This window comes from Candidatus Electronema sp. JM, from assembly GCF_048287415.1.
Lineage (GTDB): Bacteria > Desulfobacterota > Desulfobulbia > Desulfobulbales > Desulfobulbaceae > Electronema.
The window spans coordinates 1-52,018 of record NZ_JBLWEN010000033.1; the positions used below are offsets into that span (position 1 = coordinate 1).

The following is a 52,018-nucleotide window of genomic DNA, read 5'->3' on the forward strand; positions in this document are numbered from 1 at the left end:
ATTCAGGAATTCCGCGCAGGCGGCGGCTGAACTGACTTTTTGAAAGCATGTCAGGAATATATCCATGCTCTTCAAGAAATTTGCAGCTTTTTTCATGACTGCCGGAGAAAAAAGCGGCGGCTGTCAGAGCTGCGGTCATGACCTCCGCTGTGCTCATCGCGCATTGCCGGCCGTCAAGCCAGCCTTCAGAAATTAAAAAATCATCGCATAAACAATAAAATGCTGTAATTTCGAGTTCCATGTCTTCCTCTGTGTGCGGTTATATTCGTGCTGGACAGCACGAAATATACATACTATAGCAAAATAAAATGAGAATTTTAATTCTGCATCACTATGCAGGCTCTCCACAACATGGCATGTCTTATCGCGTGTATTATTTAGCTCGTGAATGGGTCAAGGCTGGTCATTATGTTCATATATATGCAGCATCATTTTCTCATGTACGAACTGTTCAGCCAAAATTTTTAGGTAAAACTTTAACTGAAATAATTGATGGAATCTTCTATACATGGTACAAAACCCCTACATATACATGTAATGGTTTTAAGAGAGTAATTAATATACTTAGCTTTGCTTGGCAAACTTACGTCAATGCAAAAAAAATTGCTATTGAATCTAATCCTGATGTCGTTATTGCAGCGAGTACTCATTTATTAGACATACTTGCTGCACAGAAAATTAAAAAACAAACAAATGCTAAATTAATATTTGAAGTGCGCGATCTTTGGCCGCTTACTTTAATTGAATTAGGCAATATGCCTAAATGGCATCCTTTTATCATACTTATGAGGAAAGTTGAAAATTATGCTTATGAAAAAGCGGATAGCATAGTTACTGTTCTTCCAAAAGCAAAGTACTACATGGTATATAGAGGGATGCACCCATCTAAGTTTCATTATATACCTAACGGTATAGAAATATCTGAATGGGAAAAAGAGATATCTTTGCCTGATGAATTATTTTACTATTTAGATACAGTTAAAAAAATAAAAAAACCTATCATTGGCTATGCTGGTGCATATGGATTAGCTAATGATTTAGATCTATTGATAGATGTTGCTAAATTATGTCCGCAGGATTTTGAAGTTGTTTTAGTGGGCCATGGGCCAGAGCGTGATAGACTTGCAACTCGTATTCAACAGGAAAAAATTAAAAATGTTAAATTATTCCATGCTATTCCAAAATGTTGTATTCCTAATTTTTTAAAATCAATTGATATTACTTACATAAGCTTCTTACCAAAGCCTATTTACCGTTTTGGTATTTCTCCTAATAAGCTTATGGATTATATGATGTCAGGAAAACCGGTCGTTTGTGCGCTTCAAGCAGGCAATGATCCAGTAGCTGAAGCTGGATGCGGCATTACTGTTGCTCCTGGTGATGTTAATATGATTAGAAACGCCATATTAAAACTAATCTCGATGTCCCCTGATGATCGTGACGCAATGGGCAAACGTGGTAAAAAATTTATTCTAGAAAAACAGGTTTATCCAGTTCTCGCTCGGCGGTTTATAGACGTGATGGTGTCATGAATATTATTCTCACAGGTACAACAGGTTTTATCGGCTCTGCCCTACTCTCCACATTCAGCCAACAGTACCAAGTCCGGCCCATCACTCGTGCCGAAGCGGGAGACATACTTCCTGAAATCGATTGGACGCAGGCTCTCGACAATGTCGATATTGTAATTCATTTGGCAGCCATATCCACATCATGTCTGACTGTGTTTCTAATCCGCTCACAGAATTCCGCTTTGTGAATACCGCTGGCACTCTCAAGCTTGCCCGTCAAGCTGCTGCCGCAGGTGTCCGACGTTTTACTTTTCTCAGCTCAATTAAAGTCAACGGCGAATCTACTCCACCAAATAAGCCATTTACAATTTCTGATAGTTGAAATCCTAAAGATTTCTATGGAATTTCTAAATACGAAGCTAAACAAGGTTTGAAAGATATTTTTACACAAATCGGCATGGAGATTGTTATCATTCGTTCTTCATTAGTTTATAGTGCTGGTGTCAATGGAATTTTTTTAAGCATGATGCGATGCTTGTGCTTGCATAAGGGAGTTCCTCTGCCGCTCGACGCAGTTCACAATCAGCGCAGTCTTGTTGCGCTCGACAACCTCATAGATTTGATCACAATCTATATTGATCGTCCTGCGGCAGCAAATCAAACTTTTTTAGTCAGTGATGGTGAAGACTTATCCACCACTGAGCTGCTGCAACGTTTGGGAGCAGCACTTGGCAGGCCTGCCCGTCTGCTGCCAGTGCCCGTATCGTGGCTGCGAAAGGCGGCCTCTTTGCTGAGAAAAGAGGATATTGCTGTGCGGCTGCTTGGTTCTTTGCAGATAGATATGCGTAAAACGTGCGAACTGCTGAACTGGTCGCCGCCAGTGAGTGTGGACGAAGCCTTGCGAAAGACTGCTAAATCGTACCTGCAAGCGCAGTGAAATGATTCGACTGCTGGACATATTTTTTGCTGTTTTTGGTCTGCTGTTCGGTCTTCCATTGCTGCTTATTCTGACCGCCATCGGCTGGTTTGACACTGGTTCTCCCCTTTTATGCCAGAGACGGGTGGGACGTGGCCAACAACCGTTCACCTTAATCAAATTTCGCACCATGCGGATCGGCACAGCAGACGTGGCTACACATCTTGCCAGTGTCTCAGCCATCACCTCATTTGGTCATTTTTTGCGCCGCACTAAATTAGATGAGCTGCCGCAGCTTTGGAACGTCCTGAAAGGCGAGATGAGCCTTGTTGGCCCGCGTCCTTGCCTGCCTAATCAGCACGAATTGATTGCCGCCCGTGCCGCAGCCGGAGCTTTTACTGTGCGTCCAGGCATCACTGGCCTTGCCCAAGTGCAAGGAATTGACATGTCCGTTCCAGAGCGGCTTGCGCAAGTTGACGCGGAGATGATCAGCAGCATGAACTTGCGTTCATATTTCAAATACATTCTCCAAACGGTGCTGGGCAGCGGCAGCGGCGACCGGATCAGAATGGAACAGCCTTGACATCATGAATGAAGCCGCCTATGACCAAGACCTGTACACATGGTCATTGCAACAAGCGCAGATATTACGTGAACGAAAATTTGACCAAGCTGACTGGGAGCATATTATCGAGGAAATTGAAGACGTGAGCAAGTCTGAAAAGCGTGCCTTGCAATCCTTTATAGAAATTTTGCTTATGCACTTGCTGAAGTGGCAATATCAACCCGCTTACCAAGGGCGGAGCTGGAAATTCACCATCATTGAGCAACGCAAACGTATCATCGAACATCTGCAAGAAAATCCGGGGTTGAAGAATAAGTTGCCTGAGTTGATCAATAGGGCCTACGGCTATGCTGTGGCAGGTGCGATACGCGAGACAGGTTTAGCCACGGCTCATTTTCCATCAGATTGCCCGTGGACATTTGAAGTGTTCATGGATGAAGCCTTCTGGCCAGGATCGGATATCAATCCGTAAATATCAACAATGAACTGGCAAGAACTCTGCGCAGACCCGGCCCTGCAAAATCTTCCCTATAAAATGGAGCTGAATCAGCAGGGACAAATTATTTGTGAGTCCGGCAAGTGTCAGGCATGTGCTTTTTCAAGCGAAAATTATTGCCGTATTGAATCAGCTTTATCCTGATTTGATTATCGTTCCTAAATTTCCTGTCGAAACTGACGAAGATGTCAAAGTGGTTGATGTCGGGATGCTGACAGCAAACCAAGCGGAATTGCTAAAAAACAATGTGATGTCTTCCTTTTCTCCATTGCTTTGTGTGGAAGTGTTTTCCCCAAGCAACACCTTGGCGGAAATGCGTCAGAAAAGACGGTGTTATTTTGCCGCTGGCGCGGAGGAGTTCTGGCTGTGCAGTCAAGAGGGCGCAATCAAGTTTTATAATCAGCATGGCGAAATGAGTAGCTCCCGCTTGGTTGCAAACTTCCCCGCAGCAGTTGATCTGTAATTATGCCCAGCTTCCGCATCCTGATAATTTTTCTGCATGATCTCCTTGCTGCCGCTTTCGCATGGCTGCTTGCTTACTGGCTGCGGCTGAATCTTTCCCTGCCCCCGCAATATCTGGACAATGCCCTTGCCACCCTGTTCTGGGTGCTGCCGCTGCAAGTCGTCATATTCTGGCGGTTCAACCTCTATCGCGGTCTCTGGCGTTTTGCCAGCCTGCCTGATCTCCAGCGCATAGTTCTGGCCGCAGGCACCAGTGCCGTGCTAATCCCGCTGGCATTGTATCTCACCCGCTCTGGTGCCGTGGTGCCGCGCGCAGTGCTGGTTCTCTATCCCCTGCTGCTGATTCTGATCATGGGCGGCAGCCGGATAGCATATCGGATATGGAAAGAACAGCAGCTAACCGTCATGCTCCGCCCGGACAGCAAACCGGTGCTGGTGGCTGGCTCAGGCGAGACAGCAGATTCGCTGCTGCGCGAGCTGGCCCACAGCCCGGTGCCGCTGCATGCTGTTGGCCTGCTGGATGACAGCCCGGACAAGCAGGGGCGGTTAGTGCAGGGCATTCCGGTCTTAGGCAAATTGGAGGAAGCCGCAGTCTGGGCGAAAAAGATGGGAGCGCAGGACATCGTTTTGGCCTTGCCGTCCGCCGCGCATGGGGTGCGCCGCCGCATCACGCAGAGCTGCGCCGAGGCTGGATTGAACGTCCTCACTGTGCCGCCCTTGGAAGACATGGTTTCCGGCAAAGTGGCGGTGTCCAATCTGCGCCGGATTGAGCTGGACGACTTGCTGGGTCGTGATCCGGTGCAATTGGACAACAGCGGCCTGCATGAGCTGCTCGCCGGCCAGACCGTGCTGGTCACTGGCGCGGGCGGATCTATCGGCTCGGAGCTGTGCCGCCAGATCGCCCGTTTCAAGCCCGGCAGCTTGGTGCTGGTGGAACAGTCTGAGCTGGCCTTGTACGCAATGGAGCAGGAGCTGCCGCAGCGTTTTCCTGAACTGCGGCTTGCGCCGGTGATCGGCGATGTGAAGAATGCCGCCCGGATGAACCAGATCATGGCCGCGCACCGCCCAGCAGTGGTCTTTCATGCCGCCGCCTACAAGCACGTGCCGCTGATGGAGAACAGCAATGCGTGGGAGGCAGTGCGGAACAACGTGCTGGGCACTCAGACCGTGGCCGCAGCGGCCCAGGCGCACGGCGTGAGCAAATTCGTAATGATTTCAACCGACAAGGCGGTTAATCCCACCAACGTGATGGGCGCAACCAAACGGCTGGCCGAGATGGTCTGCCAAGCCTTGCAGCAGACAGGTGGCACTCGGTTTATTTCGGTGCGTTTCGGCAATGTGCTGGGTTCCTCCGGCAGCGTGATTCCCAAATTTCAGAAGCAGATTGCCGCAGGCGGCCCGGTGACGGTGACACACCCTGAAATCACCCGCTATTTCATGTCCATCCCTGAGGCCGCCCAGCTCGTGCTGCAAGCCGCCTTGATGGGGCAGGGCGGCGAAATTTTCGTCCTCGACATGGGCGAACCGGTCAAAATCGCCGAATTAGCCAAGCTGATGATCACGCTCTCCGGCGCGGAAGAGGACAGCATCAGCATTCAATACACCGGGCTGCGTCCGGGCGAGAAGCTCTATGAGGAGCTGCTGGCTGATGACGAGTCCACCCTGCCCACCCCGCACCCCAAACTGCGCGTGGCCAGAGCACGCCCGGCGGACATGAGCTGGCACACCGAATGCCTGACATGGATGGCCCAGCCCGGCCTGCGTGATGAACTGGAGGTCAAACGCCAGCTCAATATCTGGGTGCCGGAATACAAGCCGGATTTGCACGCATCGCATTCTTAACCACAGCCATTTGTTGAAGATCATTTTTTTTGCCGCTTCTGACAGTTTTTTGTATAATTTCTGTTTGGGGTTGGCCCGCTTTCTCCGCAGCCAAGGAGTTGAAGTGGTGATGATGTCATCTTGCGGAGAACACGGAGCCTTGTTGGAAGCAGAAGGATTCCGCTGGATACCTCTGCCGATGAAGCGGCGCAGCATTAATCCTTCAAAAGAATTCCGTCTTTTCAGATTTCTCCTAAATAGTTATAAGGAAGAAAGACCTGATGCTGTTCACAACTTTACGCTAAAAAGCGTGATTTATGGCGGACTGGCAGCTCAGTTGGCAGGGATTAGAGGTAGAATCAATACGTTACCTGGATTGGGATATGTATTTTCCAGCCAGTCCGTTTTAGCCCACGCACTCAGGCCGCTGCTGAAGGTGCTGTTGCGGCTGGCTTTGCGCGGTGACAGCAGCCGATTGATTGTGCAGAACCCTGACGACAGACAGTTATTTTTTGCCAATCGTTTGATATCGCCTGACAATATTTTCCTGATCAAAGGAGGGGCTGGATCAGGTGTGGACACCGCATATTTTTCTGCCGCAACACGACAGCGCGGAAAAAAATTCAAGGTGCTGCTGGCATCCCGCCTTCTTTGGGAAAAAGGTGTCGGCATTTATGCAGAAGCGGCTGAATTGCTGGCGCATCGGGCGGATGAAATTGAATTTCTGCTCGCTGGCGCACCTGATGCGGGAAATCCCGGATCAATCTCTGAAGATGATGTCAAACGATGGCAGAGTGCAGGACGATTGCGGCTGCTTGGTCATGTCAAGGACATGCGCAAGCTCTTCAATGAAGTTGATTTAGTTGTTTTGCCCAGTCATTATCGCGAAGGAGTGCCGCAAGTGCTGATTGAAGCAGCCTCCATGTCTCTTCCTCTTATCACCACGGATGCGCCGGGATGTCGGGAAATAGTGGCAGATGGAGTCAACGGTTTCTTAATTCCAATCAAGAATGCGCCTGCATTGGCAGACAAAATAGTGCATTTGCTTGATCACCCAGCACTGTGTGAGAAATTCGGCCAAGCTGGCCGGGAAAAGGTGCTGAAGGAATTTGCTCAACATCTCGTGCTGCGGCAGACTGAATCAGTTTACCGTTCTTTAGGGCTTGCTTTCTGAGCGACAAATTCAATGATAATCACGCAGCATCATTCCATCAGCACTCTGGTGCAGGAAGGCCGCGCCCTTGCCGCAGCAGCCGACACCGTCAGCTTTGATCTCTTCGACACCCTGCTGATCCGCCGCATCCATGACCCGGACATGGTCAAGCCTGCGGTGGCGCGGTATCTCAGCAGTCGGGCCGCACGCATGGGCATCAGCAAGACCTGGCCATATATTCTCAAGCTGCGCAACGCCTTTGAAAAAGAACAGCGGCAGGAGACCGGTCTGCGTTTCGCCGATCAGGAGGCGCGTTATCCCGACTACATGGGCCGGGTGATCGAGGCTGTGTTCGGCCCGCAGAACGATGACAGGCTGCTTCAGGAGTTGACGGACTACGAGCTGTCCTTGGAGAATGCTGTCCTGGTGCCCCGCGTTGAGCTGGCGGCCTGGCTGAAGGAATTGAAAACGCAGGGCAAGCGGCTGCTGATTGTCTCGGATATTTATCTGCCCGCCAGTCATCTGGAACGGTTAGTCGCGCACGCCGGGCTGCTGGAGCACGTTGACGCAGTTGTTTCCTCCGCAGACACCTTCTTGGCCAAGGCTTCCGGCATCGCCTTCCCGCTGCTCAAGGAACGCTTCGGCCTACGTTATGACCGCTGGCTGCATGTTGGCGACAATCCGATTTCCGATGGCCTGCGCCCGCAGGAGCACGGCATTACGGCCCTCGTCCTCCGCGACGGGCGGGAAAAGCTGCGCAAATCCTTGGCCAAACGCTACTGCGAATACTCCCTCAGCCAGCATTTTTACCGAGGCCGCGCTCTCCAGCAGCTCATGCTGCCGCTGGAGGCGGAAAATATTTCCCGTCATCCGCTCTATGTGCAGGGTTTCAACGTCTTTGCCCCGCTTTTCGCTGGCTTCATTCAGGGCGTGGCCGAGCACTGCCTGCGCTCGGATATCCGGCGCATTTATTTTTTCTCCCGCGAAGGCTGGCTCTTTGAGCAGATATGGAACGAGGTCGCGCCGCGTGTTTTCGCCGGAGCTGAACTGCCCAAGGTTTCGTATCTCTACGTCAGCCGTATGGCCTTGGCCCCGGCGAGCTGCGCCCATGCGGGCCTTGACCGCGAGCACGCGGATATTGTTTTTCTGCCTGCGGGCAACCGCGACTTCCGCGATGTCTGCCGGGTTTTCGGCTTGCAGGCGGAGCCGTTCACGCCGTATTTGGCCAAGCATGAGCTGACGCAGGAAACTGTGCTTTCTCCGGCGCATGAGGGCTTTCTCATGAAAAACCGCATCCGTTTCAATGAGATGCTGGAGGAAGAGGAAGGCTTTCAGGCCGAGGTGCGGCGGCAGACACTGCCCGCCAATCAGGCTCTACTGCGCTATTTGGAGGAGCAGGACTTTTTTCAGCAGACCGACGTTGCGCTCGTGGACATCGGCTGGCTCGGCACCATCCAGCGTTTCCTGCATCGGGCCATCGCCCACCGTAAGGACGCGCCCCGCTGTCACGGCCTGCTCTTCGGAGCCAGCCGGGGCATTCCTTACCCGGAAACTCCACGCAATCAGCTGCGCGGCATGGTTTATGACCGCGACCGCTTTGATGCCGCCGCCTCGGCCATGCTCGCCAACTTGGATTTGTTTGAGGAAATCTGCCGCGCTCCGCATCCGACCCTCAATGCCTACCGGCTGGCCGACAATGAAGCGGGCTATGAATTGGTCTTCCGCCGCAGCGATGACGCGGCGGCAAAGGCGGAGCAGGCGCACAGCGAGCAGTTCCGGCCCTTGCAGGAAGGCATTCTTGCTGGCGCGAAGCAGTACGGCACCGCAGCGGCCCTGCTCGGCTTCACCTTCGCCGAACTGAAGCCGTGGCTGAATTATCTGCTCCTCACCCGCCTCGCCTTCCCGAAGACCAGCGAAATCGAGGCGATCCGCCAGCAGCAGCATTTGGACGATTTTCACGGCCAGCATCAAACTCAAGTGCCGCTGACCGGCAATGGCCTTTGGGAGCGTTCCGCATTTGCCTTGCGCTGGCAGCCTTTCCTGCGCACCGAATTATTTTTTCGGCAAATCAGAATGCGGCTGAAAGGCTTTTAAAACAAAAAGACATGGAGGCTTTGATGGATATTTTTGAAGCGATTCACACCCGGCGGAGCATCAGGCAGTTTACTGGCGGAGAGGTCAGTGAGGAAAAAGTGCGGCAAATTCTGTCCGCCGCGATGTGCGCTCCATCCGCAGGCAACGCCCAGCCGTGGCAGTTTGTGGTGATCCGCGAACGTGCTCTGCTCGACCGCATCCCGGACATTCATCCTCATGCGCTGATGACCCGGCAGGCCTCACTGGGAATTTTAGTCTGCGGCGACCTGCGGCTGGAAAAATACAAAGGATTCTGGGTGCAAGACTGCTCTGCCGCCACGCAAAACCTGCTTTTGGCCGTGCACGGAGTTGGGCTGGGCGCAGTCTGGACAGGCGTTTATCCTGATGCAGGCCGGGTGAACAATTTTCGGCAGTTCTTCAGCTTGCCAGAGGAGATCGTGCCATTTTCTTTTGTGCCGGTTGGCCCGCCAGCGCAGCAGCTTGCCCGCAAAGATATTTTTCTGCCGGAACGGGTGCATCTGAACCTCTGGCAGCAAGGCTGATCTGCGTCTTCCATCTTCACTAGGCAACTTTTATGTTTATTCTCGGCAACTTTCTCGGTGCTCTGGCCAAGCTGATTAATTTGGTCTCTAACACCTATATCTGGATTGTGATCGCCAGATCGGTCATTTCTTGGGTCAATGCGGATCCGTACAATCCTGTAGTCCGTTTTCTGATGCAGATAACCGATCCGGTGCTGCATAAAATCCGCCGCTGGCTGCCGCCGATGGGCGGGCTTGATCTGAGTCCGCTGCTGCTGATCTTCGCCATCATTTTCCTCCAGAGCTTTCTGGTGCCGACCTTGCAACATTTCAGCCTGATGTTTTCGCCGGATATGGCCAGGTTTTAGAAAAAATTCATCATCCCCCTATCTTCAGCCGTGAAAATATGCTTCAATTGAGGCATGAAACCGCCGCAATCCGTTACTCCTGCTCTGCCCTGCCTGCAAGCTCGGTCTGACGGCAGCCTGTTGCTCCTGCTGCATGTCCAGCCCGGAGCAGCCCGCAGCGGGCTGGCAGGACTGCACGGCAATGCGCTCAAGCTGCGTTTGGCTGCGCCGCCTGTTGACGGCAAAGCGAATAAAGCGGCTGTTGATTTTATTGCAGAATTGCTGCGCCTTCCCAAGTCTGCCGTTGCCATCAGGAGCGGTCTCGCCAGCCGCGCCAAAACCCTCCTGCTGACCGGCATCACTGAACATGAAGCCCGCTCCCTCTTGGAGCAAAACCGAGGCAGCTTCTCCGGCTGAACCATCTGCGATGCTCAAACAACCGTCGCCCCGTCCGCGTCCTTCGAGAGTCCCTCCGCCCAAGGTTCCGCTGCCGCCGAAAAAGCCGCTGCCGGTCAAACCGAAACCGGTCGCTCCTGTCGGACCTGTCAGCAGCGTCAGCGAAATTTTCGTCGCCTTTCTCAGACTCTGTAAAGAACGGTTGCTCCGGCTGATAGCAGTGATGCTTCTGTCGGCGGCCACAAGTCTTCTGCTGCTGGGCGCACTTGGTTTAGGTGGACTTTTTTTTCTGTCAGGCATGGATATCGGTCACGTGCAGCAGCTCGTTGCAAGCGATGGCTTGGCGAAACTGCTCGCGGATCCTCAGGCACTACTTGGCCAACTGCCGCTGCTCGGCACATGCGGAGCCTTGGTTGTGGCAGGAATACTGTTTTGGTCGTGGTCTCACACATCCATGCTGGCCGCTGCGGTTGATGAGCACCACGGCATAATTGAATCCCTCTGCACCGGCTGGAAATATCTTTTTCCCATGCTGTGGGTGAATTTGTTGTTTGTTGGCATCACCATTTGCTGGATGATTGTGGTGTTATTTCTCGTTGCAACAGGAGGTGTTGCTCTGTCTGCATCGCTGTCGCAAGTCCATCTCCCGGATATCAGTGTTGCATCAGGAACAGTTCTGTCTTTTGGTGGAGTATTTCTTATCGGCGTGCTCGTGCTTCTGTTGACGAGCGTTGTTCCGCTCACCATGCTGTTCGGCTTTATTGTCATGATAGACGAAGGGCACACCAACATTGACGCGCTGTTGATCAGCCGGTTGTACGTGCGCGGTCATTGGTGGGATACCTTATTCAAAATATTCCTGTTCTCGTTGCTGCTGCTCTTGCTGTCCCTGCCATTCATGCTTCTGCCGTTTTTTGCGCCATTTCCGGGGCATCAAATTGTCGGATATGCTGTATCCCTTCTCAGTACTCCGCTCAATCTGCTGTATATGATGGCAATATACCGCGACCTGAAAAAAGCGGCAGGCAAGGTTGATCCTAATTCCTCTTTCCGCTGCCTGTGGGTGCTGATGGCAGCAGCGGGCATCTTGCTGCCCCTGTTGGCTGTAATCATCGCGGCATTGACCGGCGGGCCGAAGATGTTCAGCAGGAATCCACTGAAGCCCGCAGGCAGCAGCACAGCTCTATCTGCCACCGCCACCGCGCCTTCCGGTCTGCCACAGACAGCGGCCCCGGAGCTGCAACCTGCAGCTCCGCCCGCAGATCAGCCTGTGCTCTGGCGCGACCTGACGGGCGACACCAGCAATCCGCTGCTTGATATCCGCGAAGTCACTGCATTGGGCAAGCAAAATGAACTGACGCTCACCATCACCCTTGCTAAACCTTTAGCGGAATATTTCGCTGGCAAAGACCGAAAAGAGTATGCGCCGCTGGCCAGTTTTTATTTTGATGTAGACCACGACGAGAGCACCGGGGCTGCATTGCCCGGAGCGGCAGGACGGGGCGTTTATGATTTTGAGCTGAACATCCTCTTGGCCGCGCCTGCTGCTGCGCCGCAAGGCCGGGCGTATCCAAGCTTGTACGCCCTTGGCCCGCAGAAACGGCAATCGCTGGCCCCGCTTCCTGAAAGCGCGGCAGCCATTGACGGCAGCACACTGACCATTCGTCTTCCGTATGAACGACTTGATGCGGCAGCGGGCGGCAGGCTGCGCATCTGCTTCCGCGAGGCAGCGCAGGCAGAGGGTGGTTTGAGCAACGATCAGACCGTCCCCCTGAAATGAGGGGGGACAGAAGGGGCGGGCTTATCGTCTGGCTTCAACCGGATAGCCGCTGGCCTGCCATTCTTTCCAGCCGCCGTCAAGCGCATAAACACGGGTGAAGCCTCTGGCGGTCAGCTCCCGCGCCACCTTGCCGCTGCTGCCCAAGCCGTTGCAGGCGCAATACACGGCGATGGTTTTGTCATGCGGCAGACTGTATGCCCACTGATCAATTTCATCTTTCGGCACCCAGTGCGCTCCGGGTATTTGAAACTGGCTGGTTTCCCATTGATTTCGCGCTCTGGCATCAAGTATAAGCAAATCCGGCGAGCCAAGCCGGATTTGCAGCTCGTCCTTGTTCATGATTTTCACATCAGCCGCAGAGGCCGGAAGCAGCCCGGCGGCAATGACCAATATCAGCGCAAACAAAATGCTCCTCATCTTTTTTCTCCTTTTTGGGTAAAATAACAGAATGCGGCATTGTGCCGCCCATGCTGCATGATATGCAAGAATTTGACCGATTGCCAAGGAATAAACAACGGAGCTGCGGCATCCTCACCCTGAGCGACAAAGGCGCACGCGGCGAGCGGCAGGATACGTCTGGCCCGCTGCTCCACGAATTGCTGAACGCGCAGGGATTTTTCGTGACTGCCTATGAAATTCTGCCTGATCAGGAAGAACTGATTGCGGCGAAGCTGACCGTTTGGGCTGACGAGCTGCGGCTTGACCTGATCGTGACCACCGGCGGCACCGGAGTTTCTCCCAGCGACAGAACCCCGGAAGCCACCCGCCGGGTGATTGAGCGGGAAATTCCCGGCCTTGGCGAGGCGATGCGGGCCGCCAGCCTGCAAAAAACGCCGCAGGCTGTCTGGTCGCGGGGTATTGCCGGGCTGCGCGGGCAGACGCTGATCATCAATCTGCCGGGCAGCGCGAAGGCGGCGAAAGAAAATCTGGAAACCGTGCTGCCCGCGCTGGCGCACGGGATCGAAAAAATTCAGGGCAGCACGACGGACTGCGGAGGCTGATCAAATAAACGGTCACATATGCAAAAAAAGCTTCCTTGACAAAAAACAGTTTGTTTTCTGACGCGGCACAGTGTATCTTAGTAGATTTTCATCTATAGTCCACCCTGTCATCCTTTCCGCCCCAACCCGCAACACCCACGCACAGCAAAGAGCAGTCCTTTTGGAAGGATTGCGTATTTTTCCAACGGCATTCAGTTATTTACAGGAACACCCTTTATGAGCAGCACATTCGCAGAGCTTGGCCTCAGCAGCGATATCCTCAGCGCGCTTTCTGAACTTGGCTTCACCGAGCCTACTCCGATCCAAGAGCAGGCCATTCCGCTTATTTTGAAAAATCATGCTGACATAGTCAGCCTGGCGCAGACCGGCACCGGCAAGACTGCCGCCTTCGGCCTGCCGCTGATCCAGCTCACCGATCCGGCAAGTCGGCGGACGCAAGGGCTGGTGCTTTGCCCGACCAGAGAATTATGCATGCAGGTCTCACGGGACTTGGAATCTTTTGCCCGCCACATCAACGGGATCAACATCGTCGCCATCTACGGCGGGGCGAGCATTGAGCAGCAGAGCCGCGAGCTGCGGCGCGGAGCGCATATCATTATCGCCACGCCCGGACGGCTGCGCGACATGATCCGCCGCAATCTGGCCGACATCGCCGCTGTGCGCTTTGTGGTGCTGGATGAGGCCGACGAGATGCTGAACATGGGCTTCCAAGAGGAGCTGAACGGCATTCTGGCCGAGACCCCAAAGGAGAAGAACACTCTGCTCTTCTCGGCCACCATGTCCAGAGAAGTGGCCGACATCGCCAGCAAATACATGAGCAATCCGGTCGAGGTCACGGTCGGGACACGCAATGCCGGTTCGGAGACAATAAGTCACGAATACTACCTGATCCATCCCAGAGACCGCTTCGCCTCCCTGAAGCGGGTTTTGGACAGTTGCCCGGATATTTACGCCATCATCTTCTGCCGCACCCGCATGGACACGCAGGAAATCGCGGACAAGCTGATTCAGGACGGCTACAAGGCTGACGCGCTGCACGGCGATTTGACCCAGAGCCAGCGCGATCTGGTGATGAAGAAATTCCACAACCGCAGCTTGCAGCTTTTGGTGGCCACGGATGTCGCCGCGCGCGGGCTGGATGTCAGCGATCTGACCCACGTCATCAACTACAGCCTGCCGGACGACACCGCCAACTACACCCATCGCAGCGGCCGCACCGGGCGGGCTGGGCGGACCGGCATTTCCGTGGTGCTGGCGGATTCCCGCGAGCTGTACAAAATCCGGCAGTTAGAGATCAGGCTGAAGCGCAAGTTCGAGCAGCGGCAGATCCCCAACGGCGCGGAAATCTGCCAGAAACAGTTAGTCAGCCTGATCGGGCGCCTCAGCGGCACGGCAGTGGAGGAGGAGCAGGTCGGACCGCTCTACGCCGCAGTCGCCGGACAGCTGGAGCATCTCAGCCGCGAGGATTTGGTTAAAAAAATCATCGCCCTGCAATTTGGCAGATTCATGGAATATTATCGCAACGCGCCGGATCTCAATCCCAGACCTGCGGAGCGGCGGCCAAGCCTGCGCGGCGACGGCCCCGGCAAAACCTTCGGCGGGCGTGAGACGAGAAAACCGCCATTTGCGCGCAGTGCGGAGGGCGGCAGAGAGGAGCGGCCAAGACGGCCTTTTCTGGCGGACGATGAGCGCGGCGAGAGCCGGGAATTCGCCCAGTTCCACCTGAATGTGGGCCGCCGCAACGGCATTCTGCCGGAAAACCTGATCAGCATGATCAACGGCGTGCCGGGCTGCGGGCGGATCAAAGTCGGCAAGATCGAAATCCAGCGCAACACCGCCATGCTGGAGGGTGAGAGCCGCTACATCAGCCAGATCGTCAGCGCCTTTGAGCAGGCTGATGTCAACGGCAAGCCGGTGACGGTCAAAGTCATCCACGAAAAGCCGCTGTTCCGGGGCGGCAGGCCGGACAACGGCAGGAAGTTCCGCCGGGAGCGCGAGCAGCATCGCTAAACGACAGCCTGCAAGCTGTTCCTGAACGGCATCCGGTCAGCAGGCCGGGTGCCGTTTTGTTTTTTGCAACTTTCTCCACGGTGAAACCGGCACCATGTGCCGTTTCAGCTCGTCCAAAGGATAAAGCCAGTCAATTCCTCCTCGAAGCAGCACCGACAACACGCCCTGCCAAACGATGAACAGCTTCAGGTAAGGAGTGAGCAGGAACCAGCGCAGGCAGGCAGGATTTACGCCAAGCGAACGAGCGGTTGAGCGCATGGCCAGAGCTGAGGCGGCCAGTGATAGTCCGCAGAACAGGCGCGTCCAGCCGCTCGTCAGCAGCAGGCCCCAGAACGGCAGGGTCTGGCAGAGCAGCAGCAGGCTGACAGCGGCCAATGCGCTCAGGCGGTAATCCAGCACCGCAAAGACATTTTTCCGCAGCCCGCGCCGCATCTCGCTGACCGAACCATACCACGGCACGCTGACAAAATTGCGGCCATTCAGACACTCCTGCCGCCCGCCGCTTTCTTTGACTAAGCGGCCCAGCAGGATGTCGTCCACCGGGCAAAGGCGAATGAGCCGATGGCCGCCAAAGCGAAAATAGGCCGAGCGGCGGACGAGATTGAATCCACCCGCCCCGAAGAAATAGCGCGAACCCGGCTCCAGTGTCCGCCACGGCTTGAAGATGGTCAGCAGTCCGGCAAGGCTGTCTGTCACCAGCATGGACAGCAACAGGCTGGGCAGGACAACTTGGAAGATCAGGCAGAGATGATCGAGCCGCTTGGCCTGCATTCGGGCGGCGGCGCGGCGCAGGGTGTCCGGGGATAGCCGCACGTCAGCGTCCGTGAAAAGAAGGAATTCGCCCTGCGCCTGCGCCGCGCCGAGCTGAAGGGCATGATTTTTGCCTAACCAACCCGGCGGCAGCTCGTGGATGCGGACAAGCCGTAGCCGTGGGTGCCGCGCCGCCATGCGCTCCAATATGGCCGGAGTCATGTCTGTCGAGCGGTCATCTATGACGATGATCTCAAGCCGGGGATAGTTCAAAGCCAGCACTGAGGTCAGCGCGGTTTCGATATGCTGCTCTTCATTGAGTGCCGGAATGATGACGGAAATGGACGGCAGCTCCGCATCGTCCAGCGGCGGGACGCTGTCTAAGAGCGGAATGCGCCGCTCGGCCAGCAGGGTCTCAAAGAGAAAAAACAGCGAAACAGCAAAGAATACAACGGCGGCAAGAAGAAAATTCATGGTGGCTGGGCAGGAATGAGTTGCGTGTGCTGTCACAGTGTACCCGTTTTTTGGGCAAAAAAGAAGGCAGGCCGGGCGGGCGATTTTTCCGGAAGCTTCTGCTCGGCCATCTTTTCTTGTGCAACTGCGGCATCCATGTTATATCATGCGGGAAAGATCACGAATTCCTTCAACGCCACAGCCTTGCCATGCGCCTTCTTTCCTTCAGCCTGCCCAGTTTGCTGCTGGCCGCTCTGCTCTGCGGCTGCGCTGCTCAAAAAAAGCCGTCTGCGGCAAACTTGCCGGTTGTCGCCACACAGTCTAAGCCTGCTGAGGCCGCCGCAGTTCCCAAGCCGCCGCATCTGCACACAGCATCGCAAGCTGCGCCAGTCGTTGCGGATGAAAACGATATGAGTTGCAGCTATTTTTATTTTCTCTGGGGCCGTCATGCCGAACTGGAGATGAAATATGAAGCTGCGCTGGAAGCCTATGAAAAAGCCTTGGTCTGCGATCCAGAGGCCGAGTTTGTCATCAGCAAACTGCCCCAGCTCCTGCTGCGCATGGGCCGCAGCGAGGAAGCGGCTGGCCGGCTGAAGGAGCATTTGGAAAAACACCCGGACGATGTGGAGTCACGGATGCTGCTGGCGAAAATTTTCATCCGCGACGGGAAGCTGGACGAAGCCGCCGAGCAGTGCCGCAAAGCGCATGATCTCAATCCAAAAGATGCCGCGCCGCTTCTGCTCCTCAGTGAGCTGCAATTGGCGGCCAATAAAAAAGACTTGGCCAAAACCGCCTTGGAGGACGCGTTGGAGGCGGACAGCGGCTCGGCATCCGCTCATCTTCTGCTGGCCCGCCTGCTGGCGGAGGAAGGCAAATTCGCCAAGGCACTGGAGCATTACCGACAGGTGTTGGCAATCAGCCCGTCGGAAGCGGTGAAAATGGAGCTGGCTGACGTGTTGGTGCGGCAGAAAAAATACAGCCAAGCAGCCAAGGCGTACAAGGAGCTGCTTGCCCAGAACGAACTGAATGATGAGGCACGGATCGGCCTGATTCATGTCTATCTCCTTCAGAACAAGGAAAAAAAAGCAGCGACTGAACTGCGGCGGCTGAAAGAGCTGGCCGACAGCCCAGAGCAGGCGGACTTGACTGTGGCCAAGCTCTACATCCGCTGGGAAGAGCCGGGCAAGGCTGCCAAGCTGCTCCAGGAGCTGCTGGCCAAGGAAAAAAATTCTGAGGCCAGCTACCTGCTTGGCGCATTGTATTTTCAAGAGAAAAAATACGAGGAAGCTCTGAAGACGCTGGCCCAGCTCAGTCAAGACGACGAGGAATACGCAGATGGACTGGTGCTGCAAGTGCGGACGCTGCGCGAGCTGAAACGGCAGGAGGAGGCAATACGGCTTTTGGAAGCCGCCCTTGCGCAGGAGCCATTGGCCCCGGAGCTGTGGACCCTGCTGGCAGGGCTTCAGCAGGAGGCTGGTCAGGAGGAAGCTTGTTTGAAAACCTTTGAGCGCGCCCTGAAAGCGCATCCAGACAATGACGTGCTGCTGTATGAGCAGGCCCTTGCGCTTGATCAGGCTGGAAAGAAAAAGCAGGCCCTTGCGGCGATGCGGAAATTGCTCAAAAAAAATCCTGATCACGCCGGTGCGCTCAATTATGTCGGCTATAGCTGGGCGGAGAGCAAGGTCAATTTGAACAAGGCTTTTCTCTATCTCAGCCGGGCGAAAGAACTGAAGCCGCAGGACGGCAGCGTCCGTGACAGCCTTGGCTGGCTCTATTACCGCTTGGGCAATTTTGAGGAGGCCCGTAAAACTTTGGAAGAGGCGGCCAAGCTGGCACCGGAAGAACCAGCGATTTTTGACCATCTGGCAGAAACGCACCGGGCTGCCGGGCGGAATGAGGAGGCAGTCAAGGCATGGCGCAAGGCCTTGGAGCTGCTTGATCAGCAAGAAAAGACGAAACGTCGGGCCGCGCCTGACCGCAAACAGCTTGAAGAAAAAATTGACCGGCTGGAAAAGGAGAAAAAATGAACATGCAACGTGCTTGGCTGCTTGCTGGAGCCGCGCTGCTGCTGGGTGGCTGCGCTCTCAGGCTGCCGCAGACAGAACGGCTCAATAAAACCGAGCTGAAAAAAGCGGAGGAGCAGCTGACCGCCTTCCTCAGTCAGTCCTGCGTTGATGCCGTGGACAGCGACGTGAAGCTGACTTGGCGGGCTTATGCCCAGCAGGAGACCTATCCGGCAGCGATGCAGGCCGCTGCTCCGGCCTCGCTCCGGCTGGCGTTGAATGATCCGCTTGGCAGGCCGCTGCTGCTGCTGGGATCAGACGGCAGCACCTTCACCTTGGCCGACAACCGCAAAGCTGTCGGCTACACCGGCAGCACTGAGCTGAAGTTCGTCCGCCGCTTTCTGCCCGCCTTTATTCCAGCGGACGACCTGTTCTTCTGGTTGAGCGGACGGGTGCGCCCGGAACGGCTGCGGGCCGCCGCTGCCCGCAGCGACGCGCAGGGAGCAATCTGGTGGCACGGCGGCTCTTCGGACGGCAAAACCGTGCATATTTTTGCGTTGGACAGCAAAAACCGCCTCAGCCGTCATTTAATCGCTGACAAGAAAAACGACGAAATTTTGTTTGAGGCCCGCTACAGCGGCTACAAGAAAACACCGAAAGACTGCGCCTGGCCGGGCAAAATTGAGTTGTCCGGCAAGGCCTTGGAGGCGGAATATTCGATTGAGTTCAAGGAACTGTTCGGCTTTGGCCCGCTTGACCAGCAGCAGTTTCAAATCACCCTGCCGCCGCATTTTACGGTCAAGCAGATGACCAATCAGGATTAGTTGAGCCGTTTAGCCGGATTGCCGAGCGTGTTGATGATCAGGACAAAGAGATTGTCGTTTTTGAAAAAAACCTGCTGGAGGTCGTAGCTGTTGTTCGGGGCAAGATCAAGCACGGCGCGAATTTTCCGGCCTGTGTCGTCGCGCTCAATGCGGATGCCCCGAACATACTTGCCGTCCGCGCTCACGCTTTCCGGCAGCCGCTCGCCAGCTCCAGTATCCTGAAAATCGCAGACCACTCGCGGTTTTTTCTCTTCCAGCCCGAACACCACCGGCGGATGGAACTTGTTCAGCCGGAACATGACCATCTCGCCCCGGTTGGAGTTCTTTTCAAACAGCACTGACGACAGCACCGTGCCGCCCGACGGCGGAGCAGGCACCTTGACCACCGCAGGCTTGACGGGTGGCGGCTCCGGTGTTTTTTCCGCTACAGGCGGCGGCTGCCGAACAGGCGGCGGAGTGGCTGTTTGAGTTTTTTCTGGCGACCAAATCATGCCTGCTGCGGCTGAGGAGGATGCTGCCGCAGATGCTCGGTTGATTTGCGGCGACGGAGCAGCGGCATCATAAACGACCACTGTCACTGTATTGCTGACTGGATCAGGCTGCTGCGCAGTTTTCACCTGCCTGCCCGGCACCAAATCCAGCACCACCCGCGCCTTGCTGTCGTGGATGCCGACCCGGATGCGCTCAATCAGCTTGCCGCCCGCTTCTGTGCTGTTTTTGACCCGTTTGGAAACCGTTGCGCCATTGAAATCAAAGACCAAGCGCGGACTGCCGTTCTTCATCGGAAAGGCGTTGAGCTGCGCCGGGCCGGTCAGGCGGAAGACCACGCGCTCCTCATTCGGCGAGACTGCCTCAAAACGGATGGCCTCCAAGGACAGGCTGGCGAATGCTGGCAGGGCGCGAACACAAAGCATCAGCAGCGCAAGGGCTGCCGCAGAGAACATTTTACTCATTGATCATCGGTGACTTCAATCATGCGGCGGGAAGAAAATAACGTTGATATCTTCTGAATATACTCTGCGAGGGGTCTGTGTCAACTGATTTCGGCTCGTGGCCGGAAGCGGCCACGCAGGGAAGGAACCGTGCCGGTTGAAGCTGCGGGCGGCCCGCAGCCTGTGGTCAGCTCAGTTGGAGCCGTAGCTGTGCAGCCCTGACAGGAAAAAATTGACCCCGAAATAGGTGACAACAACGGAAATAAAGCCAAGCACTGCCAGCCAAGCTATGCGGGCGCCGCTCCAGCCGCGTGTGAAGCGGGCGTGCAGGGTGAAGGCGTAAACGAACCACGTGATGATGGACCACGTTTCTTTGGGGTCCCAGCTCCAGTACGTGCCCCACGCCTCGTTCGCCCAAACCGCGCCGGTGATGATGCCTGCGCTCAACCACATGAAGCCAAAAATAATAGTTTTATGAATCAGATCGTCGAGCACGCGCAGCTCAGGCAGGCTGCCGGTCAGGCCGTCAGCAGAGAACTTGCGGTTTTGCGCGAACTGCTTGATCAAATAAATTTTTCCCAGCCCGGCGGCCACCGCAAAGGCTCCGTAGCCGATGAAACAGGTGATGACATGGGCAATCAGCCAGTTTGATTGCAGGGCTGGCACCAGCGGGCTGATATCCTTGCTGAATGCGGTGCTCAGTGATGTGTAGGCCAGCGTCAGAAAAGGAATCGGCATGACAAAGGCACCGACCACCGCCTGCTTGAACTTCAGCTCCAGCAGGACGTGAAACAGAGCCGCGCACCACGCAAAAAAGAGCAGCGATTCATACATGTTGGTCAGCGGCGCATGGCCGATGCCCATTTTGTACGACTCCTGCCAGCGCAGGCCCATCCCGGCGGTCTGGAGGAGGATGCCAAGCACGGCCAAAGCAAGGCCGATCTGCCCCGCTTTGCGCTGCCGGAAGACCAGCAGGCCGATGTAAAAAACCGAGGACAGCAGGTAGGCGATGGTCGTGATGCCAAAAAGCTGCGAGCTGTTCATGATGGTCAGTTGGTTTGAACAGAATGGATAGGTTGCGGCCCGCTGCCGAACCCTTCGGTTAAGGCCGCGAACTTTTTCTCAAAACCAAGGCTGTTTTTGTTAGCTTGGCCGATGAACACGACAACAGTGCGGCCATCTTTTTCCTGCACCCAAACCCAGATTTTGCGGTGCGACATGAAAAAAGCGGCGCACAGGCCGAGCAGCATCAGGACGCAGCCGCTGTACACCCACAACACACCAGGATCCTTGGAAACTTGCAGGCCGGTGGCGTAATGGGGGCCGATAGTCAGCTCGTATTTCGTGCCGGGCCGTTCAACAATCATCGGCCTGCCATAGCTCAATCCAAACATCGAAGGCGGCCCCTGCGAGTCCATCAGCCATATCTGCATTTCTGTAGTCGTGCCCTCGCCGCTTGGCGAAGGCACGCGCTGCGCGTCTTGAATGCGCATCATGCCTTGGCCGCCGCGTTCGTCTTTCCAGCTATGCGTCTCGTCCCATTGCTTCGGATTGACCGGAAAAACAAACTTTTTGCCGCTATTCAGCTCAGTCAGATGGATGATCGGACTGCGCAGGTCATTGTAGCTGGACTGGTAGAAGGTGATGCCTTTGTAGATCAGAGGGTTGTTGACCTCAATGGTTTTCGTCAATACCTCTTTGCCATCCTCCAGCACGGTCAGGCTGGAGATGTAATCTTTCGGCATCCCGTTATCATAAAAATGGATGTCGAAAAAATTGCAGCGCACCGCGAAACCAAGCGGAATTTCGCTTTCGTCATCAAAAGCAAAAATACGACTTGTTTCGCGCAGTTCCGGCAGAACCACGCCGCCTTTGAAGGCGAACTGCGGATTTTTGAGGAATTTTTTTGCCACAATCGGCGAGCCGATAACTGCGCCGAGCAAAATGATCAAAATAGAAATATGCACCACATAGACACCGTAGCGGGTCCATGCGCCTTTCTGGGCAAATAAAAGAACGCCGTCCTGCTTGGCGCGGGAGGCGGTTTTCCAACCCTTGCGGGCCAACCATGCAGCGGCCTGCTCCGCCGTTGCGGCTGCCGGGCCGGAAACCTGCGCCCGGCTTTGCAGTTTCAATTTCAGGAGCTGTTCCGGCTCTGTTTCCAAGTTGTCCTTGCGCACCAGCCGGATCACGCCGGGCAGGCGGTCCAAGCTGCATATAGTCAAATTCAGGCTGAATGCGCCGAGCAGAAACATGAACCAGACTGAATTGTACATGGTGTCCAAGTCGAGGGCCTGAATCACCTTCGCCTGCGATTCTCCCCATTTTTCCACGTAGTGCTCGGCAGGCTGGTTCTGCTGGATGATTGTGCCGATGATGGAGGTGGAGGCGATCAAACCTATGAGGAGCAGAGCAAGCTGCACCGAGGCCAGAAAAGCCCAGACCGGATTTTTTGCTTTGGCAGCCATGTGGTCAGACAAGGTCTTGAAAGAATAGTAAAAAAGAAGCTGCCGCTGCAAAGCGGCGCAGGTGCCTGACTTTATTCAAGCATGAGCCGGGAAACGTGTCAATCCTTTTTCCCGACAGGCGGAACTGAGGCGGGGTCAGAACAGTCCGTCCATCGGCATGTCGTCGGGCGAATCTGTGTCCGGCTCATCTGCCGGAAAGATGTCCGGGGTGAACAAGTCCTGCGCGGGCCGGCCATTTTTGGCATATTTCAGCTCTGGCATGACATGTTCGCGGATTTTTTCAAGTTCACGCGGCAATGCGCTGTCGTGGCGGCAGGTGGCGCATTCTTTGACATGATTGTCCACAAACTGCATCATGCGGCCAGGGGCCATAGTCTCCTGTCTGACATGGCAGTGCCATTCCTTGACCAGACGGAGCAGCTGTTTGCATTGCATGGGAAAAGGCTGTGCTCAATGAATTGGATGGATGCGGATCAGCGACGGGAAGGACGCGGTTGTTCTTGTCACGCTATTATAAAAAAAGTTGTTTTTCCGGTCAACAGCTATTATAACCAAGGCTGTCTGGGCGGTTCCGCCTGCCTCCCATCTATCAACAGGATATCATGCGCATTCAGCCCGTCATTCTCGCCGGCGGCACCGGCACCCGGCTTTGGCCCCTGTCCCGTGAACTGTACCCCAAACAACTGCTCTGCCTGACCGGCGGGCAGTCTCTGCTGCAAACCACGCTGATCCGGGTCAGCTTGCTGCCGGACATTCTGCCGCCGCTGATTGTGGTCGGCGAAGAGCACCGCTTTCTCACCAGAGGCCAAGTTGAGGAGCTGAAGCTCTTCCCGGACTGCCGCCTGCTGCTGGAGCCGCTGGGCAAGGACACGGCTCCGGCGGTCTGCGGCGCGGCCTTGCACGCCCGCCGGGAGGCGCAGGAGGATGTTCTGCTGCTCATCCTGCCTGCCGACCACCTTATCGCCAAACCTGATGAGTTTGTCGAAGCTGTCGGCAGGGCGTGCAACGTGGCCGCGCAGGGCAGGCTCGCCACGTTCGGCATAGTCCCAGACCGGCCTGAAACCGGTTACGGCTACATTCGTCAAGGCGAAGGCGAGGCGGTCGAATCCTTTGTGGAAAAGCCTGATCTCGAAACCGCCAAGAAATATCTTGCGGATGGCGGCTATCTCTGGAACAGCGGCATGTTCGTCTTTCCGGCAGATTTGCTGCTCGCCGAGCTGCGGCAGTATGCCCCTGAAATTCTCCGCTGCATGGAAACTGCCGTGGAGCTGGGCCGCCGCGACAAGGTGTTTTTCCGTTTTGATGAAGCGGCGATGCAACAGTCACCCGCCAAATCCATTGACTACGCTTTGATGGAAAAGACCGCCTGCGCCGCTGTGATCAAGGCGGATTTCGGCTGGAGCGACATCGGCTCGTGGAGCGCGCTGCACGAGGTCGCGGCAAAAGATGCGCAGGGCAACGCGGTCAGCGGCGACGTGCTCCTGGAGGACGTGACGAACTGCTTGATCCGGGCTGAACACCGCTTGGTGGCCGCAGTCGGCCTGCGCGACACCTTGGTGGTGGAAACTGCGGATGCCGTGCTGGTCGCGCCGATGCACCGCTCGCAGGACATCAAAAAAATTGTCAGCACGCTGAAGCAGGCGGAGCGGACGGAATTCCGCATCCACCGCACGGCGCACCGGCCTTGGGGCAGCTACACGGCGTTGGAAATTCAAGAACGCTTTCAAATCAAGCGGATTACTGTCGCGCCCGGAGCCAAGCTCTCGTTGCAGATGCACCACCACCGCTATGAGCACTGGATTGTGGTGCGCGGCATTGCCAAGGTGGAAAAGGATGGGGAAAGTTTTCTCCTCCGCGAAAACGAATCCGCCTACATTCCGCTGGGCGTGACGCATCGTTTGGAAAATCCCGGCGTGATTCCGCTGGAGCTGATCGAAATTCAAATCGGCAGCTATCTTGGTGAAGACGACATCGTCCGGTTTGATGACAAATACGGCAGGATGCCTTGCTGATCTGCTGCTCCATCGTTCAACTCAGTCTCCTTAGTGCCTGCAATGGAATACTTCCTCCAGAATCTGATCAACGCCTTCCAGTGGGGCAGCTTTTACGCTGTGATTTCCATCGGCTACTCGATGGTTTACGGCGTGCTGATGCTCTTCAACTTCGCGCACGGCGACATTTTCATGACCGGCACCTACATTGGTTTCGGCGTGGCCACCCTGCTGCTGGCCTTGCTGGGGCCATTTCTGCCGGGCTGGGCGATCTTTCTCCTCACAGTGGCCATCACGATGTTTCTGGCAGCGTGGCTCGGCGTGCTGGTGGAAGTGGTCGGCTACCGGCCCTTGCGTCATGCCCCCCGCGCTTCCGCCGCCATCACCGGCCTGATGATCGGCATCATCCTCGAAACCAGCAACCTGATTCTGCTTGGCACCAAGCGTCTCAGCTTTCCAACTTTGATTGAGCCGCAGACGTGGAACCTTGGCGGCGTGTATGTCACCAATGTCAAAGTGCTGATCATCGCGGTTTCGCTGATTCTCATGCTGGGGCTGCACACCTTCATCCAAAAAAGCAGATGGGGCATGGCGATGCGGGCGATGTCCTATGAATTCCATGCCGTGCCGCTGATGGGCATTCCGGTCAATGTGCTGGCTCCGCTGACCTTCGCCATCGGCGCGGGCTTGGCTTCAACGGCAGGCATCCTCTACGGCCAAGCCTATCCGGTGCTGGATCCGCACATGGGCGTGCTGCTCGGCTGGAAAGCCTTTGTCGCCGCCATCCTTGGCGGGCGCGGTTCAATCATGGGCGCGGCTTTGGCTGGGTATCTGCTCGGTGCGATTGAAATTTTCACGGCGATGGTCTTTCCGTCCACCTTCCGCGACCTGATCGCCTACACAATTATTCTGGTGATCCTCACCTTCCGGCCACGCGGCTTCTTCGGCATGGCGCACAGCACGCAACTCAGGCTATGAATTTTTCAGCGGAGAATTAGTCAGATACGCCGCGAGTAATCACTATCTGCGCTCATATGCTTATTCGTTGGGGCAGCTACCAGAGATTCTGGGGATTATTGCGGCGATATTTTCGGAGTGCGAGGGAATGATACATGAAACTCATTGATTCCATTGCAACGGAAGAGTGTAAGGCTCGTTATTGATTTCATTCGAGGTATATATAGATGACTACTGAAAATATAGGCAACAAACTGAATCGTATCCTTAACGAGACAAAATACACGCTTTTTGACCATGCAGAGCTTGCACAGCTAACCTATGGCGCATTCGACATCGCTGCGCAATCAATGCAGGCATCTGAACAAGAAGAGATTGAAGTCACCTTTCCTGTTGGTTACCTTCCAAACAAGACGGCGATTGAAAGCACTCGGAAGTACAGCAAGGATGAACTATTGAAACGGTACGAATTTCTCGCGTCTCAACAGTTGGCTGTTAACTTTCTTGTGCAAATGGTGACTGTAATGGAGGCTATGTTAGGTGATGTAATACGAGTAGTTGTTATGCGTCACCCCCAAAAGTTAGGGGCGAAGCGAAGCGTCTCTATGCAAACCGTGCTCGATGCTTCTTCAATAGAAGAAATTCACTTTCATGCGGCAGACATCCTCTTGAATGAGCTGCTTTATAAGTCGTCTGTAGATTTTGCTGAATCAGCTAAGGGGATATTTACTGTTAACCTCTTAGAGTGTCCTGCGTTTCATAAATATATTGAAATCAAAGCCTCGCGGGATATTTATATTCACAATCGAGGAAAAGCGAACGACATCTATGTTCGGAAGGCAGGCACCCACGCACGTGTTCAAGCTGGGGATACACTGCCTGTGGATCTTCAATATTTTCTTGAGTCATATGAATCCTGTCTTCAAACGGTAGAATGGCTTGAAAGGGAATTACACCAGCATTGGCACAGTTCTGAGTTTGAGGATAAGCATACGAATAAAAAATTGGCACTGCCCAAATAGGACTCTCATGCACCCACTCCGCAAACTCCTGAACCTCTTCTCCCCCGTGCCCCTTTCTGGCTGGCTGCTTGGTGCCTTTGCAGCGGTGCTGCTGGAATACTTCCTCGGCGATGCGATTTCCTATTATCTCTATCTGCCGAAGATACCGGTGCTCTTTGGCACGCTGATTGTGCTGAAAAGCCCGCAGCTCATTCCCAGCGTGATCGGCTATGACCTGCTGATTTACATTCTGCCAACTTTGCTGGCAGCCCGTCTTTCCGCACCGCTGACGAACCGCCTTGCCGCCGGGGTGGAACGGCTGCCAACTTGGCTGGCCACGCTGCTGCACTTGGCCGCCTTCTACGGCATACTCCACCTTTGGGCGGGCATCAGCGATTACCGCATTCTGGTGGTCAAGCTCACCTTGATTGCGGTCATCCTCACCCTCAGCCTGAACATCATCAACGGCTGGCAGGGCGAGTTTTCCTGTTCGCATCCGGGCTTTATGGCCATCGGGGCTTACGTCTCGTCCTTCCTGACCCTCCGCCTTTTTGCAGGCAGCGCAGCCCTGCTGCCCGCCGCGCTTGGCCCGTGGCTGTTTCCCTTCATTCTCGTAGCAGCCGGATGTGCCGCCGCGCTTGGCTCGCTGATAGTGGCCATTCCTTCCTTCCGCACCCGTGGCGATTATCTTGCGGTGATCTCTCTGGCCTTCATGTTCATCGTCAAGAGCGCGATTGAGAATATGGAGTTCCTGGGCGGGCCGCGTGGTCTGAGCAGTCAGCCAGACTACTCCTCGCTGCCGGTGATCTTTGCCTGGACCAGCCTTTGCATCTGGATCGTCCACAACTTCACCACCTCAATCATGGGCAAGGCCTTGAATGCGGTGCGCGACAATGAGGCCGCAGCCAGTTCGATGAGCGTCAACACCCGCAAGACCAAGATGACCGCCTTTATGTTCGGCGCATTTTGGGCGGGCGTGGCAGGCGGCCTCTTCGCCCATGTGCTCCGCTACATCAACCCTGGCAGCTTCGGCCTTCAGAGTCTGGCGGAAACCTTGGCGATGGTCTATTTCGGCGGCCTGAACTCAATTGTTGGGTCTATACTCGGCGCGGTCAGCATCAGCCTGCTCAGTGAGATGCTCAAGCCGCTGGAGCTGTTCAAGTGGATCATCATTCCCTTGATGCTGATTCTGATCATGATCTTCCGCCCGCATGGCCTGATTGCCTTCACGGAACTGAATGTGCGGCGGCTGATGCGGGCGAGGAAGAAGCCATGAAGGATATCTTAGTCACTGGCGGCGGCGGCTTCATCGGCCTGGCTTTGGTGCGGGAGCTGCGCCGCCAAGGCCGGACAGTGCGCGTTTTTTGCAGAAACCGCTCTGCTGCCGCTGAGGCTGTCGGAGCGGTCTGCGTGCAGGGCGATATCCGTGATGCAGCAGCGGTCAGCCGGGCTGCAGCAGGCTGCGGCACAGTGTTTCATGTTGCGGCCAAAGCAGGCATCTGGGGCAGTTATGACGAGTATCACGGCATCAACGTCCTTGGCACGCGCAACGTGCTGGCCGCCTGCCGCGAACACAAGGTGCCGGTGCTGGTGCAGACTTCCACGCCTTCAGTGGTCTTTGACGGGCGTGATTTGGAAGGAGCGGACGAATCTGCGCCGTATTCGCGCCAGCCGCTCTGCCATTATGCCGCCACCAAGATCATTGCCGAGCAGGAGGTCGTGCAGGCCAATGACGGGCGGCTGCGCACAGCGGCCATCCGCCCGCATTTGGTCTGGGGGCCGGGCGACACCAACCTGATCCCCCGCCTGCTGGCCCGTGGCCGCGAGGGCAGTCTGCGCATCGTCGGTGACGGCCAGAACCGGGTGGACATCGCCTACATTGACAACGTGGTTCAGGCGCACCTGCTGGCGGCAGAGAACTTGCACCGCAGCGGCACAGCGGCGGGCAAGGCCTTCTTCATCGGCCAACAAGAGCCGGTTCAGCTTTGGCCGTGGATTAACGGGCTGTTTGCACGGATGGACGTGCCGCCGGTGACGAAACAAATCAGCTTGAAGAAGGCCAAGGCTGCCGGCTGGCTGCTGGAGCAGGTTTATGCCGCCCTGAAGATTGAGCGCGAGCCGAAGATGACCCGCTTCCTTGCCGAGCAGTTAGCCATGTCGCACTGGTTCAGCAAGCAGCGGGCGACGGATTTGCTCGGCTGCCAAGAGCAGGTCTCCACCGAGGAGGGATTGGATCGGCTTGTTGCTTGGCTGCGGCAGAAGGGTTAAGCGGCCTGCGCTGCCGTTGTTGTCGGCACAGCAAACCGGAAGACGGTGCCGTCCTCTGTGCTGCTGGTGAAGCTGACCGTGCCGCGCAGCAGTTTTTCACCGACTAATTTCATCGAATAGCTGCCAATTCCTCGTCCATCTCCGTCCTTGGTGCTGAAGTAGAGCTGAAAAACCCGCTGGGCCGTCTCTGGAGGAATCTCCTGCGCATTCCAGACGCAAAAGATGAGCCTGCCTTGACCGTGCTCCAGCCATATCTTCACGCCGTCTTCAGAATCGTCTCGCGAGGCTTCCAAGGCATTGGTGATCATATTGCAGAGCACGCGGAGAAGCAGGGAAAGGTCAGTGCGGAGGACAATTGGCGGAGCTTGCGCCGGGAAAACGATTTCTTTCTGATAGGCAGCGGCGTAGATCGAAAAAAAAGAACGCAGCTCGTTCAGCACGTCAGCAACCGGCACATCGCTCCATGTCGGCTCGCAGACAGCAGCCTGATCGTGCAGCAAGCAGCGGTGCACCGCGACCTCTTTGGCCAAGCGCATGGAGGTGCGCCGAACTGTGTCGGTGAGCGGCGATTTGCTTTCCTCGGCCATCAGTTCCGCTGCCCCGGCGAGCAGGCCGAGCATCCCGTTGATGTCGTGAAAAAAGGTGCGCTCCAAGGCCGCCCGCCGCTGCTCTTTGGTGACATCTTGGATAAAGAGGAGGAGAAACCGCCGCCCGTCAAGGGTTATCGGTTTGGCGCGGATCAGCAGGGCTGCGTCCGCTGCCTTGTCGTCGTTGACTGTCGAAAAGGCGCAGAGCTTTTCTGTCGGCTCATTCAGCGACAAGCTGCTCATGATGGCGATGGCCGCGCCGCAGCTTGGGCAAAACTTTGAAGTGCCGCAGCCGCCCGGCTCCTTATGGGCATGAACGCAGCGCAAGGCTTCGCCCGGACGCAGCCCCAGCACCTGAGCTGGATTAGCGATGTTCAGCAGCTGAAGAAATTCATCATTCAAGGCGACAATCTGCCGATGCTCGTCCAAGACGGCCAACAGACCGCCGACAGCGGCGAGCAGGCCAGAAATGACCGGGTTCTTGCCTGCGAACTCAATTTCCGCCGCAAGGGCATCGTTGCTGGCCCGCTCTGGCGGGGCAAAATAGCTGTGAACAGCATCAGGACGCAGAGCCACGTTCATGGTTTCCTCGCTTGAACTCTTGCTCAATAAACAAGGGCCGTCCCTCGCTGCGGGCGGCCCTTCTTCGCTCTCATTTTTCCGGCAAAGTGGTTACTGCTGCCGGTTCAGCTTGCAGCGTTCCGCCGCCGCTATTCTGGCCAGCGAACGCTCCAGAGCCGCTGTCGCCCGGATGCGGCTGACTTTTTCGTCATGGGCCTGCCCCTGCGCCAGCCGTTTTTCAGCCCGCTCCTTGGCCCGCAAGGCGCGGGGCACGTCAATCTCATTGCCAAAGTCGGCGATCTCAACCAAAAAGGTGACGCTGTTCTCCGAGACCTCAGCAAAACCGCCGCTGACCATCAGATATTTCACCTCTTTGTCCTTCTTGTAATGGAGGACACCGGTTTTCACCGTGCTCAAAAACGGCGCATGATTGGCCAGCACACCGAATTCGCCGTTCGTGCCGGGCGCGGTGACGATATCCACATCCTCGCTGACCACCGGGCCGGAAGGTGTCACCACTTCCAGATGAATCTGTGCCATTGCTCGTCACCTCTGTCTGAAATCAGGCCGCCTGAGCTTGCGCCGCCGCTTTTGCAACCGCCTCTTCAATCGTGCCGACCATGTAGAAGGCATCCTCCGGCAGATCATCATGCTTGCCGTCAAGAATCTCCTTGAAGCCGCGCACAGTGTCCTCAACCTTCACATATTTGCCGTCCATGCCGGTGAAGACTTCGGCGACATTGAAGGGCTGAGACAGGAAACGCTGAATCTTGCGGGCGCGACCGACTAAGCGCTGATCGTCATCAGACAATTCTTCCATGCCGAGGATGGCAATGATATCCTTCAGCTCTTTATACTTTTGCAGAGTCACCTGCACCCGGCGGGCGGTCTGGTAATGCTCCTCGCCGACCACGTTGGGATCAAGGATGCGCGAGGTGGAGTCAAGAGGATCAACCGCCGGATAAATGCCCAGCGCGGCGATTTGACGGGAAAGAACAACCGTGCCGTCGAGATGGGCGAAGGTGGTGGCCGGAGCCGGATCAGTCAGGTCGTCGGCAGGCACATAGACGCACTGCACAGCAGTGATCGAACCCTTGGTGGTCGAGGTGATGCGCTCCTGCAAGGTGCCGAGGTCGGTTGCCAAAGTCGGCTGATACCCTACCGCTGAGGGAATGCGGCCCAGCAGAGCGGAAACTTCCGCGCCGGCCTGGGTGAAGCGGAAGATGTTGTCCACGAAGAAGAGCACGTCCTGGCCTTCCTCGTCGCGGAAATACTCGGCGGCAGTGAGACCGGTCAGGGCGACGCGGGCGCGCGCTCCGGGCGGCTCGGTCATCTGGCCATAGACCAGCGCGGCCTTGGAGAGAACACCGGACTCCTTCATCTCCATGTAAAGGTCGTTGCCCTCGCGGGTGCGCTCGCCCACGCCGCAGAAGACGGAGATGCCGCCGTGCTGCATGGCGATATTGTTGACCATCTCCATCATGATGACCGTCTTGCCGCAGCCTGCGCCGCCGAAGAGGCCCATCTTGCCGCCACGCGGGAAGGGCACGAGCAGATCGAGCACTTTGATGCCGGTTTCGAGGACGTTCACCTCGGTGTCCTGCTCGGTGAACTCCGGCGCGGCGCGGTGGATCGGCATGGTCTTGCTCTTGTCAATCACGCCGAGGCCGTCCACGGGCCTTCCCACCACGTTCATGATCCGGCCCAGCGCAGGCGCGCCGACCGGAATGGAAATCGGCTGACCAGAGTCGCGGCAGGCCATGCCCCGCACCAAGCCGTCGGTCTGATCCATGGCGATGCAGCGCACCACGTTGTCGCCCAGATGCTGCGCCACCTCAATGACCAGATTTTCCTCGGTATTGTCAATACCTGGATTGGTCACGAACAGCGCGCTCATGATTGCGGGCAGCTCGGCTGCTTTGAATTCCACGTCAACAACAGGCCCGATCACCTGGATGATTCTTCCTATGCCCATTTCTATGTCTCCCAGAATCTCTCTGAATTCGTCTGTCTCTTAGCCTTTCAGGGCTTCCGCGCCGCCGACAATGTCCATCAGGTCGCCGGTGATGGCCGCCTGCCGGGCCTTGTTGTAGAGCTGCTTCAGCTCCCGGATCATGTCGCCGCAGGCCGTGGTCGCGTTGTCCATCGCCGTCATCCGCGCCGCCTGCTCGCCCGCGCCCACCTCCAGCATGGCGTGGAAAACCTGCACGTTCAGATACAGCGGCAGCAGGTTCTCCAATATCTCGGCGGGCGACGGCTCGAACAAATATTCGGTCGGATTCTTCTCCTCAGCCCCGTTCTCAGCCGGTTTGATCGGCAGCAGGGTTTCCTGCATCGGCACTTGCGCGGAGAGCGACTTGAAGCGGGCATAGACCAGTTCGACCTGATCCGCCGCCTTGCTGAGGAACTGCTCTGCGGACTCCTCAGCGATCTCGCGGGCGTTGAACATCTGGAAGGTGCCCATGATGTCCGTGAAGGAGCGGCGGATTTTGCCGGAGCGTTTGAAGGCCCGCGTCGCCTTGTTGCCCACGGTCACCAGCGTGACCTTTTTGCTTTCGCTTTCGTATTGCGCGATCAGCTTCTGCGCCTTGCTGATGACGTTGGCGTTGAAGCTGCCGCAGAGGCCCCGGTCTGAAGTGATGATGATCAGCTCGACATGACGCACCTCGCGGACAGCCATCAGCGGCTGGCCGCTGCCTGCGCCGCCGGAGAGCTTGCGCATCGCTTCGGCGAATTTGGCCGCATAAGGCCGGAAGGCCTCCATCCGCTGCTGCGCCCCGCGCAGCTTGGCCGAGGCGACCATGTTCATCGCCTTGGTGATCTGCGCGGTTTTGGACACGCCCTCGATCTTGTTTTTGACTTCCTTCAATCCTGGCATGGCTCGTGCCCCGCGCTCAGTTCAGGCCTTTGGCGGCCTTGAAGGTGCTGCCGAAGGTCTTCAGCGCCGCTCTTATTTTCTGATCCAGCTCCGGCGAGATAGCCTGCTTCTCGCGCAGCTCGGCGAAGATGGACGGCTCATGCATCTCGATGTAGCCGTACAGTTCCTGCTCGTACTCAGCCAGCATGTTGACCGGGAATTCATCAAGAAAGCCCTTGGTGCCTGCGAAGATGATCGTGACTTGTTTTTCCATCGGCAGGGGCTGATACTGCGGCTGCTTGAGGATTTCCACCAGCCGCTCGCCGCGTGTCAGCTTGGCTTGGGTGGCTGCATCCAAGTCAGAGCCGAAACCGGCGAAAGCGGCCAGCTCGCGGTATTGGGCCAGATCAAGCCGCAGCGTGCCTGCAACCTGCTTCATCGCCTTGACCTGCGCCGCGCCGCCGACGCGGGAGACAGAAATACCGACGTTGATGGCCGGACGTACACCGGCGAAGAACAAACTTGGCTCCAAGAAAACTTGGCCGTCCGTGATCGAAATAACGTTGGTTGGGATAAAGGCGGACACATCGCCAGCCTGAGTTTCAATGATCGGCAAGGCGGTCATTGAGCCTGCGCCAAGCGCGTCGCTCAACTTGGAAGCCCGCTCCAGCAGACGGGAGTGGTTGAAGAAGATGTCGCCGGGATATGCCTCGCGTCCAGGCGGACGGCGCAGGAGCAGGGACAGCTCGCGGTAGGCCACAGCCTGCTTGGACAGATCATCATAAACAATCAGCGAGTGCTGGCCGTTGTCGCGGAAATACTCGGCCATCGCGCAGCCGGTCATTGCAGAAACATATTGCATCGGCGCGGGATCCGAAGCGCAGGCGGCGACGACAGTTGTATATTCCATTGCCCCGTGCTTGCGCAGGGCCTCAACCACCAGAGCCACTGTAGATTTCTTCTGGCCAGTGGCGACATAGACGCAGTGCACGCCAGAGCCTTTCTGGGCAATGATCGCATCCACGCAGAGCGCGGTCTTGCCGATCTGGCGGTCGCCGATGACTAATTCGCGCTGGCCGCGTCCAACCGGAGTCATCGCGTCAACCGCCTTGTAGCCGGTGTAGCACGGCTCATGCACACTTTTTCGGGCGATAACGCCGGGAGCGACAACCTCCATCTTGCGGGTCAGCTTGGCGTTCAGCGGCCCTTTGCCGTCAATCGGCTGGCCGATGCCATCCACCACCCGGCCTTCCAATTCCGGCCCGACCGGCACTTCGGCAATCTTGCCGGTGCGCTTGACGATGTCGCCTTCCATGATTTTGCGGCAGTCGCCCATGACTGCCACGCCGACGTTGTCCTGCTCAAGGTTGAGGGCCAAGCCCATGATGCCGCCGGGAAACTCCAGCAGCTCCATGGCCTGGCAGTTCTCCACGCCATAGACGCGGGCGATGCCGTCGCCCACGGAGATGACCGTGCCGGTCTCCTTGAGGTCTATGCCGCTCTTGTAGCCTGATATCTGATCTTTAATGATCCGGCTGATTTCCGAGGCTTTGATCTGCATCTGACTCACACTCTCCCCTTGATGGATTCCTTTAATTCCTGAAGCTGCGTGCGGATGCTGCCGTCCAGCACCAGATCACCGACCTTGGCCACCATGCCGCCGATGATTGAGGGATCAACCTGCGCCTCAAGAATAACCTTAGTTCCTGTAATTTTTTCCAGTGTGACCCGGATTTTTCCCAGCAGGGCCTCATCGGCCTCGACAGCGGTCGTGACCCAGCCGTGGCTGATGTTCTCCTCGCGCTCCAGCATGTGCCGCAGCTGGCCCGCGACTTCCGGCAGGGCAGAGACCCGCTTTTTCTCCACCAGCAGGTGGAGGAACGCGCCCAAAAGCGAGTCCGCGCCCGCCGCCTCGGCGATCCCGGCCATGACCTTCAGGCGGACATCCAAGGGGTAGAGGGGATTGGTCAGCGCATCCGCAACTCCCAGCTCAGGATTGCTGAACAGGTCGGCGATGTCGCGCAGGGTCTGCGCGTACACATCCACCGCGCCGTTTTCCTTGCCAAGGGTAAAAATGGCCTTGGCGTAGCGTTTGGCCAAAATGATCTGTCTCATTGCGCCGCCCTTTCCAGATACTGTTCAATGATCGCGACCTGATCCGCCTGGCTCAGGTTTCTGATGAGCAGCTGCTCGGCCATCGCCGCCGCCTGCTCGGCCACCTCATCCTGAAGCTGCTGCGCCGCCGCCGCCGCCGCTGTTGCCACCGCCGCCTCAGCCTGCCGCCGGATGTCCCGCGCCGCCGCTTCAGCTTCAGTGAGAATGCGGTGCCGTTCCTCTTTGGCCAAGTCTATCGCCCGCTGAACAGTCAGCTCAATTTCCGCTTCCATGCCTTCCAGCCGCGCTGAAAATTCCTTGTAAGACCGCTCGGCCTCATCGCGCTTCATTTGCAGCTCGCGCAGCTCTCCTTCAATGGCCTTGCGGCGGCTGCCCAAAGCATCTGTTATCGGCTTGCCGCCGAATTTCACCAGCAGGAACACCAGCGCGGCAAAGTTGAGCGTGCGCCAGAGCAGGTCTTTCAACTTCTCCGGCGTGATCATCGGCGCGGCATGTGCGCCGCCGTGACCTTCGCCATGCGCCGCTTCACCGCTTCCATGAGCGGGTGCTGTCTCATGCCCGGCAGCGGCTTGATGCGTCGCCTGCTCCTGCGCATGTCCTGCGCCGCCATGCTCCTCAGCCAAGACTGCGCCCGCCGCTCCGGCGCAGAGCCAGGCCGCCGCCAGCAGCGGCAGAACTTTCTTCATTTTCATGCCTGCACGCTCCTTCCCAGTATCTTGGCCGCCATGTCCTGAGCCACGCCATTAATATTCGCCAGCAGCTCGCTCCGGGCGACATCGAAGCTGGCACGGATTTCAGCAAGCTGCTGCTCTTTCTCGCTGCCCGCTTCAGCCCGAATCTCGGCCAGCCGCTCCGCCCCGGCCCGTTCGGCATCGCCCCGCGCCGCCTCCAAAGTCTTTTTCGCTTTGACGCTGGCCTCGTGCAGCTTCCGGTCCAGCTCGGCCTGCCGGGTGCGGGCGTGCTGCTCGAACTGCTCGGCCTCGCCGCTCAGGTTGTCCAAGGTTTCATGCCGTTTGTCCATCATGGCGATGACCGGCTTGTACAGAATCCGGTTCAGCACAGCCATTAAAACCAGCATGTTGATGATGTGGAAGAAGACGGTGATGTCAACGGAAATCATAGAACAGCTCCTGGCGCCGCGTTGAAAAAAAGAACAGCCGGAACAAACGGCTGCGTAATTCATTTTTCGGACTGAAACTTACTACCGGAAATGCGGACGGATGTCAAATCTTAAATCTCTTTGCGCCTCGCGGCTTCATATCTGGCCAACAAATATCATGAAAATCAATACGGACAGGAATTACGCAATCGAAAATTCAATAATTACAACAGGTTGAATGCAAACCACGTAATTCCTAATAATGACTCTTAGTTCTCAGTCAGCAATTTTTTCAGCTTTCGCTTATAGATATCCTGCTTGAGCCTGCTGATTCGGTCAATAAACAAGATGCCGTGCAGATGATCCACCTCGTGCTGAATGATGCGGGCAAAGCGGTCTTCGGCGATGAAATCTAACGGGTTGCCTTCCGCATCTTGGGCGATGACCCGGATTTTTTTGAAACGCTCCACCTTCGCATCATATTCCCGCACGCTCAGGCAGCCTTCCTTGCCGCTTTCGCAGCCTTCTCCGTCGGAAAGCACCGGATTCACGAGCACAATATAGTTCCGCTCCTCCTCACTGGCGGAAATATCCACCACCGCGATCTGACGGGCCACGCCGATTTGATTGCCGGCCAGTCCCACGCCTTGGGCGTGATACATAGTCTCAGCCATGTCCTGGGCCAGCTCTTGGAGCGCGCGATTAAATTCAGTGATTTTCACCGCCTGCTCACGCAGCACTGGATGAGGATGGGTAATGATTTTTCTAAGAGCCATTGTTGGGTTACGCAAAAAAAATCAACGATCAAAGCCGCCGAGCACCTGCTGGGCCAGCACGGCGGCAGTTATGGCGGCAGTTTCCGCCCGCAGCGTTCTTCGGCCAAGGGAGACGGTTTTAAAGCCGCTGCGTCGCGCCTGCTCTACTTCAGATGGATGAAAACCGCCTTCCGGCCCGATCAGCAGCGTGACCGGCTGTCCGGCCTGCACGCCGAGAGCAGAAAATGTGCAGACCGTCTCGCCTTCCCACGGCATAATTTTCAGGCCGTCGCTCGGAAGATTCAATGCAGCCAGCGGCTGCGGCGGAGCGATGTGCATCAGCGTGGCCCGTCCGCACTGTTTGCAGGCTTCCAGCATGATCCGCTGCCAGCGCTCAAGGCTCTCGCTGTCTCGGCCCTGAGGTTCACAATAACGCGTCATCACCGGCAAAAAGCTGCGCACACCCAGTTCAGTCGCTTTCTGAATCAGCATATCCATTTTTTTGCCTTTCAGCAGCGCAACAGCCAACGTCAATGGGCTGGACGACTCCGGCTCGCGGCGGCGGCTGAGGATGCGGAATGTCACAAAGTCATGGTTAAGCTGTTCGATTTCGCAGGAAATTACGCCCCCTGCTCCGTCAAGCAGCTCCGCCGCATCGCCGGGCCGCATCCGCAGCACCGTTCTGAGATGGTGCGCTTCCGCCCCACTGATCAGCACACAGTCAGCAGTTTCCTGCGCTGGATCGTAAAAAAAACGCCGCATGAATGTTTAGAGCCTGTTGTGAGCTTTTCAGTATATTGCTGGCAGCCCTATCGTGTCAACAGCCATATGAACTTACTGCCGTTTTTTTGCTTGCATCCATCATATCCTGCTCTGCCGTCAGATGGAGCAGCGCACGGAAAACATGCGGCATGTTTTCAAAAACGTCGGCGGCAATCCACCGCCTGCTCTGCTGACAAACAACGGGCCAAGGTGGAAAATACTATAGAGGAGTTACGCAGTTCAACTGCCAACCTGTTGATTTTACAATTCTGGTTTTGATATATTAAGCGGCGGTGTGCCGGACCATTTGCAGGCCAGATTCGGCGGCAGTAGGGTGTTGGTGTTGAAGCCGCCGCACTTGGGAAATTTGGGGTCGCCTTCCAAACCGTAGCGGCCCCCGAAACCGCCAGCCGCCGCCAGCACACCTTGACGGATGTCCCATGTCACCTTGGCGGTTGCCTTAACTTCCGCCCACGGCGACGCCACAACAACCTGGTCGCCGTCAGCGATGCCGAACCGTTTCGCGTCCAGCCAGTTGATCCAGACCGGATTGCTGCCGCACTGGCTCATCAAAGCTGGATTCCAGCAGGTGGCGGTATGCTCATGCTCCAGCACCCGAAAGTAGCCGAGCAGCAGAGGATAGTCCGCATCTGGCTCCAGCTCCGGCCAATCTTCCCACGGCGGCAGATAATCGGGCAGAGCGTTCACCCCGGCTTTTTCCGCAACTGGATTGATAAAATTATATTTGCCGGTCGCGCTGCTGCCGGACGAACCATAGCCCGACGGCGGGTTGATTGAAGTCCAGCGTTGATATTTGCGGAATTCCTGCGGATCAGTGATGAAATAACCGCTCTGGCGCAGCTCCTCCAGCGTCACCTGCTGATTGCGGAGCTGGTTGCGCAGATATTCCTCCTCGCTCTGCCACGGAAAAAACTCACTAAAACCAAGCAGTTTAGCCAGCTCAGTGAAAATCCAGACCGCTGGCCGCGATTCATACAGTGGCTGCACAGCCCGCTGGCCGAGTGAAATGAACGACTCATACATCCAGTCGGAAACCACTCGGCTTTGCTCAAGATAGGTGCAGTCAGGCAGCACCACGTCGCATAACTCGGCGGTGTTGCTCATATAGCAGTCTATGGCGCAGGAGAACTTCAGCCCCTCCATGGCCCGGCGCAACGACGGTTCCGAGCCGCTGGACATGACCGGATTGCCGAAATAGCAGAGCAGGGCTTGCAGCCGCCCGGCCTGCACATCTTCCTCAAAATACGCGGGAATCCAGCCGCTCCACAGCCTGCCGGAATTGAGTTTGAATTTTTCCGCATTGTTTGGCGGTTTGGGCTGATTGTCCGCCCAAGGCGAGGCCAGCTTGCGTTTGCCGATCAGAGCAGGGCCGCCGGGCGCATCAAACGTGCCGAGCAGGGCATTGAGAGCCTGCACCGCCTGTGTCGCGTGCGTGGCGTTTGGCGCCTGAGCCACGCCAGTCCACGACAATGCGCCTGCGTACGGGGCAGCAGCGGCGAATTCACGGGCCAAGCGGGCAATGGTTGCCGCAGGCACGCCGCAAATGGCCTCAGCCCACTGCGGCGTGCGGGCTATTCCGTCTTCCTCGCCCAAGAGCCGCTTTTTAAATTCCGCAAAACCATAGCACCAGTCCGCCACGAAATTTTTGTCATGCAGCTCCTCGGCGACAATAACATGACACATTGCCATCGCCATTGCCCCGTCTGTGCCAGGAAGGATTGGAATCCACTCCGTGGCAAGCTGGGCGGTTTCGCAACGGCGCGGATCAACCGCAACCAGCTTGGCACCATTTTTCACCGCCTGCTTGAGCAGGTTGACCTTGCGCTGCCCGGCGGAAGTCGCCAGCTCGTTGATGCCAAAAAGCAGGATGTAGCGCGAATGGGCGTAGTCAAGCCAAGGCCGCTTTTCACTGTAGCAGTGCTCATTGGCCATGCGATTAGGATTGTCGCACATCTGCCGGTGGGTGGTCTTGTTCGGCACACCCAAAGCCGCCATGAGCGCATCATGGCACCAGCTGTTGTAGTCATTGCCCTGATGAAAAGCGACAATCTTGGGATCAAAGCTCTTCAGCGTGGCGGCAACGAGATCAAGTGCCTCCTCCCAGGATGCCTTGCGGAATCTGCCGTTTTCGCGGATCAGCGGGCTTTTCAGGCGGTAGGCCGAATAGGTGCTTTTGTGGGCATTCGCGCCTTTGATGCAAAGCCGTCCGCCGCCCTTGGGATCGCTGGGCAGCCCTTTGCAGCCGGTAATCACGCCGTCCTTGACGCTGACCTCCTGCCCGCAAAGACCAAGACAGACGTAGCAATGTGTCTTGACCGTGTGCTCATGCTCAATTTGTGCCGAACCTTCTGCCAGCGTGCGCAAACCGCTTTCCAGCTCCAGTCCAGCGATGATCTGCCCAAGCGCAGCCAAGGCGGTGCCTTGTTCCGCGTCTCCGGCGAGAAATGCGCTGTCGCTGCCCAGCATTGCCTTAAGCAGTGCCGCCAGCCCGTTATAAAACTCGGTCTTGGCTGAAGCCGCAAGCATGGCGCAGAACTTGTCTGCCCACGTCAGCAGGCAGTTGCAGAGAAAATCCGCTTGCAGCACCTCGCTGCCCGCTCTTCCAGCCAAATAGGCCATAAATTCCAGCTCTGCGGCGATATGGTCATCCATATCCGGCCAGTCAGGAGTTTTATGCAGGCCGCTGTCACGATAAATTTTCCGCACCTGAAAAACCGCTTCCTGCATGACTAACGGCTCGCCGGAAAGGCAGCTCGACGCATAAGGAAAGACTGGATTTTGCCCTGCGCTGAGAAACAGCTCGGCATACTCATGCCGCAGCTCGCGGAACGCGTCTTCAAGCGGCATGGATTGGAGAAACAGGCTCATCCGGTGCAAACCGGCTGCCAGCCGCCCGCTGGCAGAATGCTCATGCAACCGCCCGATTTGCACGACAAATTGTTCTGCCGCCAGCTTCTCCAGCAGCGGCAAAGAAGTTTCATCCCGGCAGAGCAAAGAGACAAAACGATACAAGGCCGCCCGCGCCAAACCGACTTTGTTGCCCATGAAGTTTCTCCAGCGATTGTTAGTTGTTGAAGCGGTTCAGCACATCATCTCGTCCCGGTTTTTCTGAGCAATGGCCGCAAACTCCTTTTCCACCCGCAGCAGGGCATCAAAGACATCAGGGTCGAAATGGCGGTTGCGGCCTTCTTCATGGGTGATGATCTCCATCGTCTGCTCATGCGTGAATGCAGGCTTGTAGGCCCGGCGGGTGCGGAGCGCGTCATACACATCCGCCAACGCCATAATCCGCCCGGCCAAAGGGATGTCGCGTCCAGCCAGCCCTCTGGGATAGCCGCTGCCGTCAAATTTTTCGTGATGGCCGCCGACCAAATCTTTAGCGCACAGAAGAAAGGCCATTGGCTCGCCTGCCATTTTTGACAATTTATCAATAACTTCCTCGCCGTAGCGGACATGCAGCTTCATGATTTCAAATTCATCCCAGTTCAGGCGGCCTTTTTTCAGCAGGATGCCGTCCGGGATGCCGACTTTGCCAATGTCGTGCAGCGGCGCGGTCTTATACAGCAAGGTGATGTATTCTGGACTGAGAAGATCAACAAATTTGCCAGAACGGCGCAGTTCTTCCGCCAGAGCGCGGACAAAGGAGCGGGTGCGTTGGATGTGGCCGCCAGTGTCGGTGTCGCGGTGCTCGGCCAGCTCGCCCATCGCTACAATAGTGATATCTTTGAGCAGGCTGGCTTCTCTGGTGCGGACTTCAACCGTCTGCTCCAAATACATTTTGTAGCGGTGCAAATCCAAGTGATTGCGGACGCGGGAGCGCAGCTCAACTCCATGAAACGGCTTGGTGATGTAGTCCACGCCGCCCAGCTCAAATCCTTTGGCCACATCTTCCGGTTCTGAGCGGGCTGTGAGAAAAATCACTGGAATAGACAGCGCTCCGTCAATTTTGCGGAATTCACGCAGGGTTTCAAAGCCGTCCATGCCCGGCATCATCACGTCCAGCAGAACAAGGTCAGGCATCCGGCGGCGCATCCGCTCAACCGCCTGCTCGCCGGAGGTGGCGTAGGCAAAGTCAAGATCAAGACTTTTCAGATGGGCAAGAGCGATCTGAATATTCTCCGGCACGTCATCAACAATGAAAACCAGCGGCCTGCTCATTCTTCTACCTCGGCAGCCTTGCGGAGGGCGGTCAGCACCTGCTCGACCCCTCTGATATCCAAATCCTGCGCACAATGCTGCAAATCCCGGCCCATTGCTGTCAGAGCCTCGGTCTTGGTCTGCTGGCCGCATTCCTCCATTTTTCGGCCTAACGCGCAGGCATCCTCCAAATTGCCGCTCATCTCGGCTTGCCGGTAGGCATTCTCCAGCTCGCTGCTCCAGACCGTCCTGATCCGGCTGAGATCAGGAACACTTTTCGGCGTGGCCCAGTGCGGGCTGTCATTTCCGCCCCGGTCAATGTGGATATGACGGGCCACCAGTATCTGCAATTCTTGAAGGTGAAACGGCTTGGGCAAAAAATCATCAAACAGGGGCTGCAAGCCTTCTTTGTCGAGCATGAAACCGGTCATGGCGACTATCGGAAGATGGGCGGTGCGCTCCTCCTGTCTGATCCGGCTGGCCAAGTCTCTGCCGTCAGCCCCGGCCAGATCCAAATCCATCAGAATCAAATCTGGCTGCTCGGCCACAGCCAAGGCAAAGCCGTCCTCCGGCCCGCTCGCCTCCAGCACCCGGACTGACGAATTCGCAAAGTAAATTTTAATTAAATTCGACATCTCCGGCATGTCGTCAATCACCAGCAGCACCGGATCGCTTTTTTTCTCCTGCGGCACCCGGACACAGCTCGGCCCGGCAGGCTTGTCCACGGCTTGCACAGGCATGGTGAAGATGAAGACGCTGCCCTGCCCTTGAACGCTTTCGAATTGAATGCCGCCGCCCATCATCTGGGTCAGGCGGGCGCACAGGGTCAAGCCGAGCCGTGTGCCGTCGCGGATGCTGACCTGCTCAAGCTGCTGCTCAAACAGCTCGCGCAGCGAGAGCTGCTCGTCAACGGAAAGGCCGATGCCGCTGTCCTCCAGCCGAAAAAACAGCTCCCAGCAGCCCGGAGCCGCCTCTGCGCCGCTCACGTTCAGGACGATCCGGCCCCGTTCGGTGAATTTGACCGCATTGCTGATCAAATTGATCAACACCTGACGGCAGTGATCCGCGTCCATCAGATACATCTCTGGCAAGTCCCGCTCGACCGTCCACAAAAATTCCAGCTTTTTCGCCCGGATTTGATCGGTGAAAAGGTCGGCGGCCTGCTCGACCACCGCCCGCAGATTGGCGGCGGATTTCAGCACCTTGACACTGCCGCTCTCCAGCTTGGACAGCTCCATCACGTCGTTGATGATCGAGACCAAGGCCGTGCCGTTTTTGCGGATGGTGCTGACAAAACGCTGCTGCTGTTCCGTGAGGCCGGATTCCGCCAGAATTTCCGCATAACCGATAATGGCGTTCATCGGGGTGCGGATGGCGTGATTGATATTGGCGATGAACTTGCGTTTCAGGCGGTTGGCGGCGATGAGCTGCTGCTCAGTGCGGCGAAGAGCGGCCTCTTGGCAGCCGGTCAGCCGGTGCAGGCTGCGGCCTGTGCAGAGCAGTCCGCCGCCCTGCTCCTCCTCCAAGCGGATCAGGCTCATTTCGGCGATGAAAACCTTGCTGCGCCGGTCGGTCAGCCGGGTGTTGAAGGTGCGGGCCGCGCCGCCGCCGAGTTCAGCAAGCTGCTCTTTGAGGCCGGAAAGGTGCGACTCCAGCTTGTCTGGCGACATGCCTGCAACTTCGTCGCGGCCCAGACCAACCGTGTCTAAAAAGATGCGGTTGGCGGCGAGGACTATTCCGTGCCGGTCAAGGACAAGGGCATAGCTGCCGAGCGCGTCAAAAATCAGCAGAAGATGCTGCCAGTTCGCTGGGCTGACTGGCATGATCGGACTGTCGCCGCTCATCCGCGCAGCCGGAAGGCGATCTCAGCAGCAATGTCCGCGTTTTCCCGGCCTTGGACAGCAATTTCCATATCCGCCACCCGGCGGTACAGCGGCAGCCGCTCTGTGAACAGCCGCTCTGCCTGGTCCAAGTCTTGCAGCAAGGGCCGTTTTTTCATTTTTGCCTCAGCGTCAGGCTGGCGGCGCAGGGCTGCCAGAATGGCCTCCAAGGGTGAGTGAAGAAAAACTACTTTGCCCAGCCGTTGCATATTTTTGACCATGAAAAAGCCGCCCCCGGCAGAAACCACCGTGCCGCTGACATGATGCTCCAGCCAATCGGCGGCCCGCTGCTCCAACTGGCGGAAGTGCGCCTCACCCTGTTCCGCGAAAATCTGCCGGATTTTCATCTTGGTCATGCTTTCAATCAGATCGTCGGTGTCCACGGTGAAGCGGCCTGTTTGCTCTGCCAAAGCGCGGGCGGTACGGCCTTTGCCCACACCCATGAACCCGATCAAAAGGATATTGTCTGCCATGTTTTCTCTTGTCTGCTGATGAAGAAATAATTCCAAATTGTAGAACGAAAAATAGAACCTGTAAAATGAATTCAGCGTGCCCATGCTTTGAGGGCCTGCTGATAAACCTGCGATCTGGGCAAGTCAAGATCAGCAGCAATCTGGCGGACTGCATCCTTGAGCGAGCTGCCGTGTTCCCGATGCCAAAGAAGCAGCTCATCTAAGCTGCCGGGCTGTTCTGCCGTCGGCGTATGCTCGCAGCCGCTGACGAGCAGCACCAGCTCGCCCCGCGCCTTGCCGCGCAGCTGCTCCAGCAGGGCGGACAAGGTTCCGGCCAAATGCTCTTCGTGCAGCTTGGTCAATTCGCGGAAAAGTTGAGCCTGCCGGTCGCCGAAGACTGCGAGGCAGTCCGCTAAAGTCGCTTCAATGCGGTGCGGCGCTTCATAAAAAAACAGCGGGCACGGCAGCGTTTTCAGGGCGGTCAGCTGCTTGCGCCGCTCGTTTTGCTTGGCTGGCAAAAAGCCGCCGAAATAAAAAGCGGTTTCTTGCAGCCCGGCAACAGACAGGGCCGCTGCCAAGGCAGATGGTCCAGCCACTGGCAGCACCGGCACCCCTGCGGCCCGCGCCGCCCGCACCAAGGCCGCGCCGGGGTCCGAAAGGCCGGGTGTGCCTGCGTCGGAAACAAAGGCCACGTTTTTGCCTGCCAGCAGCCGGGCAATCAGGGCGGCTGCCTGCTCCTGCTCATTCTCGCGGCGGCAGCTCACCAATTTCGCGCTGATTTGCAAATGCGAGAGCAGCTTGCGCGTGTGCCGGGTGTCTTCGCAGGCGATAAGATCAGCGGCGGCCAGCGTCTCGGCCATGCGGCGGCTGATGTCGCCAAGGTTGCCAATCGGCGTGGCGACGATATGGAGGGTGCCGACCGGAGCTTCAGAGGCCATGACGATGCAAATCTGCGTTGAACTGCTTCATCTTTTTGTGTAACGTAGAGACGTTTTCTGAAAACATGCGGCCATTGTACCGCATGAGGAAAAAAAAGACCACGTTCAAGCCGTTTGTCCTCAGCTTTGCCGCCGTTGTCATGATCTCTCCCCTGCGCATCGTATTCATGGGCACCCCTGCATTTGCCGTGCCCAGTTTGCAAGCCCTGCTCGACGGCCCGGACGACGTGGCCGCTGTGGTCTGCCGGGCCGACAGCCCCCAAGGCCGGGGCCGGAAATGCTGCTCTCCGCCGGTGAAAACACTGGCCGAGCAGGCTGGCATTCCAGTGCTTCAGCCCGACAGCATCCGCACCGACGAATTTTTTGAGACCATCCAAGCCGTGCAGGCAGACTTGGCCGTGGTCATCGCCTACGGCAAAATTCTGCCGGGCCGATTGCTCCGCCTGCCGCGTCTCGGCACCATCAACGTGCACGGCTCGCTGCTGCCTAAATATCGGGGGGCCGCGCCGATTCAACGGGCGTTGCTCAATGGCGAACGCGAAACCGGCGTGACCATCATGCAGATGGACGAGGGCATTGACACCGGCGATATTCTTTTGCCCGCCCGCCTGCCGATCAGCGACGAGGACACCTCGGCAAGTCTGGCGGAAAAATTGGCCTGGCTCGGCAGCGAAACTTTGTTGGAGGCCATCACCCGGCTGAAAGCAGGCCAGCTTCCTCCGACCAAACAGGATGAGACGCAGGCCACCTATGCGCCCATGCTGGCGAAAGAAGAGGGGCATTTAGACTGGAACAAATCCGCCGCTGAACTGCACTGCCTGATTCGTGGTTTTGATCCGTGGCCGTCCGCCTACAGTTTCATTGACAACCGCCGCTTCCGCTTCTTTCAGCCGCAGGTGGTGCCGGGTTTGGTCGGCGAGCCGCCGGGCACTCTCTGCCGGGCCGACTGCCAGGGCATTCTGGTGGCCACTGGCCGGGATTATCTGTTGATGAAAGAAATTCAGCCGGAAGGCAAAAAACGAATGTGCGTTCAAGCCTGCATCTGCGGCATGAAGCTGCCAGTGGGCGAACGCTTCACCTGAACGGCCATCATGCGCACCTGCTACTTGGACTGCTTTTCTGGAATCAGCGGCAACATGCTGCTGGGCGCACTGCTCTCTGCCGGGCTGCCGGAGGACACGCTGCGGAATGAGCTGGTCAAGCTCAAGCTGCCCGGCTGGCGGTTGGAAAGCAAGCCAGTGGTCAAGGCTGGGCTGCGGGCGGTGATGGTCCGGGTGCGGACAGAAGAAGTGCGCCAGCCCAGACACTTAGCTGATATTCAGCTCCTGCTGGAGCAATCCAAGCTGGACACAGAGACCGCCGCCCACGCTCTCTCGGTCTTCCGGCGACTGGCTGAGGCAGAAGCCAAAGTCCACGGCACGACCACAGCCGAGGTGCATTTTCATGAAGTTGGCGCACTTGATGCCCTGATTGACATCGTCGGCGCGGTGATCGGCCTGAAGCAGCTCGGCATTGACGAGGTCATTTGCTCCCCCCTTCCCCTGCCGCGTGGCTGGGTGCGCTGCCAGCACGGCGAACTGCCCCTGCCTGCGCCTGCGGTCTGCGAATTGCTCAAGGGCGTGCCGGTGCATGGGGAAAATTTAGTGCAGGAATTGGTCACGCCGACTGGCGCGGCCTTGGCCGTGGAATTCAGCCGCAGCTTCGGCCCGCTGCCAGCCATGACCATTGAGCAAACCGGCTATGGCGCAGGCACGCGGGAACGCCGCGACCGGCGGCCTAATCTGCTCCGGCTGCTGATCGGCACTCGTCACTCTGTGGAAGAAGCCCAGCAGGTCGAGATAATTGAAACCCAGCTTGATGACTGGAACCCGGAATTATGGCCGCATGTTGCCGCTAAACTGCTGGCCGCAGGCGCATTGGATATCAGCTTGATGCCGATTCAGATGAAAAAAGGGCGGCCTGGTTTTCTGCTCCAAGTCATTGCGGATTCAGCCCATGCAGCATCCTTGAAAACCTTGCTGCTGACCGAAACCAGCGCGATTGGCCTTCGTTTTTATCGGGCGCAACGCATGACGTTGCCCCGGAATACTGTGGAGCTGACAACGCCTTGGGGCAAGGTGCGCGGCAAGCAAGTGGAGCTGCCGGACGGCAGTGTCCGGGGTAAGCCGGAATATGAGGACTGTGCCCGATTGGCGGCAGAGCACGGCATTCCGTTGCAGGAAATTTATGCTGCTGTTGGCATACAGCCGCAGAACAATAAATTAGGCGTGATATGAAAAGAATTATTTTGCTGACCATCTTGCTGCTGCTGCCGCTCTCCGCCGCTGGACAGATTGCACCGAAAAGCGCGCAAGAAATTGCCGCACTGCTGCATTTTATCAAGACAGCCTCTTGCCGCTTCAACCGGAACGGCACGTGGTACGACCCCAGTGAAGCGGCTGGGCATATTGACAAAAAATATCGTTACGCCTTGAGCAACGGGCAGGTGCATTCAGCCGAGGATTTTATCCGATTGGCCGCCAGCACCAGCAGCCTCAGCGGCGCACCGTACACCGTGCAATGCCAAGGCAGCCCAACGCTGCGCTCCGCCGATTGGCTGACAGCGGAATTACGAAGGATTCGGAACCAATGAACGTGCCTGAACTGCAGATTGTTGACCCGCTGGAGATCGAAGCGGCGAGCTTCCGCATCATTGAAGCCGAGCTTGGCCCGACTGCCTTCAGCCCGGAGCAGTTCGCTGTGGTGCGCCGCTGCATTCACGCCACCGGCGATTTTTCCTTCGCCGACAACCTGCGCTTTCATCCGCAGGCGATGGAGGCAGGGCTGCGGGCGATCCGCGCCGGGAAAAACATTCTGGTGGATGTGAACATGGCGGCCAGCGGCATTTCCAAAGGACTGCTGGCGCGGTTTGGCGGCAGCGTGATCTGCCGGGTGGCGGAAGAGGAAACGGCCAAGCTGGCGGCGGCGCAGCGGACAACCCGCTCCGAAGCGGCGGTGGAGCTGGCGGCGGACAAGAGCATCGGCATTGCCGTGGTCGGCAACGCCCCCACCGCTCTGCTGAAAATCATGGAGTTGATTGAGCGCAGCCTTTTTGCCCCGGATTTGGTCGTCGGCGTGCCGGTGGGCTTTGTCAATGCGGCAGAGTCGAAGGCCATTCTCGCCAGCAAGCCCTATCCCTTCATCACCGCCTTGGGCCGCAAAGGCGGCACGCCGGTTGCGGTGGCGATTGTCAACGCCCTGCTGCGATTGGCGGCAGCCTGACCTTCAGACCTCAAACAGCCGGGTTGGCCGCGCCTGCTCGGCAATGTCTATAGTGAACGATGGACGGTGCGGCCTGAGTTCCTCCTCCATCTGGGCCAAGGCGATGTCTGGCTGATTGTTGGTCTCGCTGAGATGCGCGAGCACCACCTGCCGCAACGGCGCATCGGTCAGCTCGCCGAGCAGCTTGGCCGCCGCGCTGTTGGCAAGATGGCCTTGGCTGGAGCGCACCCGCTGCTGCACCGGCAGCGGATATGGCCCGGCGGCGAGGAGCTGCGGATCGTAATTGGCTTCGAGGATCAGGGCGTGGCAGCGGCGGGCGGTCTGCCGGATCAGCGCGGTGATTTTGCCGGTGTCAGTGCAGCAGCAGAGCGAGCGGCTGCCGTCTGAGAGGACAAAGCCGACCGGATCAGCAGTGTCGTGCGAGATGCGGAAGGGATGAATGGCCAGCCCGTCCACGCGGAATCCTTCGCCAGTGCCGAACTCAGTCCGCTGATGCAGGCTGCCGAGCTTGGCTTCAGCGGCGCGGTGGGTGCCGGAATTGGCATAAATCGGCAGCCGTGCCTGCCGCGACAGCACTCCGGCCCCGCTGATGTGGTCGCCGTGCTCGTGGGTGAGCAGGATGGCGGTGATGTCCTCGACAGAACGGCCAATCAGGCCTAATCTCCGTTTGATCTCTTTGCCGGAAAATCCCGCATCAAGCAAGACTGAAGTTGCGCCGGATTCCACCAGCGTGCAGTTGCCCTTGGAACCAGAGCCGAGGATGCAGAATTTCATCTCCGCCAGGCAGGTTTATTCCGGCAGCGGCACAGTCACAACAGAGTTGTCCTCGCCAAATTCATTGCGGACATACTTGTCTGCCTCCGGCTCATTCACCCAACGCTGGCCGTCCACCACGTAGCGGAAGGCATAGTCGCGTCCTGCGTCCAGCATCAAGGTGACAGCGAACTCGCCGCTCTTCAGCCGCTTCATCGGGGTTTCCGTCGCAGACCAGCCATTGAATTCGCCTGCCAAAGCGGCGGACGCAGCCCCGCTGTCAGCATAATGAAACGTGACCCGGCATTTTTTCCCAGTGGCGGTGTAAGTTTTCTTCAGCATCGTGTCCCCCCTCTTTTTGCTGACAGGATGAATAGCCTGCGCCAACGCAGGCAGCCCCTTCTGTTATACGCGGAGAAGCTGCCGGACCGCAAGGAGAGAGTGCAGCCGCCGCGGTCCACTTTGCCCTATCATCTTCGCGGAAGATGGTGTATGCTGTCGAATTTTTCCTCCGGCGGAGCCGGAATGCCGCTCTGTCATTTCCACTTTGGAATCATCCTCTTTCATCCAATACGCACAAGGAGAACACTATGAAACTGATCCTTCTCGGCGCGCCCGGCGCAGGCAAAGGCACGGTCGCCAAGCTGCTGACCGCTATTGACGGCTCTGTCCAGATTTCCACCGGCGACATCCTGCGCGGAGCCGTGCAGGCCGGAACCGAGCTGGGCAAAGAGGCCGAAGGCTACATGAAGCGCGGCGACCTCGTGCCGGACTCGCTGATCATGGGCATCATGGAGAAGCGGCTGCAAGAGCCGGACTGCGCCAAGGGCTTTTTGCTCGACGGCTTCCCGCGCACCATTCCGCAGGCCGAGGAGCTGAAGAAGCTGCTGGTCAAATTGGGCATCAAACTGGATTGCGTGGTGAGCATTGACGTGTCGAAAGATGTCATTCTCGACCGCCTCTGCACCCGCCGCACCTGCGAGAACGCCAAGTGCCAGGCCATCTACAACGTCAAGTCCAACCCGCCCAAGCAGGCAGGCATCTGCGACAAATGCGGCGCGAAAGTTGTGCAGCGCGAGGACGAGACCGAAGCGGCGATCAGCCACCGCCTCGCCACCTACAACGAAAAGACCGCCCCGCTGATCGGCTTCTACAAGAACGAGGGCCAGCTCCTCTCCGTCGAGGCGACCAGCAGCGACGCAGTAATTGCGGCAGTCAAAAAAATGCTGCATCTGTAACAGCAGCTCCTGCGGAACACAACAGCCCTGCCATCCTTTGATGGATGCAGGGCTGTTGTGTTTATGCCGGACTGGTCTTACTTTTTGCCTTTGCTCTTTGCCGGAGCCTGCGAAAACCCAGTGGCATCGTAGTTCTGGCCGCTGTCAACAGCTTCGCAGCCAGTCTGATTATGCGGCACAGCGAACGGCAATGTCAGGGTTGTTTCCCCTCCTCTGCCGTCGCTCGCGACAAAGGTGACGACATAGACCCTGCCGTCACTGTGGGCATCACGCTCTTGGCGCAAAGAAGCAGTGTCCGTTCCGATTCCCGAAGCATCCGGCGCATCTTTATCGCCAATTTTATCAGCCGTTGGCTCATCGCTGGTGATAGAGGTGATATGCACCGTCACTGCGTCGCCGTCTGGGTCGCAGACATAGCTGGTCAGCGGCACGGCAACCATTTTTTGGTTATTCTGGCGAAGGCATGGCGGCGGCGCATTCGGGCACAGCACCGGCGGATGATTGGCGAAGAATGTCACTTGGTCGCCTTCTGCGGTACATTGCTCGCTGCTCCAAGCAAGCCGGGGCGAGAACGTGATCGGCACATCTCTGGTCTCGCTGGGCGGGCCGGTGACAGTGGCCACGTGGTTCGCGTCAATGCTCACGCTCCAACCTAGAGGCAGCGGCGAATACGACCAGACCACGTCGTTGAACCAGTCGCCAGTCGGATTGAAGGCGATGAAATCGTCCAAATCAAAGGGCGCGAAGCCGAAGCTGTACTTCTGATCGGGGATGTTCACCGTCATTTCCAGCGGATGGTGCTGCACGGTCAGGTCGTGGAGGATGGGCAAACTGCGCTGGCCGACCGCCGCTTCCGTGGTCAAAGTGGCCCGCACTTCCATGAACTGCCCTTTCATGCCAGTGAGATCCTCGCCATTGGTCACGGTTCTGAACGGCACGGCAGCAAGACCGGCCTTGTCTGCGGCCACGCGGACTTCCACCTTGATTGCGCTGTTGGTGGCGGCGTTCTCCTGCCCGTTCCACGAGATTCTGTCCCACAAGGCATTGCAGCCGCCGTCGTACACCACATCCCAAAAGCCGATGGGCGGATGACCAAGGCGGATGATGCCGGTCATGTCGCTGTAATTGTATGGCTGGGCATTTGCACCAAGAGGCACTGTCAGATCAACCTGATTCGTGGCTGGATCAATCCGCATGACATTGTCAGAAAGACGATTCGTCACCCAGACCTTACCTGCTTTATCCACAGCCACGCCTGTGGGAGTATTGCCGACAGGTATTACAGCCAGCAGCTTGCCATTGGCATTTAAGCGGGATACGGTGCCGCTTCCGCTGTTGGCTGACCAGACGTTGTTGTCCTTTGGAGTGACAGCAAGACCTCTTCCCAAATCACCACCTGTGGAAACTGGAAAGCCGTTTTCTTGAAAACCATCAGGATGAATTTTGGTGACAGCACCTGAAGCGAGGAACATGTTGTTCCAGATGAAACCTTCATTGCTGATGCCGATGCCGTATGAAGCGGTGACAGGAATGCACATGCCTGTTTTGGAAGCAGGATCATAACGGAGAAGAGCATTTTCATAGAGACTTGCCGACCAGAGATAATCATGATCGAGTATCTGATCGAACTCATTATTGATAATGGTTCCGCCATAACCGCCGCAGCCGGGCACACGGGCATCAAACGAATCAAGAATCGCGCCAGTTTCGCTGTCCAGCTTATAGAACGAAGCTGGCTGATTAGGATATCCACCAACCCAAACATTAGACACTATATCGATTTTTTCAAGCAATCGGCATTGACTTTTTGCCAAGGTCTGAATCTTAATCTGAAATTGTGCAGTGCGCAAGCAATCTCCATGACTGTGTCAGCAAACCAGCG

The 52,018-nt window shown here is 57.0% G+C and carries 52 protein-coding genes; 28 read left to right on the plus strand and 24 right to left on the minus strand.

Annotation, left to right across the window (positions count from 1 at the left end; all coding sequences use genetic code 11):
- Window positions 1–308 precede the first annotated feature (308 nt).
- From ACNKH6_RS06600 to ACNKH6_RS06660, 13 genes are all read left to right on the plus strand, one after another.
- Window positions 309–1,532, plus strand: coding sequence for a glycosyltransferase family 4 protein (locus tag ACNKH6_RS06600; RefSeq protein ID WP_417914757.1), 1,224 nt, complete (start codon window positions 309–311; stop codon window positions 1,530–1,532).
- Window positions 1,529–1,759 carry an NAD-dependent epimerase/dehydratase family protein gene (locus ACNKH6_RS06605; RefSeq protein WP_417914758.1) on the plus strand — a complete coding sequence of 77 codons (231 nt, stop codon included), beginning with the start codon at window positions 1,529–1,531 and terminating at the stop codon, window positions 1,757–1,759. The genes ACNKH6_RS06600 and ACNKH6_RS06605 overlap by 4 nt, the downstream gene beginning before the upstream one ends.
- Before the next feature lie 182 nt (window positions 1,760–1,941).
- Window positions 1,942–2,448: a hypothetical protein gene (locus ACNKH6_RS06610; protein ID WP_417914759.1), complete on the plus strand. Its 507-nt coding sequence runs from the start codon at window positions 1,942–1,944 to the stop codon at window positions 2,446–2,448.
- A 1-nt stretch (window position 2,449) separates the two neighbouring features.
- On the plus strand, window positions 2,450–3,010 hold the full coding sequence (locus ACNKH6_RS06615; RefSeq protein WP_417914760.1) for a sugar transferase: 561 nt from the start codon (window positions 2,450–2,452) through the stop codon (window positions 3,008–3,010).
- A 4-nt stretch (window positions 3,011–3,014) separates the two neighbouring features.
- On the plus strand, window positions 3,015–3,464 hold the full coding sequence (locus ACNKH6_RS06620; protein WP_417914761.1) for a DUF29 domain-containing protein: 450 nt from the start codon (window positions 3,015–3,017) through the stop codon (window positions 3,462–3,464).
- Window positions 3,465–3,558: 94 nt separating this feature from the next.
- Window positions 3,559–3,951 (plus strand): Uma2 family endonuclease, encoded by a 393-nt coding sequence (locus tag ACNKH6_RS06625; RefSeq protein WP_417914762.1) that lies wholly within the window; start codon window positions 3,559–3,561, stop codon window positions 3,949–3,951.
- Window positions 3,952–3,953: 2 nt separating this feature from the next.
- The gene (locus tag ACNKH6_RS06630; RefSeq protein WP_417914763.1) at window positions 3,954–5,792 is read left to right on the plus strand and encodes a polysaccharide biosynthesis protein; all 1,839 of its coding nucleotides are present in this window, start codon (window positions 3,954–3,956) and stop codon (window positions 5,790–5,792) included.
- A 13-nt stretch (window positions 5,793–5,805) separates the two neighbouring features.
- Window positions 5,806–6,945, plus strand: a complete 1,140-nt coding sequence (locus ACNKH6_RS06635; RefSeq protein WP_417914764.1) for a glycosyltransferase family 4 protein — start codon at window positions 5,806–5,808, stop codon at window positions 6,943–6,945.
- A gap of 12 nt (window positions 6,946–6,957) precedes the next feature.
- Window positions 6,958–9,018, plus strand: a complete 2,061-nt coding sequence (locus ACNKH6_RS06640; RefSeq protein ID WP_417914765.1) for an HAD family hydrolase — start codon at window positions 6,958–6,960, stop codon at window positions 9,016–9,018.
- Window positions 9,019–9,041: 23 nt separating this feature from the next.
- The gene (locus ACNKH6_RS06645; RefSeq protein WP_417914766.1) at window positions 9,042–9,560 is read left to right on the plus strand and encodes a nitroreductase family protein; all 519 of its coding nucleotides are present in this window, start codon (window positions 9,042–9,044) and stop codon (window positions 9,558–9,560) included.
- 32 nt (window positions 9,561–9,592) lie between these two features.
- Window positions 9,593–9,907 carry a YggT family protein gene (locus ACNKH6_RS06650; protein WP_417914767.1) on the plus strand — a complete coding sequence of 105 codons (315 nt, stop codon included), beginning with the start codon at window positions 9,593–9,595 and terminating at the stop codon, window positions 9,905–9,907.
- A gap of 54 nt (window positions 9,908–9,961) precedes the next feature.
- Complete coding sequence (locus ACNKH6_RS06655) at window positions 9,962–10,303, plus strand: DUF167 domain-containing protein (RefSeq protein ID WP_417914768.1); 342 nt, start codon at window positions 9,962–9,964, stop codon at window positions 10,301–10,303.
- Between the two features lie 10 nt (window positions 10,304–10,313).
- On the plus strand, window positions 10,314–12,062 hold the full coding sequence (locus tag ACNKH6_RS06660) for a hypothetical protein (RefSeq protein WP_417914769.1): 1,749 nt from the start codon (window positions 10,314–10,316) through the stop codon (window positions 12,060–12,062).
- 21 nt (window positions 12,063–12,083) lie between these two features.
- Here the strand turns inward: ACNKH6_RS06660 and ACNKH6_RS06665 are convergent, their stop codons facing one another.
- Window positions 12,084–12,479, minus strand: a complete 396-nt coding sequence (locus ACNKH6_RS06665) for a rhodanese-related (seleno)protein (RefSeq protein ID WP_417914770.1) — start codon at window positions 12,477–12,479, stop codon at window positions 12,084–12,086.
- A 50-nt stretch (window positions 12,480–12,529) separates the two neighbouring features.
- Between ACNKH6_RS06665 and ACNKH6_RS06670 the strand changes: the two genes are divergently transcribed.
- Window positions 12,530–13,063: a MogA/MoaB family molybdenum cofactor biosynthesis protein gene (locus ACNKH6_RS06670; RefSeq protein WP_417914771.1), complete on the plus strand. Its 534-nt coding sequence runs from the start codon at window positions 12,530–12,532 to the stop codon at window positions 13,061–13,063.
- 216 nt (window positions 13,064–13,279) lie between these two features.
- Entirely contained in the window at window positions 13,280–15,073 is a 1,794-nt protein-coding gene (locus tag ACNKH6_RS06675; protein ID WP_417914772.1) for a DEAD/DEAH box helicase, read from the plus strand.
- 36 nt (window positions 15,074–15,109) lie between these two features.
- Here ACNKH6_RS06675 and ACNKH6_RS06680 read toward each other — a convergent pair whose 3' ends face one another.
- Window positions 15,110–16,297 carry a glycosyltransferase gene (locus ACNKH6_RS06680; RefSeq protein ID WP_417914773.1) on the minus strand — a complete coding sequence of 396 codons (1,188 nt, stop codon included), beginning with the start codon at window positions 16,295–16,297 and terminating at the stop codon, window positions 15,110–15,112.
- A 188-nt stretch (window positions 16,298–16,485) separates the two neighbouring features.
- On the opposite strand from ACNKH6_RS06680, the gene ACNKH6_RS06685 reads away from it, so the two are divergent.
- Window positions 16,486–18,303: a tetratricopeptide repeat protein gene (locus ACNKH6_RS06685; RefSeq protein WP_417914774.1), complete on the plus strand. Its 1,818-nt coding sequence runs from the start codon at window positions 16,486–16,488 to the stop codon at window positions 18,301–18,303.
- Window positions 18,300–19,103: a hypothetical protein gene (locus ACNKH6_RS06690; RefSeq protein WP_417914775.1), complete on the plus strand. Its 804-nt coding sequence runs from the start codon at window positions 18,300–18,302 to the stop codon at window positions 19,101–19,103. The genes ACNKH6_RS06685 and ACNKH6_RS06690 overlap by 4 nt, the downstream gene beginning before the upstream one ends.
- On the opposite strand, the gene ACNKH6_RS06695 is transcribed toward ACNKH6_RS06690, so the two are convergent.
- The 4 genes from ACNKH6_RS06695 to ACNKH6_RS06710 all read right to left on the minus strand — a co-directional run bounded on the left by ACNKH6_RS06695 (window position 19,100) and on the right by ACNKH6_RS06710 (window position 22,938).
- The gene (locus ACNKH6_RS06695; protein WP_417914776.1) at window positions 19,100–20,056 is read right to left on the minus strand and encodes an AMIN domain-containing protein; all 957 of its coding nucleotides are present in this window, start codon (window positions 20,054–20,056) and stop codon (window positions 19,100–19,102) included. The two genes, ACNKH6_RS06690 and ACNKH6_RS06695, sit on opposite strands and share 4 nt — an antisense overlap.
- A gap of 171 nt (window positions 20,057–20,227) precedes the next feature.
- Window positions 20,228–21,079 carry a c-type cytochrome biogenesis protein CcsB gene (ccsB, locus tag ACNKH6_RS06700; RefSeq protein ID WP_417914777.1) on the minus strand — a complete coding sequence of 284 codons (852 nt, stop codon included), beginning with the start codon at window positions 21,077–21,079 and terminating at the stop codon, window positions 20,228–20,230.
- A gap of 5 nt (window positions 21,080–21,084) precedes the next feature.
- Window positions 21,085–22,503 carry a cytochrome c biogenesis protein ResB gene (locus tag ACNKH6_RS06705; protein ID WP_417914778.1) on the minus strand — a complete coding sequence of 473 codons (1,419 nt, stop codon included), beginning with the start codon at window positions 22,501–22,503 and terminating at the stop codon, window positions 21,085–21,087.
- Window positions 22,504–22,638: 135 nt separating this feature from the next.
- On the minus strand, window positions 22,639–22,938 hold the full coding sequence (locus ACNKH6_RS06710) for a hypothetical protein (RefSeq protein WP_417914779.1): 300 nt from the start codon (window positions 22,936–22,938) through the stop codon (window positions 22,639–22,641).
- Between the two features lie 167 nt (window positions 22,939–23,105).
- Here ACNKH6_RS06710 and ACNKH6_RS06715 point away from each other — a divergent pair, with 167 nt between their 5' ends.
- The 5 genes from ACNKH6_RS06715 (at window position 23,106) to ACNKH6_RS06735 (ending at window position 28,720) form a co-directional block, all read left to right on the plus strand.
- The gene (locus tag ACNKH6_RS06715) at window positions 23,106–24,515 is read left to right on the plus strand and encodes a mannose-1-phosphate guanylyltransferase/mannose-6-phosphate isomerase (protein ID WP_417914780.1); all 1,410 of its coding nucleotides are present in this window, start codon (window positions 23,106–23,108) and stop codon (window positions 24,513–24,515) included.
- 42 nt (window positions 24,516–24,557) lie between these two features.
- Window positions 24,558–25,472 carry a branched-chain amino acid ABC transporter permease gene (locus ACNKH6_RS06720; RefSeq protein ID WP_417914781.1) on the plus strand — a complete coding sequence of 305 codons (915 nt, stop codon included), beginning with the start codon at window positions 24,558–24,560 and terminating at the stop codon, window positions 25,470–25,472.
- A 206-nt stretch (window positions 25,473–25,678) separates the two neighbouring features.
- Window positions 25,679–26,473, plus strand: a complete 795-nt coding sequence (locus ACNKH6_RS06725; protein WP_417914782.1) for a hypothetical protein — start codon at window positions 25,679–25,681, stop codon at window positions 26,471–26,473.
- Window positions 26,474–26,480: 7 nt separating this feature from the next.
- Window positions 26,481–27,728 (plus strand): branched-chain amino acid ABC transporter permease, encoded by a 1,248-nt coding sequence (locus ACNKH6_RS06730; protein ID WP_417914783.1) that lies wholly within the window; start codon window positions 26,481–26,483, stop codon window positions 27,726–27,728.
- Window positions 27,725–28,720 (plus strand): NAD-dependent epimerase/dehydratase family protein, encoded by a 996-nt coding sequence (locus ACNKH6_RS06735; protein ID WP_417914784.1) that lies wholly within the window; start codon window positions 27,725–27,727, stop codon window positions 28,718–28,720. Before ACNKH6_RS06730 ends, ACNKH6_RS06735 begins: the two co-directional genes overlap by 4 nt.
- Here the strand turns inward: ACNKH6_RS06735 and ACNKH6_RS06740 are convergent.
- The 15 genes from ACNKH6_RS06740 to rsmI form a co-directional block, all read right to left on the minus strand.
- Window positions 28,717–29,889, minus strand: coding sequence for a sensor histidine kinase (locus ACNKH6_RS06740; protein ID WP_417914785.1), 1,173 nt, complete (start codon window positions 29,887–29,889; stop codon window positions 28,717–28,719). The genes ACNKH6_RS06735 and ACNKH6_RS06740 overlap by 4 nt on opposite strands.
- A 90-nt stretch (window positions 29,890–29,979) precedes the next feature.
- Window positions 29,980–30,408, minus strand: a complete 429-nt coding sequence (locus ACNKH6_RS06745; protein WP_417914786.1) for a F0F1 ATP synthase subunit epsilon — start codon at window positions 30,406–30,408, stop codon at window positions 29,980–29,982.
- Between the two features lie 22 nt (window positions 30,409–30,430).
- Complete coding sequence (gene atpD, locus ACNKH6_RS06750) at window positions 30,431–31,843, minus strand: F0F1 ATP synthase subunit beta (RefSeq protein ID WP_417914787.1); 1,413 nt, start codon at window positions 31,841–31,843, stop codon at window positions 30,431–30,433.
- Window positions 31,844–31,882: 39 nt separating this feature from the next.
- Window positions 31,883–32,746: an ATP synthase F1 subunit gamma gene (atpG, locus tag ACNKH6_RS06755; RefSeq protein WP_417914788.1), complete on the minus strand. Its 864-nt coding sequence runs from the start codon at window positions 32,744–32,746 to the stop codon at window positions 31,883–31,885.
- A 16-nt stretch (window positions 32,747–32,762) separates the two neighbouring features.
- Window positions 32,763–34,286, minus strand: a complete 1,524-nt coding sequence (gene atpA, locus ACNKH6_RS06760; RefSeq protein ID WP_417914808.1) for a F0F1 ATP synthase subunit alpha — start codon at window positions 34,284–34,286, stop codon at window positions 32,763–32,765.
- A 5-nt stretch (window positions 34,287–34,291) separates the two neighbouring features.
- A complete protein-coding gene (atpH, locus tag ACNKH6_RS06765) occupies window positions 34,292–34,840 on the minus strand; it encodes an ATP synthase F1 subunit delta (RefSeq protein ID WP_417914789.1) in 549 nt (182 codons plus the stop codon).
- Window positions 34,837–35,532, minus strand: a complete 696-nt coding sequence (locus tag ACNKH6_RS06770) for an ATP synthase F0 subunit B (protein WP_417914790.1) — start codon at window positions 35,530–35,532, stop codon at window positions 34,837–34,839. The genes atpH and ACNKH6_RS06770 overlap by 4 nt, the downstream gene beginning before the upstream one ends.
- On the minus strand, window positions 35,529–35,960 hold the full coding sequence (locus ACNKH6_RS06775) for an ATP synthase F0 subunit B (RefSeq protein ID WP_417914791.1): 432 nt from the start codon (window positions 35,958–35,960) through the stop codon (window positions 35,529–35,531). Before ACNKH6_RS06775 ends, ACNKH6_RS06770 begins: the two co-directional genes overlap by 4 nt.
- Before the next feature lie 248 nt (window positions 35,961–36,208).
- Complete coding sequence (gene def / locus ACNKH6_RS06780) at window positions 36,209–36,715, minus strand: peptide deformylase (protein WP_417914792.1); 507 nt, start codon at window positions 36,713–36,715, stop codon at window positions 36,209–36,211.
- Window positions 36,716–36,736: 21 nt separating this feature from the next.
- Window positions 36,737–37,456, minus strand: a complete 720-nt coding sequence (locus ACNKH6_RS06785; protein ID WP_417914793.1) for an RsmE family RNA methyltransferase — start codon at window positions 37,454–37,456, stop codon at window positions 36,737–36,739.
- Between the two features lie 261 nt (window positions 37,457–37,717).
- The gene (locus tag ACNKH6_RS06790) at window positions 37,718–40,522 is read right to left on the minus strand and encodes a molybdopterin-dependent oxidoreductase (protein ID WP_417914794.1); all 2,805 of its coding nucleotides are present in this window, start codon (window positions 40,520–40,522) and stop codon (window positions 37,718–37,720) included.
- Window positions 40,523–40,558: 36 nt separating this feature from the next.
- Window positions 40,559–41,635 carry a response regulator gene (locus ACNKH6_RS06795; RefSeq protein ID WP_417914795.1) on the minus strand — a complete coding sequence of 359 codons (1,077 nt, stop codon included), beginning with the start codon at window positions 41,633–41,635 and terminating at the stop codon, window positions 40,559–40,561.
- On the minus strand, window positions 41,632–43,458 hold the full coding sequence (locus tag ACNKH6_RS06800; RefSeq protein WP_417914796.1) for a histidine kinase dimerization/phospho-acceptor domain-containing protein: 1,827 nt from the start codon (window positions 43,456–43,458) through the stop codon (window positions 41,632–41,634). Before ACNKH6_RS06800 ends, ACNKH6_RS06795 begins: the two co-directional genes overlap by 4 nt.
- Window positions 43,455–43,967 carry a shikimate kinase gene (locus ACNKH6_RS06805; RefSeq protein WP_417914797.1) on the minus strand — a complete coding sequence of 171 codons (513 nt, stop codon included), beginning with the start codon at window positions 43,965–43,967 and terminating at the stop codon, window positions 43,455–43,457. The genes ACNKH6_RS06800 and ACNKH6_RS06805 overlap by 4 nt, the downstream gene beginning before the upstream one ends.
- Window positions 43,968–44,038: 71 nt before the next feature.
- Complete coding sequence (rsmI, locus tag ACNKH6_RS06810; RefSeq protein WP_417914798.1) at window positions 44,039–44,884, minus strand: 16S rRNA (cytidine(1402)-2'-O)-methyltransferase; 846 nt, start codon at window positions 44,882–44,884, stop codon at window positions 44,039–44,041.
- A gap of 65 nt (window positions 44,885–44,949) precedes the next feature.
- Between rsmI and fmt the strand changes: the two genes are divergently transcribed.
- Genes fmt through ACNKH6_RS06830 form a run of 4 tightly spaced genes read left to right on the plus strand, consistent with a single transcriptional unit; the run spans window position 44,950 to window position 48,145 of the window.
- Window positions 44,950–45,966 carry a methionyl-tRNA formyltransferase gene (gene fmt, locus ACNKH6_RS06815; protein WP_417914799.1) on the plus strand — a complete coding sequence of 339 codons (1,017 nt, stop codon included), beginning with the start codon at window positions 44,950–44,952 and terminating at the stop codon, window positions 45,964–45,966.
- A gap of 9 nt (window positions 45,967–45,975) precedes the next feature.
- On the plus strand, window positions 45,976–47,160 hold the full coding sequence (larC, locus tag ACNKH6_RS06820; RefSeq protein ID WP_417914800.1) for a nickel pincer cofactor biosynthesis protein LarC: 1,185 nt from the start codon (window positions 45,976–45,978) through the stop codon (window positions 47,158–47,160).
- Window positions 47,157–47,516 carry a DUF5329 family protein gene (locus tag ACNKH6_RS06825; protein WP_417914801.1) on the plus strand — a complete coding sequence of 120 codons (360 nt, stop codon included), beginning with the start codon at window positions 47,157–47,159 and terminating at the stop codon, window positions 47,514–47,516. Before larC ends, ACNKH6_RS06825 begins: the two co-directional genes overlap by 4 nt.
- Before the next feature lie 2 nt (window positions 47,517–47,518).
- Window positions 47,519–48,145 (plus strand): precorrin-8X methylmutase, encoded by a 627-nt coding sequence (locus ACNKH6_RS06830; protein ID WP_417914802.1) that lies wholly within the window; start codon window positions 47,519–47,521, stop codon window positions 48,143–48,145.
- Between the two features lie 3 nt (window positions 48,146–48,148).
- Here the strand turns inward: ACNKH6_RS06830 and ACNKH6_RS06835 are convergent, their stop codons facing one another.
- Entirely contained in the window at window positions 48,149–48,919 is a 771-nt protein-coding gene (locus ACNKH6_RS06835; RefSeq protein WP_417914803.1) for an MBL fold metallo-hydrolase, read from the minus strand.
- Between the two features lie 15 nt (window positions 48,920–48,934).
- A complete protein-coding gene (locus tag ACNKH6_RS06840; protein ID WP_417914804.1) occupies window positions 48,935–49,240 on the minus strand; it encodes an isoamylase early set domain-containing protein in 306 nt (101 codons plus the stop codon).
- Between the two features lie 248 nt (window positions 49,241–49,488).
- On the opposite strand from ACNKH6_RS06840, the gene ACNKH6_RS06845 reads away from it, so the two are divergent.
- Window positions 49,489–50,136 (plus strand): adenylate kinase, encoded by a 648-nt coding sequence (locus ACNKH6_RS06845; protein ID WP_417914805.1) that lies wholly within the window; start codon window positions 49,489–49,491, stop codon window positions 50,134–50,136.
- 77 nt (window positions 50,137–50,213) lie between these two features.
- Here the strand turns inward: ACNKH6_RS06845 and ACNKH6_RS06850 are convergent, their stop codons facing one another.
- Entirely contained in the window at window positions 50,214–51,674 is a 1,461-nt protein-coding gene (locus tag ACNKH6_RS06850) for a YncE family protein (RefSeq protein WP_417914806.1), read from the minus strand.
- Window positions 51,675–51,743: 69 nt separating this feature from the next.
- On the opposite strand from ACNKH6_RS06850, the gene ACNKH6_RS06855 reads away from it, so the two are divergent.
- Window positions 51,744–52,018: hypothetical protein (locus tag ACNKH6_RS06855; RefSeq protein WP_417914807.1), on the plus strand; the 275-nt coding region annotated here is incomplete at its 3' end.

What these genes read in the sequence shown, in the direction of transcription:
- ACNKH6_RS06600 (WP_417914757.1), top strand. Translation starts at nt 309, where the DNA reads ATGAGAATTTTAATTCTGCATCACTATGCAGGCTCTCCACAACATGGC.
- ACNKH6_RS06605 (WP_417914758.1), top strand. Translation starts at nt 1,529, where the DNA reads ATGAATATTATTCTCACAGGTACAACAGGTTTTATCGGCTCTGCCCTA.
- ACNKH6_RS06615 (WP_417914760.1), top strand. Translation starts at nt 2,450, where the DNA reads ATGATTCGACTGCTGGACATATTTTTTGCTGTTTTTGGTCTGCTGTTC.
- ACNKH6_RS06620 (WP_417914761.1), top strand. Translation starts at nt 3,015, where the DNA reads ATGAATGAAGCCGCCTATGACCAAGACCTGTACACATGGTCATTGCAA.
- ACNKH6_RS06630 (WP_417914763.1), top strand. Translation starts at nt 3,954, where the DNA reads ATGCCCAGCTTCCGCATCCTGATAATTTTTCTGCATGATCTCCTTGCT.
- ACNKH6_RS06640 (WP_417914765.1), top strand. Translation starts at nt 6,958, where the DNA reads ATGATAATCACGCAGCATCATTCCATCAGCACTCTGGTGCAGGAAGGC.
- ACNKH6_RS06645 (WP_417914766.1), top strand. Translation starts at nt 9,042, where the DNA reads ATGGATATTTTTGAAGCGATTCACACCCGGCGGAGCATCAGGCAGTTT.
- ACNKH6_RS06650 (WP_417914767.1), top strand. Translation starts at nt 9,593, where the DNA reads ATGTTTATTCTCGGCAACTTTCTCGGTGCTCTGGCCAAGCTGATTAAT.
- ACNKH6_RS06655 (WP_417914768.1), top strand. Translation starts at nt 9,962, where the DNA reads ATGAAACCGCCGCAATCCGTTACTCCTGCTCTGCCCTGCCTGCAAGCT.
- ACNKH6_RS06660 (WP_417914769.1), top strand. Translation starts at nt 10,314, where the DNA reads ATGCTCAAACAACCGTCGCCCCGTCCGCGTCCTTCGAGAGTCCCTCCG.
- ACNKH6_RS06665 (WP_417914770.1), bottom strand. Translation starts at nt 12,479, where the DNA reads ATGAGGAGCATTTTGTTTGCGCTGATATTGGTCATTGCCGCCGGGCTG.
- ACNKH6_RS06670 (WP_417914771.1), top strand. Translation starts at nt 12,530, where the DNA reads ATGCTGCATGATATGCAAGAATTTGACCGATTGCCAAGGAATAAACAA.
- ACNKH6_RS06675 (WP_417914772.1), top strand. Translation starts at nt 13,280, where the DNA reads ATGAGCAGCACATTCGCAGAGCTTGGCCTCAGCAGCGATATCCTCAGC.
- ACNKH6_RS06680 (WP_417914773.1), bottom strand. Translation starts at nt 16,297, where the DNA reads ATGAATTTTCTTCTTGCCGCCGTTGTATTCTTTGCTGTTTCGCTGTTT.
- ACNKH6_RS06685 (WP_417914774.1), top strand. Translation starts at nt 16,486, where the DNA reads ATGCGCCTTCTTTCCTTCAGCCTGCCCAGTTTGCTGCTGGCCGCTCTG.
- ACNKH6_RS06690 (WP_417914775.1), top strand. Translation starts at nt 18,300, where the DNA reads ATGAACATGCAACGTGCTTGGCTGCTTGCTGGAGCCGCGCTGCTGCTG.
- ACNKH6_RS06695 (WP_417914776.1), bottom strand. Translation starts at nt 20,056, where the DNA reads ATGAGTAAAATGTTCTCTGCGGCAGCCCTTGCGCTGCTGATGCTTTGT.
- ccsB (WP_417914777.1), bottom strand. Translation starts at nt 21,079, where the DNA reads ATGAACAGCTCGCAGCTTTTTGGCATCACGACCATCGCCTACCTGCTG.
- ACNKH6_RS06705 (WP_417914778.1), bottom strand. Translation starts at nt 22,503, where the DNA reads ATGGCTGCCAAAGCAAAAAATCCGGTCTGGGCTTTTCTGGCCTCGGTG.
- ACNKH6_RS06710 (WP_417914779.1), bottom strand. Translation starts at nt 22,938, where the DNA reads ATGCAATGCAAACAGCTGCTCCGTCTGGTCAAGGAATGGCACTGCCAT.
- ACNKH6_RS06715 (WP_417914780.1), top strand. Translation starts at nt 23,106, where the DNA reads ATGCGCATTCAGCCCGTCATTCTCGCCGGCGGCACCGGCACCCGGCTT.
- ACNKH6_RS06720 (WP_417914781.1), top strand. Translation starts at nt 24,558, where the DNA reads ATGGAATACTTCCTCCAGAATCTGATCAACGCCTTCCAGTGGGGCAGC.
- ACNKH6_RS06725 (WP_417914782.1), top strand. Translation starts at nt 25,679, where the DNA reads ATGACTACTGAAAATATAGGCAACAAACTGAATCGTATCCTTAACGAG.
- ACNKH6_RS06730 (WP_417914783.1), top strand. Translation starts at nt 26,481, where the DNA reads ATGCACCCACTCCGCAAACTCCTGAACCTCTTCTCCCCCGTGCCCCTT.
- ACNKH6_RS06735 (WP_417914784.1), top strand. Translation starts at nt 27,725, where the DNA reads ATGAAGGATATCTTAGTCACTGGCGGCGGCGGCTTCATCGGCCTGGCT.
- ACNKH6_RS06740 (WP_417914785.1), bottom strand. Translation starts at nt 29,889, where the DNA reads ATGAACGTGGCTCTGCGTCCTGATGCTGTTCACAGCTATTTTGCCCCG.
- ACNKH6_RS06745 (WP_417914786.1), bottom strand. Translation starts at nt 30,408, where the DNA reads ATGGCACAGATTCATCTGGAAGTGGTGACACCTTCCGGCCCGGTGGTC.
- atpD (WP_417914787.1), bottom strand. Translation starts at nt 31,843, where the DNA reads ATGGGCATAGGAAGAATCATCCAGGTGATCGGGCCTGTTGTTGACGTG.
- atpG (WP_417914788.1), bottom strand. Translation starts at nt 32,746, where the DNA reads ATGCCAGGATTGAAGGAAGTCAAAAACAAGATCGAGGGCGTGTCCAAA.
- atpA (WP_417914808.1), bottom strand. Translation starts at nt 34,286, where the DNA reads ATGCAGATCAAAGCCTCGGAAATCAGCCGGATCATTAAAGATCAGATA.
- atpH (WP_417914789.1), bottom strand. Translation starts at nt 34,840, where the DNA reads ATGAGACAGATCATTTTGGCCAAACGCTACGCCAAGGCCATTTTTACC.
- ACNKH6_RS06770 (WP_417914790.1), bottom strand. Translation starts at nt 35,532, where the DNA reads ATGAAAATGAAGAAAGTTCTGCCGCTGCTGGCGGCGGCCTGGCTCTGC.
- ACNKH6_RS06775 (WP_417914791.1), bottom strand. Translation starts at nt 35,960, where the DNA reads ATGATTTCCGTTGACATCACCGTCTTCTTCCACATCATCAACATGCTG.
- def (WP_417914792.1), bottom strand. Translation starts at nt 36,715, where the DNA reads ATGGCTCTTAGAAAAATCATTACCCATCCTCATCCAGTGCTGCGTGAG.
- ACNKH6_RS06785 (WP_417914793.1), bottom strand. Translation starts at nt 37,456, where the DNA reads ATGCGGCGTTTTTTTTACGATCCAGCGCAGGAAACTGCTGACTGTGTG.
- ACNKH6_RS06790 (WP_417914794.1), bottom strand. Translation starts at nt 40,522, where the DNA reads ATGGGCAACAAAGTCGGTTTGGCGCGGGCGGCCTTGTATCGTTTTGTC.
- ACNKH6_RS06795 (WP_417914795.1), bottom strand. Translation starts at nt 41,635, where the DNA reads ATGAGCAGGCCGCTGGTTTTCATTGTTGATGACGTGCCGGAGAATATT.
- ACNKH6_RS06800 (WP_417914796.1), bottom strand. Translation starts at nt 43,458, where the DNA reads ATGAGCGGCGACAGTCCGATCATGCCAGTCAGCCCAGCGAACTGGCAG.
- ACNKH6_RS06805 (WP_417914797.1), bottom strand. Translation starts at nt 43,967, where the DNA reads ATGGCAGACAATATCCTTTTGATCGGGTTCATGGGTGTGGGCAAAGGC.
- rsmI (WP_417914798.1), bottom strand. Translation starts at nt 44,884, where the DNA reads ATGGCCTCTGAAGCTCCGGTCGGCACCCTCCATATCGTCGCCACGCCG.
- fmt (WP_417914799.1), top strand. Translation starts at nt 44,950, where the DNA reads ATGCGGCCATTGTACCGCATGAGGAAAAAAAAGACCACGTTCAAGCCG.
- larC (WP_417914800.1), top strand. Translation starts at nt 45,976, where the DNA reads ATGCGCACCTGCTACTTGGACTGCTTTTCTGGAATCAGCGGCAACATG.
- ACNKH6_RS06825 (WP_417914801.1), top strand. Translation starts at nt 47,157, where the DNA reads ATGAAAAGAATTATTTTGCTGACCATCTTGCTGCTGCTGCCGCTCTCC.
- ACNKH6_RS06835 (WP_417914803.1), bottom strand. Translation starts at nt 48,919, where the DNA reads ATGAAATTCTGCATCCTCGGCTCTGGTTCCAAGGGCAACTGCACGCTG.
- ACNKH6_RS06840 (WP_417914804.1), bottom strand. Translation starts at nt 49,240, where the DNA reads ATGCTGAAGAAAACTTACACCGCCACTGGGAAAAAATGCCGGGTCACG.
- ACNKH6_RS06845 (WP_417914805.1), top strand. Translation starts at nt 49,489, where the DNA reads ATGAAACTGATCCTTCTCGGCGCGCCCGGCGCAGGCAAAGGCACGGTC.
- ACNKH6_RS06850 (WP_417914806.1), bottom strand. Translation starts at nt 51,674, where the DNA reads ATGTGCATTCCTGTCACCGCTTCATACGGCATCGGCATCAGCAATGAA.